At 70.8% G+C, this 56,005-nt stretch carries 56 protein-coding genes (2 of these 56 running past the window's edge); 31 read left to right on the top strand and 25 right to left on the bottom strand.

Translation table 11 applies throughout. The features are described from left to right. From P8A20_RS20425 to hemL, 5 genes are all read right to left on the bottom strand, one after another. Positions 1-45: the 5' end (the start) of a cytochrome c biogenesis CcdA family protein gene (locus P8A20_RS20425; RefSeq protein ID WP_147958948.1), read on the bottom strand. Its footprint begins 729 nt before the window's first position; 45 of the gene's 774 nt are visible here — the first part of the coding sequence; it begins with the start codon at positions 43-45; the stop codon falls past the left edge of the window. Next, positions 42-647, bottom strand: coding sequence for a TlpA family protein disulfide reductase (locus tag P8A20_RS20420; protein ID WP_147958947.1), 606 nt, complete (start codon positions 645-647; stop codon positions 42-44). Before P8A20_RS20420 ends, P8A20_RS20425 begins: the two co-directional genes overlap by 4 nt. Before the next feature lie 67 nt (positions 648-714). After that, positions 715-1,971 carry a polysaccharide deacetylase family protein gene (locus P8A20_RS20415; RefSeq protein ID WP_147958946.1) on the bottom strand — a complete coding sequence of 419 codons (1,257 nt, stop codon included), beginning with the start codon at positions 1,969-1,971 and terminating at the stop codon, positions 715-717. A gap of 220 nt (positions 1,972-2,191) precedes the next feature. Continuing rightward, complete coding sequence (locus P8A20_RS20410) at positions 2,192-2,878, bottom strand: histidine phosphatase family protein (protein WP_147958945.1); 687 nt, start codon at positions 2,876-2,878, stop codon at positions 2,192-2,194. Further along, positions 2,875-4,182, bottom strand: a complete 1,308-nt coding sequence (hemL, locus tag P8A20_RS20405) for a glutamate-1-semialdehyde 2,1-aminomutase (RefSeq protein ID WP_306103992.1) — start codon at positions 4,180-4,182, stop codon at positions 2,875-2,877. Before hemL ends, P8A20_RS20410 begins: the two co-directional genes overlap by 4 nt. A gap of 291 nt (positions 4,183-4,473) precedes the next feature. On the opposite strand from hemL, the gene P8A20_RS20400 reads away from it, so the two are divergent. The 4 genes from P8A20_RS20400 to P8A20_RS20385 all read left to right on the top strand — a co-directional run bounded on the left by P8A20_RS20400 (position 4,474) and on the right by P8A20_RS20385 (position 6,543). Beyond that, complete coding sequence (locus tag P8A20_RS20400; protein ID WP_147958944.1) at positions 4,474-5,070, top strand: hypothetical protein; 597 nt, start codon at positions 4,474-4,476, stop codon at positions 5,068-5,070. A 120-nt stretch (positions 5,071-5,190) separates the two neighbouring features. Then, entirely contained in the window at positions 5,191-5,544 is a 354-nt protein-coding gene (locus tag P8A20_RS20395; RefSeq protein ID WP_147958943.1) for an STAS domain-containing protein, read from the top strand. An 82-nt stretch (positions 5,545-5,626) separates the two neighbouring features. Beyond that, entirely contained in the window at positions 5,627-6,112 is a 486-nt protein-coding gene (locus P8A20_RS20390) for an ATP-binding protein (RefSeq protein WP_187282119.1), read from the top strand. A 50-nt stretch (positions 6,113-6,162) separates the two neighbouring features. After that, positions 6,163-6,543 (top strand): STAS domain-containing protein, encoded by a 381-nt coding sequence (locus P8A20_RS20385; protein ID WP_147958941.1) that lies wholly within the window; start codon positions 6,163-6,165, stop codon positions 6,541-6,543. 36 nt (positions 6,544-6,579) lie between these two features. On the opposite strand, the gene P8A20_RS20380 is transcribed toward P8A20_RS20385, so the two are convergent. The 4 genes from P8A20_RS20380 to P8A20_RS20365 form a co-directional block, all read right to left on the bottom strand. Next, on the bottom strand, positions 6,580-6,969 hold the full coding sequence (locus P8A20_RS20380; RefSeq protein WP_147958940.1) for an STAS domain-containing protein: 390 nt from the start codon (positions 6,967-6,969) through the stop codon (positions 6,580-6,582). Further along, positions 6,929-8,059 (bottom strand): cobalamin B12-binding domain-containing protein, encoded by a 1,131-nt coding sequence (locus tag P8A20_RS20375; protein WP_306103991.1) that lies wholly within the window; start codon positions 8,057-8,059, stop codon positions 6,929-6,931. Before P8A20_RS20375 ends, P8A20_RS20380 begins: the two co-directional genes overlap by 41 nt. Then, the gene (locus P8A20_RS20370) at positions 8,056-9,735 is read right to left on the bottom strand and encodes a PP2C family protein-serine/threonine phosphatase (protein WP_306103990.1); all 1,680 of its coding nucleotides are present in this window, start codon (positions 9,733-9,735) and stop codon (positions 8,056-8,058) included. The genes P8A20_RS20375 and P8A20_RS20370 overlap by 4 nt, the downstream gene beginning before the upstream one ends. Before the next feature lie 303 nt (positions 9,736-10,038). After that, entirely contained in the window at positions 10,039-11,568 is a 1,530-nt protein-coding gene (locus P8A20_RS20365) for a SulP family inorganic anion transporter (RefSeq protein WP_371934406.1), read from the bottom strand. Positions 11,569-11,893: 325 nt separating this feature from the next. Between P8A20_RS20365 and P8A20_RS20360 the strand changes: the two genes are divergently transcribed. Then, positions 11,894-12,304 (top strand): MerR family transcriptional regulator, encoded by a 411-nt coding sequence (locus P8A20_RS20360; RefSeq protein ID WP_187282116.1) that lies wholly within the window; start codon positions 11,894-11,896, stop codon positions 12,302-12,304. A 271-nt stretch (positions 12,305-12,575) separates the two neighbouring features. Next, complete coding sequence (locus P8A20_RS20355) at positions 12,576-12,887, top strand: hypothetical protein (RefSeq protein WP_147958936.1); 312 nt, start codon at positions 12,576-12,578, stop codon at positions 12,885-12,887. Here the strand turns inward: P8A20_RS20355 and P8A20_RS20350 are convergent. Continuing rightward, positions 12,820-13,392 (bottom strand): TIGR03086 family metal-binding protein, encoded by a 573-nt coding sequence (locus P8A20_RS20350; protein WP_147958935.1) that lies wholly within the window; start codon positions 13,390-13,392, stop codon positions 12,820-12,822. The two genes, P8A20_RS20355 and P8A20_RS20350, sit on opposite strands and share 68 nt — an antisense overlap. Positions 13,393-13,475: 83 nt before the next feature. Between P8A20_RS20350 and P8A20_RS20345 the strand changes: the two genes are divergently transcribed. Further along, positions 13,476-14,312 carry a helix-turn-helix domain-containing protein gene (locus P8A20_RS20345; RefSeq protein ID WP_306103988.1) on the top strand — a complete coding sequence of 279 codons (837 nt, stop codon included), beginning with the start codon at positions 13,476-13,478 and terminating at the stop codon, positions 14,310-14,312. Between the two features lie 83 nt (positions 14,313-14,395). Further along, positions 14,396-15,145, top strand: coding sequence for a Mut7-C RNAse domain-containing protein (locus P8A20_RS20340; protein WP_147958933.1), 750 nt, complete (start codon positions 14,396-14,398; stop codon positions 15,143-15,145). Between the two features lie 15 nt (positions 15,146-15,160). Here P8A20_RS20340 and P8A20_RS20335 read toward each other — a convergent pair whose 3' ends face one another. Further along, positions 15,161-15,736, bottom strand: coding sequence for a TetR/AcrR family transcriptional regulator (locus P8A20_RS20335; RefSeq protein ID WP_306103987.1), 576 nt, complete (start codon positions 15,734-15,736; stop codon positions 15,161-15,163). A 121-nt stretch (positions 15,737-15,857) separates the two neighbouring features. Between P8A20_RS20335 and P8A20_RS20330 the strand changes: the two genes are divergently transcribed. Further along, complete coding sequence (locus P8A20_RS20330) at positions 15,858-17,408, top strand: FAD-dependent oxidoreductase (protein WP_306103986.1); 1,551 nt, start codon at positions 15,858-15,860, stop codon at positions 17,406-17,408. Positions 17,409-17,482: 74 nt separating this feature from the next. Here the strand turns inward: P8A20_RS20330 and P8A20_RS20325 are convergent, their stop codons facing one another. Next, a complete protein-coding gene (locus P8A20_RS20325) occupies positions 17,483-17,983 on the bottom strand; it encodes a hypothetical protein (protein ID WP_187282115.1) in 501 nt (166 codons plus the stop codon). 145 nt (positions 17,984-18,128) lie between these two features. On the opposite strand from P8A20_RS20325, the gene P8A20_RS20320 reads away from it, so the two are divergent. From P8A20_RS20320 to P8A20_RS20310, 3 genes are all read left to right on the top strand, one after another. Next, complete coding sequence (locus P8A20_RS20320; protein WP_147958930.1) at positions 18,129-18,464, top strand: YnfA family protein; 336 nt, start codon at positions 18,129-18,131, stop codon at positions 18,462-18,464. Between the two features lie 138 nt (positions 18,465-18,602). Continuing rightward, positions 18,603-19,361 (top strand): SDR family NAD(P)-dependent oxidoreductase, encoded by a 759-nt coding sequence (locus P8A20_RS20315; protein ID WP_147958929.1) that lies wholly within the window; start codon positions 18,603-18,605, stop codon positions 19,359-19,361. Between the two features lie 287 nt (positions 19,362-19,648). Further along, complete coding sequence (locus P8A20_RS20310) at positions 19,649-21,277, top strand: alpha/beta hydrolase (RefSeq protein ID WP_306103985.1); 1,629 nt, start codon at positions 19,649-19,651, stop codon at positions 21,275-21,277. Positions 21,278-21,432: 155 nt separating this feature from the next. On the opposite strand, the gene P8A20_RS20305 is transcribed toward P8A20_RS20310, so the two are convergent. Continuing rightward, positions 21,433-22,626 carry an RtcB family protein gene (locus P8A20_RS20305; protein ID WP_147958927.1) on the bottom strand — a complete coding sequence of 398 codons (1,194 nt, stop codon included), beginning with the start codon at positions 22,624-22,626 and terminating at the stop codon, positions 21,433-21,435. A 172-nt stretch (positions 22,627-22,798) separates the two neighbouring features. Here P8A20_RS20305 and P8A20_RS20300 point away from each other — a divergent pair, with 172 nt between their 5' ends. The 3 genes from P8A20_RS20300 to P8A20_RS20290 all read left to right on the top strand — a co-directional run bounded on the left by P8A20_RS20300 (position 22,799) and on the right by P8A20_RS20290 (position 26,256). After that, a complete protein-coding gene (locus P8A20_RS20300; protein ID WP_147958926.1) occupies positions 22,799-23,611 on the top strand; it encodes a DUF3558 domain-containing protein in 813 nt (270 codons plus the stop codon). A 291-nt stretch (positions 23,612-23,902) separates the two neighbouring features. Then, the gene (locus P8A20_RS20295; protein ID WP_147958925.1) at positions 23,903-24,685 is read left to right on the top strand and encodes a DUF3558 domain-containing protein; all 783 of its coding nucleotides are present in this window, start codon (positions 23,903-23,905) and stop codon (positions 24,683-24,685) included. Positions 24,686-24,864: 179 nt separating this feature from the next. Next, positions 24,865-26,256, top strand: coding sequence for a DUF2637 domain-containing protein (locus tag P8A20_RS20290; RefSeq protein WP_306103984.1), 1,392 nt, complete (start codon positions 24,865-24,867; stop codon positions 26,254-26,256). A gap of 66 nt (positions 26,257-26,322) precedes the next feature. Here P8A20_RS20290 and lysS read toward each other — a convergent pair whose 3' ends face one another. After that, the gene (gene lysS / locus P8A20_RS20285; protein ID WP_306103983.1) at positions 26,323-28,083 is read right to left on the bottom strand and encodes a lysine--tRNA ligase; all 1,761 of its coding nucleotides are present in this window, start codon (positions 28,081-28,083) and stop codon (positions 26,323-26,325) included. Between the two features lie 147 nt (positions 28,084-28,230). Here lysS and argS point away from each other — a divergent pair, with 147 nt between their 5' ends. Beyond that, positions 28,231-30,000, top strand: coding sequence for an arginine--tRNA ligase (argS, locus tag P8A20_RS20280; protein WP_147958922.1), 1,770 nt, complete (start codon positions 28,231-28,233; stop codon positions 29,998-30,000). Positions 30,001-30,102: 102 nt separating this feature from the next. Here the strand turns inward: argS and P8A20_RS20275 are convergent, their stop codons facing one another. Next, positions 30,103-30,588 (bottom strand): carboxymuconolactone decarboxylase family protein, encoded by a 486-nt coding sequence (locus P8A20_RS20275; protein WP_147958921.1) that lies wholly within the window; start codon positions 30,586-30,588, stop codon positions 30,103-30,105. 179 nt (positions 30,589-30,767) lie between these two features. Between P8A20_RS20275 and P8A20_RS20270 the strand changes: the two genes are divergently transcribed. Next, positions 30,768-31,706: an RNA polymerase sigma-70 factor gene (locus tag P8A20_RS20270; protein ID WP_306103982.1), complete on the top strand. Its 939-nt coding sequence runs from the start codon at positions 30,768-30,770 to the stop codon at positions 31,704-31,706. 61 nt (positions 31,707-31,767) lie between these two features. Here the strand turns inward: P8A20_RS20270 and P8A20_RS20265 are convergent, their stop codons facing one another. Further along, the gene (locus tag P8A20_RS20265; protein WP_306103981.1) at positions 31,768-33,258 is read right to left on the bottom strand and encodes a helix-turn-helix domain-containing protein; all 1,491 of its coding nucleotides are present in this window, start codon (positions 33,256-33,258) and stop codon (positions 31,768-31,770) included. 394 nt (positions 33,259-33,652) lie between these two features. Here P8A20_RS20265 and P8A20_RS20260 point away from each other — a divergent pair, with 394 nt between their 5' ends. From P8A20_RS20260 to P8A20_RS20240, 5 genes are all read left to right on the top strand, one after another. Next, the gene (locus P8A20_RS20260; protein ID WP_306103980.1) at positions 33,653-34,393 is read left to right on the top strand and encodes a DUF4232 domain-containing protein; all 741 of its coding nucleotides are present in this window, start codon (positions 33,653-33,655) and stop codon (positions 34,391-34,393) included. Between the two features lie 316 nt (positions 34,394-34,709). Then, positions 34,710-35,378: a DUF4097 family beta strand repeat-containing protein gene (locus P8A20_RS20255; RefSeq protein ID WP_147961452.1), complete on the top strand. Its 669-nt coding sequence runs from the start codon at positions 34,710-34,712 to the stop codon at positions 35,376-35,378. Positions 35,379-35,405: 27 nt separating this feature from the next. Beyond that, positions 35,406-36,377 (top strand): ATP-binding cassette domain-containing protein, encoded by a 972-nt coding sequence (locus P8A20_RS20250; RefSeq protein WP_306103979.1) that lies wholly within the window; start codon positions 35,406-35,408, stop codon positions 36,375-36,377. After that, on the top strand, positions 36,374-37,150 hold the full coding sequence (locus P8A20_RS20245) for an ABC transporter permease (RefSeq protein ID WP_306103978.1): 777 nt from the start codon (positions 36,374-36,376) through the stop codon (positions 37,148-37,150). Before P8A20_RS20250 ends, P8A20_RS20245 begins: the two co-directional genes overlap by 4 nt. A 192-nt stretch (positions 37,151-37,342) precedes the next feature. Next, complete coding sequence (locus tag P8A20_RS20240) at positions 37,343-37,693, top strand: hypothetical protein (protein ID WP_147958920.1); 351 nt, start codon at positions 37,343-37,345, stop codon at positions 37,691-37,693. Between the two features lie 110 nt (positions 37,694-37,803). Here P8A20_RS20240 and P8A20_RS20235 read toward each other — a convergent pair whose 3' ends face one another. Then, entirely contained in the window at positions 37,804-39,120 is a 1,317-nt protein-coding gene (locus tag P8A20_RS20235) for a tetratricopeptide repeat protein (RefSeq protein ID WP_147958919.1), read from the bottom strand. Positions 39,121-39,298: 178 nt separating this feature from the next. Here P8A20_RS20235 and P8A20_RS20230 point away from each other — a divergent pair, with 178 nt between their 5' ends. The 3 genes from P8A20_RS20230 to P8A20_RS20220 are packed head-to-tail and all read left to right on the top strand — an operon-like array spanning position 39,299 to position 41,939. Beyond that, entirely contained in the window at positions 39,299-40,132 is an 834-nt protein-coding gene (locus tag P8A20_RS20230) for a CPBP family intramembrane glutamic endopeptidase (RefSeq protein WP_147958918.1), read from the top strand. Continuing rightward, a complete protein-coding gene (locus P8A20_RS20225) occupies positions 40,129-41,283 on the top strand; it encodes a sensor histidine kinase (protein ID WP_147958917.1) in 1,155 nt (384 codons plus the stop codon). The genes P8A20_RS20230 and P8A20_RS20225 overlap by 4 nt, the downstream gene beginning before the upstream one ends. Then, positions 41,280-41,939 carry a response regulator gene (locus tag P8A20_RS20220; protein WP_306103977.1) on the top strand — a complete coding sequence of 220 codons (660 nt, stop codon included), beginning with the start codon at positions 41,280-41,282 and terminating at the stop codon, positions 41,937-41,939. Before P8A20_RS20225 ends, P8A20_RS20220 begins: the two co-directional genes overlap by 4 nt. A gap of 5 nt (positions 41,940-41,944) precedes the next feature. On the opposite strand, the gene P8A20_RS20215 is transcribed toward P8A20_RS20220, so the two are convergent. Then, positions 41,945-42,346 (bottom strand): ATP-binding protein, encoded by a 402-nt coding sequence (locus P8A20_RS20215; protein WP_147958915.1) that lies wholly within the window; start codon positions 42,344-42,346, stop codon positions 41,945-41,947. Positions 42,347-42,498: 152 nt separating this feature from the next. Between P8A20_RS20215 and P8A20_RS20210 the strand changes: the two genes are divergently transcribed. Continuing rightward, positions 42,499-43,284, top strand: coding sequence for a helix-turn-helix domain-containing protein (locus P8A20_RS20210; protein ID WP_306103976.1), 786 nt, complete (start codon positions 42,499-42,501; stop codon positions 43,282-43,284). Beyond that, the gene (locus P8A20_RS20205; protein ID WP_147958914.1) at positions 43,281-43,463 is read left to right on the top strand and encodes a DUF397 domain-containing protein; all 183 of its coding nucleotides are present in this window, start codon (positions 43,281-43,283) and stop codon (positions 43,461-43,463) included. The genes P8A20_RS20210 and P8A20_RS20205 overlap by 4 nt, the downstream gene beginning before the upstream one ends. A gap of 19 nt (positions 43,464-43,482) precedes the next feature. Here P8A20_RS20205 and P8A20_RS20200 read toward each other — a convergent pair whose 3' ends face one another. Both P8A20_RS20200 and hemB read right to left on the bottom strand, forming a co-directional pair. Further along, positions 43,483-44,442, bottom strand: a complete 960-nt coding sequence (locus P8A20_RS20200) for a MarR family transcriptional regulator (protein WP_306103975.1) — start codon at positions 44,440-44,442, stop codon at positions 43,483-43,485. A 434-nt stretch (positions 44,443-44,876) separates the two neighbouring features. After that, on the bottom strand, positions 44,877-45,872 hold the full coding sequence (gene hemB / locus P8A20_RS20195) for a porphobilinogen synthase (RefSeq protein WP_147958913.1): 996 nt from the start codon (positions 45,870-45,872) through the stop codon (positions 44,877-44,879). Positions 45,873-46,014: 142 nt separating this feature from the next. Between hemB and P8A20_RS20190 the strand changes: the two genes are divergently transcribed. Further along, positions 46,015-46,752: a class I SAM-dependent DNA methyltransferase gene (locus tag P8A20_RS20190; protein WP_306103974.1), complete on the top strand. Its 738-nt coding sequence runs from the start codon at positions 46,015-46,017 to the stop codon at positions 46,750-46,752. A 99-nt stretch (positions 46,753-46,851) separates the two neighbouring features. Here the strand turns inward: P8A20_RS20190 and P8A20_RS20185 are convergent, their stop codons facing one another. The 5 genes from P8A20_RS20185 to P8A20_RS20165 form a co-directional block, all read right to left on the bottom strand. Then, the gene (locus P8A20_RS20185) at positions 46,852-48,519 is read right to left on the bottom strand and encodes a bifunctional uroporphyrinogen-III C-methyltransferase/uroporphyrinogen-III synthase (protein ID WP_147958911.1); all 1,668 of its coding nucleotides are present in this window, start codon (positions 48,517-48,519) and stop codon (positions 46,852-46,854) included. After that, a complete protein-coding gene (hemC, locus tag P8A20_RS20180; protein WP_147958910.1) occupies positions 48,516-49,502 on the bottom strand; it encodes a hydroxymethylbilane synthase in 987 nt (328 codons plus the stop codon). Before hemC ends, P8A20_RS20185 begins: the two co-directional genes overlap by 4 nt. Then, positions 49,499-50,992 (bottom strand): glutamyl-tRNA reductase, encoded by a 1,494-nt coding sequence (locus P8A20_RS20175; RefSeq protein WP_306103973.1) that lies wholly within the window; start codon positions 50,990-50,992, stop codon positions 49,499-49,501. Before P8A20_RS20175 ends, hemC begins: the two co-directional genes overlap by 4 nt. Continuing rightward, positions 50,989-51,774 carry a redox-sensing transcriptional repressor Rex gene (locus P8A20_RS20170; protein ID WP_147958908.1) on the bottom strand — a complete coding sequence of 262 codons (786 nt, stop codon included), beginning with the start codon at positions 51,772-51,774 and terminating at the stop codon, positions 50,989-50,991. The genes P8A20_RS20175 and P8A20_RS20170 overlap by 4 nt, the downstream gene beginning before the upstream one ends. Positions 51,775-52,059: 285 nt before the next feature. After that, positions 52,060-52,335 carry a glutaredoxin family protein gene (locus P8A20_RS20165; RefSeq protein ID WP_147958907.1) on the bottom strand — a complete coding sequence of 92 codons (276 nt, stop codon included), beginning with the start codon at positions 52,333-52,335 and terminating at the stop codon, positions 52,060-52,062. Positions 52,336-52,479: 144 nt separating this feature from the next. On the opposite strand from P8A20_RS20165, the gene P8A20_RS20160 reads away from it, so the two are divergent. From P8A20_RS20160 to P8A20_RS20150, 3 genes are all read left to right on the top strand, one after another. Continuing rightward, complete coding sequence (locus P8A20_RS20160) at positions 52,480-53,421, top strand: HAD family hydrolase (RefSeq protein ID WP_147958906.1); 942 nt, start codon at positions 52,480-52,482, stop codon at positions 53,419-53,421. A gap of 401 nt (positions 53,422-53,822) precedes the next feature. Then, entirely contained in the window at positions 53,823-54,608 is a 786-nt protein-coding gene (locus P8A20_RS20155) for an ECF subfamily RNA polymerase sigma factor, BldN family (protein ID WP_147958905.1), read from the top strand. Positions 54,609-54,817: 209 nt separating this feature from the next. Then, a protein-coding gene (locus P8A20_RS20150) for a DUF5667 domain-containing protein (protein WP_306103972.1) crosses the window boundary here: on the top strand, positions 54,818-56,005 show its 5' portion. Its footprint extends 9 nt past the window's final position; 1,188 of the gene's 1,197 nt are visible here — the first part of the coding sequence; it begins with the start codon at positions 54,818-54,820; its stop codon lies beyond the right edge, outside the window.

Here is a 56,005-nt window from a genome sequence, read left to right as displayed (position 1 = left end):
CTCGTTTCCGCCGGTGGTCGCGGCCAGCTGGAGTACGGCGGTCACTTCTCGGCGACCAGCGGGTCGATCATCTCGCGCAGCTTCGTGGCGTCGAGCGCCGCGAGGGACCGGGCGGCGAGCTTCCCCTCCCGGTCGACGACCACGGTCGACGGGATGGCCTTCGGGTTCAGCGTGCCCTTGGGGAAGCGCAGGAGCTGCTTCCCGGTCGGGTCGTAGAGGCTCGGGTAGGTGACCCCGAAGTCCTCCTCGAAGCTGACCGCGAGGGACTTCTGGGGGTCACGGGTGTTGACGCCGACGAACTGGACGCCCTGGTCCTTCATCTCCTCGGAGACCTTCACGAAGTGCTTGGCCTCCGCGCGGCAGGGGCCGCACCACGATCCCCAGAAGTTCAGGACGACGACCTTGCCCTTGTAGTCGGCGATGTCGAGGTCCGCGCCGTCCAGGGTCGCGCCCGCGAGCTTCGGCGCGTCGGTGCGCTCGCCCTTGGCGACGGTCGAGATCCCGCCACTGCCGGTGACGAAGTTCGTGTTGCCGCCACCGCCCGCCCGGTTGCCGTCCCCACTGCACGCGGACAGGGTCAGGGCACCGGCCACAGCAGTGGCGGCGAGCAGGGTGGAGCGGCGTCGGGGTGCGCGGCCAGAGCTCATGTGAAAAGTTTCGCATGGCAGTTCCAGGGATCTTGCGCACCCCCCTCGGTGCCCGTAAAGCCCCTTGTCAAGCCTGTTTAAAGAAGGTGTTCCAGCCGCCCTCGGGAGCCTGTCCGACCTGGAGCGAACGAAGCTTCGCGAGCACCGCGGGGTCCTGTGCGTCGAGCCAGTCGACGAACTGCCGGAAGGAGACGAGGCGCACATCCGGCTTGCCCGCGATGTGTTTGAGCGCGTCCTCCACGGCATCCATGTAGATACCGCCGTTCCACTCCTCGAAGTGGTTTCCGATGTAGAAGGGCGCGCGGTTCGTCCCGTAGGCACGCTCGAATCCCGCGACATAGGCCTCGGTGGCCTGGGTACGCCAGCCGGGATAGCGCGACGGCATCCCCTTGGTCGAATTCTTCGACTGGTTGGCGAGGATGTTGTAGTCCATGGAGAGGACCTCGAAGGTGTGGCCGGGGAACGGAATGCCCTGCAGCGGGAGATCCCAGACGCCCTGGCGCTTCACGGGCCACATCTGGCTGCCGCCCGGCGAACTGGCGTCGTAGCGCCAGCCCAGCTGCTTCGCCGTGGGCAGGAGGTTGTCCTGGCCGAGCAGACAGGGCGTACGGCCTCCGACCAGTTCCTTGCGGTAGTCGAAGGGCAGCGGGTCGACGTCCGTCCACCCGGTGTTCGTGCGCCATTCGGTGACGAACGACACGGCCTGGTCGATCTCGCTCTGCCATTGCGCGGGCGTCCAGTCCCCGACCGACCCGGAGCCACCGCAGAAATGCCCGTTGAAATGGGTGCCGATCTCATGCCCGTCGAGCCATGCCTGGCGGACGTACTTCAGCGTCTGCTTGACGTGGTCGTCGGTGAGATAGCCGATGTCGGAGGCACCACGGGGGTTGTTGGGCGGCCGGTAGAGGGACTTCTTCGACTCGGGCAGTACATAGAGCCCCGAGAGGAAGAAGGTCATCGCCGCGTCGTGCTCCTGGGCGAGTTCGAGAAAGCGCGGGAAGAGACCGTTGCCGACCTCGCCCGCCCCGTCCCAGGAAAAGATCACGAACTGCGGGGGTGTCTGGCCGGGTTCCAGCGGAACGGGAGCGGCCGGCTGATTCGGCTGCTTTCCGGTGTCCGCCGTGGAACCGTCGCCGATCAGCCTGACGTGTTTCTCCGGTGGGCCGCCGCCATTCCCGGGCGTGGCCTTGCCGCCGTTGCCGCCCTTCTCGGTTTCCGGCCGTCCGCCGTCCGATGACCCGAGGGAGCCGCAGCCGGTCATCGTGAGTGCGGCTGCGGCTCCGAGTCCGGCCCCGAGCAGGCCCCTTCGGTTGATTTCACGCATAGCGTCCCCATCTGCGGTCGTATTACCTCAATGCCATACAAACTGGCGATGGCTTAGATGAGGAAACCAACACGACGGTTCCGCCGATAATCACAAAAGTTGTTACGTGAACACACCCTTACAGGTGCCGCACACGGCACACGGACGGGCGCCGCGCACAGGCCCGGAGTACGGGCCGGGTGCGCGGCGTACGGGTCCCGATCCGCGAGGCGGGGGCCGGCTACGCGCCGAACGCCTTGGACTGCCCCTTCACCGGCTTCGCCCCCGCGAGCAGATGCGCAGGCACCAGGTCCCGGGCGGGCTCGGTGTACCCGACGGACACGATCTTGTCCCCCTGGTACGTGAAGCTCGTCAACGAGGCCAGGGTGCACTGCCGCTTGCGCGGGTCGTGCCACAGCCTGCGCCGCTCCACGAAGCTGCGCACGATCCAGATCGGCAGCTGGTGGCTGACGCAGACCGCCTCGTGCCCGCGCGCGGCGTCGCGCGCCGCGTCCAGCGCGCCCATCATCCGCACGACCTGCTCGACGTACGGCTCACCCCAGGACGGCTTGAAGGGGTTGGTGAGGTGCTTCCAGTTCTCGGGCTTGCGCAGCGCGCCGTCGCCGACCCCGAAGGTCTTGCCCTCGAAGACGTTGGCGGCCTCGATGAGGCGCTCGTCGGTGGCCAGGTCCACGCTGTGCGACGAGGCGATCGGCGTGGCCGTCTCCTGGGCACGCTCCAGCGGGGAGGCCACGACATACGTGATGTCGCGCTTCTCCAGGTGCTCGGCCACCCGGTCGGCCATCCGGCGGCCGAGCTCGGACAGGCTGTAGCCGGCGCGGCGCCCGTAGAGCACGCCCTCCGGGTTGTGCACCTCACCGTGGCGCATCAGGTGGACGACGGTGATGTCCTTCTCGGTGGCGCTCATGCGACGGCCTCCGATGCGGCGCGGGCGGCGGCGGGCAGCGCCGCGGCGATCCGCTCCAGCGCCTGCGCGTCGTGGGCAGTGGAGACGAACCAGGACTCGAACGCGGACGGCGGCAGATACACGCCCTGCTCCAGCATCGAGTGGAAGAACGCGGTGAAACGGAACGCTTCCTGCTTCTTCGCGTCCTCGTAGTCGTGGACGGGCTCGTCGGTGAAGAAGACGGAGAACATGTTGCTCGCCGCCGACACCGTGTGCGCGACGCCCTCCTTGGTGAAGGCCTCCCCGACGAGGGAGCGCAGCTCCGCGGAGACCGCGTCCACCTTCGCGTAGGCCGCGTCGTCGAGCAGCCGCAGCTGGGCGAGACCGGCGGCGGTGGCGACCGGGTTACCGGAGAGGGTGCCCGCCTGGTAGACGGGTCCGGCCGGTGCCAGGCGGGCCATCACGTCGGCGCGGCCCCCGAACGCGGCGGCCGGGAAGCCGCCGCCCATGACCTTGCCGAAGGTCATCAGGTCCGGCCGCACCCCGTCGATGCCGTACCAGCCGGCCTTCGACGTACGGAATCCGGTCATCACCTCGTCGGAGATGTACAGCGCGCCGTCGGCCGCGCAGATCTCCTTCAGCCCGGCGTTGAAACCGTCCAGCGGCGGCACGACGCCCATGTTGCCCGGCGACGCCTCGGTGATCACACAGGCGATCTCGCCCGGCTGCGCGGCGAACGCGGCGCGCACGGCCTCCAGGTCGTTGTACGGGAGCACGATCGTGTCCCCCGCCTGCGCCCCGGTCACCCCGGGCGTGTCGGGGAGACCGAAGGTGGCGACCCCGGAGCCGGCGGCGGCCAGCAGCGCGTCGACGTGCCCGTGGTAACACCCGGCGAACTTCACGACCTTGGCGCGCCCGGTGAAGCCACGGGCGAGCCGGATCGCGGACATGGTCGCCTCGGTGCCGGACGACACCAGCCGCACCTGCTCCACGGGCTCGATCCGGGCCACGATCTCCTCGGCGAGCGCGACCTCGCCCTCACCGGGCGTACCGAACGAGGTACCCCGGGCCACCGCCTCCTGGACTGCCGCGGTGACCTCGGGGTGCGCGTGGCCGAGGATCATCGGCCCCCACGAACACACGAGGTCGACGTACTCACGGCCGTCGGCGTCGGTGAGGTACGGACCCTTGCCGGACACCATGAACCGGGGCGTACCGCCCACGGCGCGGAAGGCGCGCACGGGAGAGTTCACGCCACCGGGCGTCACGTGGGACGCACGGTCGAAAAGCGTCTGTGAAACTGGGGCTTCGTATGAATACGCCACTTTGGTCCTGATCTGCGATTCGGGATTCGGGGGGCCTGGCCGGAATTCCGGCCGCCGGTGAGCAGGGAGCGCGCTCTCCCCGTATGAGGCTCGTACAACGAAAGGGCGTCAGTCTCCTCGCGTCTGCAAAACTGGGGCGTCATAGGGAAAGCTCACACATGCCATGGTGTCAGAGGCGTGGACGGTCTTGCGGACAGGTGTTTCACCGCACGCCCGTGGGGGAGGTCACTGACGATGATCGGGTTGCGCGGCGGGGCTGTGTCTCCTAAGAAGTAGTCGGGTGGATGAGATATGCATCGCGGTGGCGGAGTGGGCGAAGGGACCGACGACCTGGGGCCCGAGCCTGCCCGGCGAGGGCGGCACCGGCGCAGGGCGGAACGCGAGGCCGAGCGCCTACGGGACGCACCGGCGGGTGGCGTCGAGGGTCCGGGGAGCAGGAGCAGTGGAAGGGTGGGGGTGACCTACAAGTACTTCGGTGCCCCCGACGGGGCCACCGCCGCACGTGTGCCCATTTCCATGCGGCCCGAGGAGCTGGGCGGCGACGAACTGGGCATGGGCGGCATGTTCAGCAAGATCAAGCCCGAGACCGTGGCGGCCATGGTCCTCACCGGCATACAGGGCATACCCCTGCACAAGGTGCCACCGCTGGAGCTGGTCGTGCTGCACCCCGACTACGCGGTGGTCAAGCTGCCGATGACGGTGGTGGACCCCCTGCGTGACGTCGGCGAGGAGTCGGTCGGCGCGGCGGCCTTCATCTGGTCCACGGTCCCGGACCGCGGCGGCCCGCGCGACGCGTTCAACGTCTACCAGCTGCTCCACGAGTGGCAGGACTTCTCCCACCGGCTGCACGACGCGGGGCACCAGGCGTACTGCCTGGTGTGGCCCTGACGCAGCGGCACGCCCCTGTCGCGGGAGGCGGAGTCACCGGGGCCGGACGCCGGGACCTGCCCGGTCCTGATGCCGGGACCGCGCTCCACACCGTTTTCGCGGTGTAGGAACATATGACGCATGACGGCGGATGAACTGCATGTGGTCGTGGAGACCACGGACGACGGTGTCGTCCTGATCCGTGTCCGGGGAAGCCTGGACGGGTGGTCGGGCCCTTCCGAGCTGGTCGACGCGCTGGAGGAGGCCGTCGGGGCGGGCGGACGGCTCACGGTGGCGGACCTGTCCCTGCTGCGGTTCGCCGACTCGACGGCCCTGCACGCCCTGTTGAACGCGCAGCGGCGCCATGCCGGGGCCGGAGTACGACTGGTGCTGGCCGGACCGCTGGACACGGGCGTACGCAGGCTGTTCGAGGTCTCGGGCACGCTCGGTGCCTTCACGTTCGCCGACACGGTGGACGCGGCGCTGCGGTGCTGACCGCCCCCGGGCAGCACCGTCCACGGACCGGCCCCCGGTTCGGACGTGTGGCCCGGGCCCGACCGGGCAGGCGCAGAGGGCAATGAACGGGGAACGAGAAGTGCTGAGCGACGGCGCGATTCCTGCCGATGGGCCGGAGGAAGCCGCCGGCCCGCCTGCGCCGGAGCAGCCGACGGGTGCGCGCCCCGTGCCCGGGGTGCCACGGAACGCGGCCGCGGCCCGGGACATGGTCACCCGACTCCTGGAGGCTGAGTTCTGCGTGCTCGACGGGGAGGGCCCCGCCGACGTCGTCGTCGCGGACGCGCTGCTGGTCACCTCCGAGCTCGTGACCAACGCGGTCCGGCACGGCGGAGGGCTCACCGGGTTCACCGCGCAGATCACCGACGACGGCCTCCTCCTCACGGTCGCCGACGCCAGCACCCGCGCCCCGGTCACCGCGGAGCGCGATCCGGCCGCCGCCTCCATCGGCGGCTACGGCTGGCTCCTGGTACGCCGCCTGGCGAGGCGGGTCTCCATCACGTACCTCCCCGGCGGGAAGCACATCGTGGCGCTGGTCGCCCTCACCTGAACGCCGGGGCGTGCGCGCCGACGGCCGTGGGTGGTTGGCATAATCCCCGCATGGTCCGCGAGCCTCTCGACAACGTCGACAACTCCGCGCCTGCAGGCCCGCCCGTGGTGGCGGCCGAGGGCGAGGTCAACGGTCACTGGGTCGTCCGTGCGCAGGGCGATCTCGACTGCGACACCATCGATCCGCTGTTCATCGCCCTGTGGCAGGCGGCGCCCGGGCACCAGGTCGTCGTACTGGACGCGTCGGCGGTCACCTTCGCGGACTCGTCCTTCCTCAGCCTCCTCATCGAGGTGCACCGGCGGACCGAATTGCGCGTCGCCGCACCGGGCGCGGTCCTGACCCGGCTCCTGCGGACCTCGGGTGTCGACCGCGTGATCAGGAGCTACCCCACGCTCGACGCCGCCCTCGGCGACCCTCCGCGCGGCTCCTGACCGCCGCCCGTTCCACCCGGCTGACGCGGTGTCGCCTCAGCCGGAAGGGACGGGCGGCGGGCCGTCCTGCGCACGCTCGCCCTGGGCATCGGCACCGTCGAGGACGAACAGATGCCGGATGCCCGTGACCTCCAGGGTCTTGAGGAGGGAGCCGGGCGCGTTCCACAGCTGCAGCACGACACCTCCCGACGTCGTGCCGCGGTGGATCAGCAGAAGGGCGGAGACACCGCTCGAGTCGCACATGCGCAGCCCTGAACAGTCCAGGACGAGCACCTGCGGGGCGGGATCGGCGGCGAGGCATTCCTGGGCACGCTCCACCAGCTGCTCGCTGGTGTCGTAGTCCAGGTCACCGACGAGACGCAGCCGTACGGCACCCGGGCCGGCCTCAACTTCCAGGGTGAAGGGCGGACAGGGCAGATCGGTCATCCGAGGCTCCGGGGTTGTTGCCGGCGGCTGCCACGAGGACGTCCAGGGCGGAACGCGCCTCGCCGAGCAGCCGGGTGGATCGGGGGAAGTCCTTGAGCTCCGTCCCCAGGACGTCGAGGACCGGCAGCAGGGAGGCGGCCGGGACCCTCCGGGCCTCCAGGATGCCGGCGGTCCAGGTCAGGAAGCCGGTGAAGAGCTCGTCGTCGTCCATGTAGAGGGCCACGCCCAGGTATTCGACGATGTGGGCGATGTCCTGCGCGGTGTGCTCGCGCTGCTGCTCCGTGTAGGCCGCGGCGGCGGGGAAGCGTCCTTCCAACTGGGCCAGCACCTCCCGCACGAGCTGCGGCCTGCTGCGGACGACGAGGGTGTACTCCTGGTCGCTCAGGTGCGGCAGATCGTCCGTCTGCTGCCGCCCGGCGGCAGGCACCGGCGCCGGGATCCCGTCCGCGATACGGCGCGCGGCGGAGCGGGCGTCGGGCGCCCAGGCGTCGGCACCCAGCCGGAGCGCGTACCGCCCGTCGGGCCCGAACGCCGCGCCACCGGCCAGTACGGGCACCCCGACGGCCTGGCAGGCGGTGACGGCCGCGTGCGCGGTGGGCAGCCGGGTGGGGATCGAGGAGGAGAGCGCGACCACGTCGGCACCGTTGTTGTGCAGGTGGCCGATGAGGTGCGGTGTGGGCACCTGGGCCCCGAGGAAGTCGACCTGCCACCCGCGCAGGGTGAGGACCTCGGCCAGCAGCCGGGCCGGCAGCACATGCCATTCCTGGTCGACACAGGCCACGGTGACGCGGCCCAGCCGTGGAGTGGTGCGTACGGCCGGGTGGTGGGCGAGGGCCGCGATGACCCGCTCGGCGATGGCACTCGCCGCGTGTTCCTGCGCCACGCTCAGGCGGTTGGCCGCCCACTCGCTGCCGACCCGCGCCTGTACCGGCGCGAGGACGTCCAGCAGCGCGGTCTCGGCGTCGATACCGGCGTCCAGCGCGCTGAAGAGCACCGCGGCTGCGGCATGCTCGTCCCGGCCCGTCACCGCGGTCCACAACTTGTCCTGGAGACCGCGCACATCGGGCGCGGCGAGGGTTTCCGTACTCATTGCGTGTACCTGCCCCGGGTGTGCCCGTTCACCGCGCTCAGGTGCGTGGTCGGCGGAGCGGTGATCGCGACGAGCGCCATGTCGTCGTGCCGGCCGTCGTGGAGCCACTGGGACGCGAGCATCTGCACCCGCTCGACCACGGCCGTCCCCGGCATGCCGGCGCACTCCGCCATGGCCCGCATCAGCCGCTCCTCACCGAACAGTTCGTCACCGAGCGGCCCACCGCGGGCCTCGGTGACGCCGTCGGTGTAGAGCAGGCACGTCTCGCCCGGGAGCAGCTCGGTCTCCACCGTGCGGGCCTCGATGTGGGGCAGCGCCCCGACGAGGGTCCCGCGGGTGTCGATCTCCTCCACCCTGCCGTCGTTGCGGATCACCAGGGGGGCGGGGTGGCCCGCCGAGGTGAGGCGCAGACGCACCCGGTTCTCCTCGCGCCGGACCGAAGCCAGCACCAGCGTCGCGAAGCGGGTGTGGTGCGAGTTGAGGAGCGCCCCGTTGAGCAGCCGCAGCATGCCCTCGTGGTCGCCCGCCATCGGTGTCAGCGCCTGGAGCGTGTTACGGATCTTGCCCGTGAGCACCGCCGCGTCCAGTCCCTTGCCGCACACGTCCCCGAGGACCGCCAGGGACGCCTCGTCGGGCGTGCTGCCCGGGTGGACGTCGTAGAAGTCGCCGCCGACCCGGTCCCGCGCCGCCGCGGGCTGGTAACCGCCGGCGAACTCGACCCCGTTGACCCGGTCGAGCCGGGGCGGCAGGAGGTCGCGCATGAGGGTGCGCGTTATGTCGCTCTGCTCCGCGTACAGCCGCGCGGCGGACAGGGCCGCACCGGCCCGCGCGGCGAACAGCCGGGCGAAGACCTCCTCGTTCTCGCTGAACTCGGTGGAGGCGGTGCCGCGCAGCAGCACCAGGACACCCGCCGGGACGCCGTGGCCCGGCAGCGGGGTGACGGAGGCCGAGCCGACGGTCCCGGTGAACTCCTCGGGGATGAGCCAGTCCGGCAGGAGGGCCGGGTCGATCCACCGGGAGGGGACGGGCGGGAAACCCTGCAGCGCCTCGCTCAGGCCGGGCACCAGGGCGGTGTCCGCGGTCACGGTCCGGCGGACGGCCGCACCACCCTCGACGGCGTACGTCATGGGCAGCTTCCGGCCCGCGGCGGGCACGATGACGACGGCGGCCTCGGCGAGGTACTGGGAGGCGAGCTGGGCGGTGACATGCATGCAGCGGTCGGTGTTCAGCGATGCCAGAAGTACGTTCGAGGCCTCCGCCAGGAAGGCGGTGCGCTCCCGCTCCGTGGCCAGTTCCTCCTCGACGAGGCGCCGGTCGGTGTCGTCGGCCAGCCACCACACCACGTCCCCGTCCCCGTCGGGGGCCGGGTGCGCCTCGAAGCTGCGCGCACCGATCCGTCCGCGGAACACGGGGCGCAGCGGTGCGGTGGCGTCACCGGCCGGTCGTCCGGTGGGGTTCGTCGTCTCCTCGTGGGCACGTGCCAGCCAGGACGGCGCGGCGTCCGACAGTGCGGCGCCCCGGGCGGCGCCTCCCAGGAGCGAGGCCGCCGCCGGGTTGAGGTCGCGGACCGTTCCGGCCCGGTCGACGACTATCACTGCGTACGGGGCCGGGCCCCACTGCTCGGACGCGGACCGTTGCTGAGTTTTCGTGGCGATGTGTTCCTTCAGAGGAGCCATGAGGGGGGACCCGCCCGAGGCGGGTCGCACCACCTTCCAACTGGACGAAAGTACTTTCCCTGCGGCAACCATTGCCCAGCCGGGGTACGGATGGCAACCCACCCTTCCGGGCCGGTACGTTCGCGGAACGGCGTGTGCGTCATCTCTCCCGAGGAGCTTCACGCCAGGCACACAGATCGCGCCGAATGCCTGATACCGTCCGCACCGCTCCGCTTCCCGGCGGACCCGGCGAACCGCCTCCCGGCACACACCCCGGGCACACCGGCACCCGCCGCCGGACGCCCCGGCACGGCCCCGGGTGCGTCAGGAGCCACCGGCCAGCCGGCCGCTGAGGGAGCCGTGGAGGTCGGCGCTCCGCTCGTTGAGGCCGACGATCTCGACGCTCTTCCCCCGCTGTTCGTACTTCGTCGTGATGGCGTCCAGCGTGGCGACCGAGGAGGCGTCCCAGATGTGTGCCGAGGTCAGGTCGATGACGACCGACCGGGGATCGGCGGCGTAGTCGAACCGCCCGACGAGGTCGTTGGACGAGGCGAAGAAGAGCTCCCCGAAGACGGAGTAGACGATCCGTTCTCCGTCCGCGTCGGTGACGGACGTGACATCGGCGAGGTGTGCGACGCGTCTGGCGAAGATGACCATGGCGGTGACCGAGCCGACGACGACACCGACGGCGAGGTTCTCGGTGGCGACGACACAGACCACCGTGACGACCATCACCACGATCTCACCGGCCGGCATCCGCCTGAGCGTCCCCGGCGCGATGGAGTGCCAGTCGAAGGTCGCGAAGCACACCATGACCATGACCGCGACGAGTGCCGCCATCGGGATGCGGGAGACGAGCGGCCCGAACGCGATGCACAGCACCATCAGGAAGACACCGGCGAAGAACGTGGACAGCCGGGTACGGGCACCGGAGACCTTCACGTTGATCATGGTCTGGCCGATCATGGCGCAGCCGCCCATGCCGCCGAGGAAGCCGGTCACGATGTTGGCGACGCCCTGGCCGATCGACTCACGGGTCTTGCTGGAGTGGGTGTCGGTGATCTCGTCGACCAGCTTCGCCGTCATCAGCGACTCCATCAGTCCGACCAGCGCCATGGCCAGCGCGTAGGGGGCGACGGTCGTCAGGGTGTCCAGGGTGAACGGCACGTCGGGCAGACCCGGCACCGGCAGGGACGAGGGCAGTTCGCCCTTGTCGCCGACCGTCGGCACGGCGATACCGGCGGCGACGGTGATCGCCGTCAGGATGACGATGGAGACCAGCGGGGCCGGGACCGCCCTGGTGATCCTCGGGAACAGCACCATCAGGACCAGCCCGCCGACGACCAGCGGATACACGGGCCAGGGGACTTCGGTCAGTTCGGGGACCTGGCCCATGAAGACCAGGATGGCCAGCGCGTTGACGAAGCCGACCATCACGCTGCGGGGCACGAACCTCATCAGCCGGGCGACACCGAGCGCCCCGAGGACGACCTGGAAGACCCCGCCCAGAATGACGCCCGCGATCAGGTATCCGAAACCGTGCTCCCGGTTGAGCGGGGCGATGACGAGGGCGACCGCGCCGGTCGCGGCGGAGATCATCGCGGGCCTGCCGCCGACGACGGAGATGACGACGGCCATCGTGAAGGCGGCGAACAGACCGACGGCGGGGTCCACCCCGGCGATGATCGAGAACGAGATCGCCTCGGGGATCAACGCGAGCCCCACGACCAGACCGGCCAGGACCTCCGTGCGGAAGACCTTCGGGGACAGCCAGGACGGCCGGAAGCCGCGCAGCCAGGCCGGGGACAGTACGGAGGAAGGCAAGGGAGACGTGACCTGTCGTTGCTCGGGCATGCCCGGCGGACCGGGGCGTGCGGAGGACGGGGAGGCCGGAGGGCTTCCCGCGGATCGCCCGCCACCGCGGACGGAGGCATGGGGGCGGACGGGGCGTGGTGGCGCACGACGCACCGCTTGTCGCCGGGCTCGCGGTGAGCGGCTGTGCGGAACGCACGGGCTCGGCAGGATCGCTCCGGCCCCGTTCGCACGGGTACGGATCGCGCCGGAGGCGTCGTCGGCCCCGGGCACCTGGCGCCGAGCAACTCTACCCTAACGTTAGGGTAGAGATCGAAACGCCGGCCTCCCGTGGCCTCGGCGGGAGGCGAGAGGGCGCGTGGTCACCGTGAGCAGCGAGCACATGCAGATCGGCGAGGTCGCCGCGCGCACCGAGCTGTCGCTGCGCACGATCCGGCATTACGAGGAGACCGGGCTCGTGACCCCCTCGGCCCGGTCCCGCGGCGGGTTCCGGCTGTACACCGAGGCCGATGTGGCACGGCTGATGGTCGTCCGCCGGATGAAACCCCTCGGCTTCAGCCTGGACGAGATGCGGGACCTGCTGGAAGCGGTCGACCGCCTCGACGACGACGGGGGGACGGCGGCCGGCGAGCGCGACGAACTCCTGGAGCGGGTACGCGCCTACGAACGGTCCGCGACCGAACAGGTCGCCAGACTGCGGGTCCAGCTGGCGCGGGCGGAGGAGTTCGCCCTGACCCTGCGCACCCGCCTGGACCGGAACGGGCCGCCGGAGGCGTGACCGCCGTGGCAGCCCGCCCCGGAGCGCGCACCACCGGAAGCATGCTCACCGGGGCAGCCCATCCCCCGGCACACACCACCGGAAGCATGACCACCACAGCCACCCGCCGCCGTGGCGCGCTTCGCGCCCGGTCAGGTGCGCAAAGCACGCCCACGCACTCGCACACCACTGCGGAGATCACTCTTCGGCCATTCATTGGCCGAGGAATGATCTCCAGCCGCAGCGACGGGTCTGCCGATGCAAGGAGCACGACTTCCGAGGAGGCCCCTGCATGGATGCCCTGCTGCTGGCCCTGAGCGTCCCGGCAGTGGTCGTCGCGAGCGGGGTGTTCACCGTCTGCGACTGCCGACGGCGCCGCAGCCGCCCGCCGTTGCCGTACACCCGCCGGGCCGCCCGTCGCGCCTCACGCGACGTACTGCTCCTGGCGGAGTCCGTCGTCGACGGTGCGTACGCCGCCCTCGGGGGGCTCTACGCCGACCCGGCCTCCCCGCAGCCGGATCAGCCCGCCCCCGTCGTCAGCGGCGGGGCGGGCGCCAGCCGGGGTCACGGCCCGTCATGGCCAGCACCCGCTCGAAAGCCGTAGCCTCCGGCGCGGCGGGCAACGGCTCGCCGAACACCTTCATCTCCCGGGCCTTCGGGGCCAGACCGGCCAGGCCCGGCTCCAGCTCCGCGACCACGACGGGGTCCGGCACGAAGTCCTGGCCCGTCGCCCGGGCGAGGTCCCAGGCGTGCACGGTCAGGTCCCCCAGCACCATGAGCCCCACCGTCCTGGCCGGCATGCCCATGCCTCCGGTCGCCCCTTCCTCCGCACCCGGCTCGGCCCATGCCTTCACCAGCCGAGCCGTCTCGTCGTCGAACCGGCCCCTCCAGTCCCCCGTGACGACGTCCTCCGTGCGGCCGAAATCGGTCGTTCCCTTGGCGGCCAGGACCCGGAAGTTCTCGATCACGGAGAAGAGATGGCTCAGCAGGGCCCTGACGTCGTACTCGCTGCACGGTGTGCCACCGGCCAGCTGGGCGTCATCGATGCCCCGCACCACGGGGACCGCCCGCGTGGTGGCTTCTTCGAGGAGTTCGCTGATCGTCTTCATGCTTCCGACGATGCACCCCGCGCGGCACGGCGTCTTGAAGAAACACGCCAGGGGCCGCACGTGTGCGGCCATAGGATCCGACCATGGCCGGACCTGGACGCGAGACGCGGGGCATCGTCGACGCCCCCGACCTGTTCAGCCGCGTGCGCTTCCGCCTCCGTGACCCCGCTCCGGAACTGCGGCCGCACCTGGAGCACTACTGGCTGATCGACTGGGACCTCTCGGAGGCGTACACCTCGCAGGTGGTGCCGCACCCGAGCGTCCACCTGGTCTTCGAGCGCACGGAGTCGGGCAGCGAGGCGCGACGCACCGGCTCCGCCGAGGTCTACGGCGTCGTCCAGGGCCTGTTCAGCCAGCGGCTGGAGGGCAGGGGGCGGGTGTGCGGGGTGAAGTTCCGGCCCGGCGCCTTCAGGCCGTTCGCCCCTCGGCTGCCCGTCTCGGAGTGGACCGGGCGCCGGGTCCCGGCCGACGAGGTGCTCGGCGCGCCCGAGCACGGGCCCTCCGCCTCGGAGACGGTGCCGTCCGTACTCGATCCGGCCGACGAGGACGCCCGGGTCGCGGCACTGGACTCGTACGTCCTGTCCCTCCTTCCGCCGCCGGACCCGCAGGCGGAACTCGCGACGGAGCTCGCCGAGCTCGTGCGGACGGACCGTTCGCTGCTGAGGGTGGACGCCCTCGCCCGTGCGGGCGGACTCTCCGTGCGCTCGCTGCAAAGGCTGTTCTCCACCTGTGTGGGGGTCGGGCCCAAGTGGGTCATCCTCCGTCACCGCATCCACGAGGCGCTGCAACGCGCCGGATCCGACCCCGAGCCCGACTGGGCGCGACTCGCCGCCGACCTCGGCTACAGCGACCAGGCCCACCTGGTCAGGGACTTCACGGCCACGGTGGGCGTTCCCCCGGCGGCCTTCGCGCAGCGCTGACAGCAGCCGGAGCGCCGGTCACCGCCGCCACGGCCATCGGAAACCTCTCGCTGCCGCGCCCCGCCCGATGGCATCCTGACCTGGTGAACGGACCCGAGATCGCCCTCGAAGTAGCCCCGGAACTGCGGCTCTTCGTCGCCCATGACCGCCGCCGCGGACGCACGGCCGTCGCCACGGACGGCTCGTCGACCCTCGGACACGTCGTGGAGTCACTCGGCATCCCGCTCACCGAGGCCGGGCAGCTCCTCGTCGACGGGAGCCCCGTGCCGGTGTCGCACATCCCCGGTGCGGGCGAACTGGTCGAGGTCCGGGCGGTGCGGCGGCCCCAGCAGGTCCCCGGCGCACCGCTGCGCTTCCTCCTCGATGTCCATCTGGGCACGCTCGCCCGGCGGTTGCGCCTCCTCGGTGTGGACGCCGCGTACGAGAGCGAGGACATCGGCGACCCGGCGCTGGCCGCCCTCTCGGCGGAGCAGCGGCGCGTCATGCTCTCCCGGGACCGGGGGCTCCTCCGCCGCAGGGAGATCTGGGCGGGGGCGTACGTCTACAGCGACCGGCCCGACGAGCAGCTCCGCGACATCCTGGGCCGCTTCGCCCCCGCACTCGCCCCGTGGACCCGCTGCACGGCCTGCAACGGGGAACTCACGGAGGCCGACAAGGACTCCGTGAGCTCCCGCCTGGAGCAGGGCACGCAGGCGTCCTACGACGTGTTCGCACAGTGCGCCACCTGTGGGCGGGTGTACTGGCGGGGCGCCCATCACGCCCGCCTGGAAGCCATCGTGGAGGACGCCGTACGCGAGTTCGGCGGAGCGGGGAGCCAGGCGCCGACCACCTGAGAGGGCGCGGGTGCCTCAGGGCTTCCCGGCCGTCAGATAGCGCTGGACCGTGGGTGCGAGCCAGGCGACGACCTCCTCCCGTGACATCGCCACGGCCGGCTCGATCCGCAGCACGTACCGCGCGAGCGCCATGCCCAGGATCTGCGAGGACACGAGCGCCGCGCGCCGCGGGGCGTCCGCGGGATCGGGGCAGACACCGGCGGCGACCGGCCCCAGCTGCTCCGCGAAGACGGCACGCATCCGCTCGGCCCCCGCTTCGTTGGTGACGCCGACCCTGAGCAGGCCGGTCAGCACGTCGTCCTGTTCCCAGCGGTCCAGGAAGTGCTCGACGAGCACCGCGCCCACGTGCTTGCCGGGCAGCGCGCCCAGGCCGGGCAGCCTCAGGTCGATCGCGGACGCGGCGGCGAACAGCCCCTCCTTGGAGCCGTAGTAGCGCATCACCATCGACGGGTCGATGCGCGCGTCACGGGCGATGGCCCTGATGGTGGCGCGCTCGTACCCGTCGGCGGCGAACCGCTCGCGGGCGGCTTCGAGGATCGCCGCCCTGGTGGCGTCCGAGCGGCGTGGAGCGGAAGGGGCGTGCTCTGTCATGCCAACAATCGTAGGCCAACAAGCGTTGACAAGCCAGGCGCGCCCGCCCTACCGTTGCCAACAAGCGTTGACCAACAACCGTTGGCCAACATGCGTTGGCGCGATCTGTTCGGAGGCTGTCATGACCGGCACGTCCAGCAAACCCACCACCGCCGACGCCGCTGTCACGGCCGGCACGGCCGATACCGCCACCTCCACCGGCACGTCCGGCGCGGGATCCGGCAAGTCCGGCACCGTCGACGTCGTGGTCGTGGGGGCGGGTCCCACCGGACTGCTCCTGGCAGGCGATCTCGCCACCCAGGGTGTGTCGGTCGCCCTCGTCGAGCGCCGACCGCGCGAGGCCGGCACCCTGACCCGGGCCTTCGCCGTGCACGCGCGGACACTGGAGCTGCTCGACAGCCGGGGGCTCGCCGACGCACTGGTCGCGACCGGCACACCCCTCCACCGGATGCGGCTCTTCGGCCGGCTCTCCCTCGACCTCACCCGGCTGCCGAGCCGCTTCCCCTTCCTTCTCATCACCCCGCAGTACGAAGTCGAACAGCTGCTGAGGGACCGAGCACTCAAGGCCGGGGTGGACCTGCGGTACGGGACGGAGCTGCTCGGCCTGAATCAGTCCGACGCCAACGCCGGGGTCACCGCCGAGATACGCGGTGCCGACGGGAGGCGTTCGACCCTGGAGGCCCGGTATCTCGTGGGAACGGACGGGGTGCGCAGCTCCGTTCGCCGGGCCCTGGGCCTACCCTTTCCCGGTGAGGCCGTGATCAAGTCCATCGTCCTGGCCGATGTCCGGCTCACCGAGGCCCCCACCGGGCTGCTCACGGTCAACGGCGCGGGAGACGCGTTCGCCTTCATCGCCCCGTTCGGCGACGGCTGGTACCGCGTCATGGGCTGGAACCGCACACACCAGGCCGACGACAACGACCCCGTGGACCTCGAGGAGCTGCGCGAGATCGCCCGCACCGCGCTCGGCTCCGACCACGGGATGCACGACGCGCGCTGGATCTCACGCTTCCACAGCGACGAACGTCAGGTGCCCGCCTATCGCACCGGCCGGGTCTTCCTCGCCGGGGACGCCGCACACGTCCACTCCCCGGCGGGCGGCCAGGGCATGAACACCGGTCTCCAGGACGCGGCGAACCTCTCCTGGAAACTCGCGGCCGTCCTGCGCGGGCAGTCCGCCGACCCCGAGGCGCTGCTCGACAGCTACCACGGGGAAAGGCATCCGGTCGGCTCCCAGGTACTGCGCGCCAGCGGTGCGATCATCCGCCTGGCCATGGCCAGGACGCCCTTGCAGCGTTTCGCCCGGACCGTCCTCACCCATGCCCTCTCCGCCGTGCGGCCGGCCTTGGACAAGGTGATCGGAAGGATCTCCGGAGTCGGGATCTCCTACGACGCCCCGAAGGGCAGCCACCGCCTCACGGGCACCCGCGCGCCCGACCTGCGGCTCACCGAGGGGCGCCTGCTGGAGCTTCTGCGCGACGGCTCCTTCGTCCTCGTGACACCGCCGGACACCCCCGCCCCCGCCACTGCCGCCGCGGAGCCGACCCCGCTCGTCCACGCGCACTGGACGGACGACCGTACGACCACCCTGCTCATACGCCCCGACGGATACATCGCGTGGGCGAGCGACCGCCCCGGCCCAGACGCACTGCGAGGCGCCCTGGGCCGATGACCGCTCCCGCGCTGCTGCCCGCACCCGGCCCGGGCGGCCCGCTCCCGGAGCGACCCCGCCCGCAGCGCCCGGCTTCAGAAGACGTAGGCGTCACCCGTGGAAAGGACGAGCACCTCATGCGTGTCGTTCCGCCGGTTCCGGTCGCTCGCGCCACCGTTCCACACGGTGTCCACCCGCACCACGACCTCGGCAGGCCGACCCGTGAACCGCAGCCCCAGAGCGGTGCGGTGCGCCTCTCCGGTCACGCGCAGCGGACCGGTTCCGCACAGCACCGTGCTGCTGCCGCTGCGCAGGCAGCCCTGGGGCAGACGCGACCATGCGGCCAACGGCGCGGAGAAGCGGAGCCGCACCGTCGCGTCGGCGAGCGGCGACGGCCCACGGTTCCCGGTCCGCAACTGGATCTCGATCCGCTCCTCCCGGAGCGAGACGCGACCGTGATGGGCCACATCGGCCTCCGGGGCGATCCCTCGAGGCGCCGGCTCGGCCACGGCGGACAGCCCCGGGCCCAGCACCACAGTCGCCACCACCGCCGCGACGGCGGGCACCTTCAGCACTGCTCTACGCGTCACTCGCATCCGCCGAACATATCGATAGGCCACAATCACCTCTATTTCATGACCGGTTCGCCGCGCTTCCCCCCACCCGCACGGCCCACCGTCGCCGCCCGGCCCACCCGGCCCACCCGCCGGTTCCCGCGCACCCGCATGACACGCTGGGCGCATGCTCGTCGCCCGCTCCATCGCGCTCTTCGTCGTAGCCGCGCTCTTCGAGATCGGAGGTGCCTGGCTCGTCTGGCAGGGCGTGCGCGAGCACCGCGGATGGATCTGGATCGGTGCGGGCGTCATCGCTCTCGGGGCGTACGGATTCGTGGCCACGCTCCAGCCGGACGGTGACTTCGGCCGCATCCTCGCGGCGTACGGCGGGGTGTTCGTCGCCGGTTCGATCGCCTGGGGCATGGTCGCCGACGGCTACCGCCCGGACCGCTGGGACGTGACCGGCGCGCTGATCTGCCTGGCCGGCATGGCGTTGATCATGTACGCCCCCCGAAACCACTGAGCCCGTCCGCAACCACTGGGTCCGCCCGCAACCACTGAGCCCGTCCGAAACCACTGAGCCCGTCCGCAACCACTGGGTCCGCCCGCGGAGCGCCCGCCTATCCTGGCCCCGTACCGATCAGCTGTCCGAGGAGTTCGCATGGCCGCCACCCCCATCGCCGTCATCACCGGCGCGAGCAGCGGCATCGGTGCCGCGACCGCCAGGCAGCTGGCCGCGGCCGGATACCGCGTGGTGCTCACCGCACGCCGCAAGGACCGCATCGAGGCGCTGGCCGCCGAGCTCGGCGAGGCGGGGCACAAGGCGACGGCGTACGCCCTGGACGTCACCGACCGTGCGGCGGTCGACGAGTTCGCCACCGCGTTCCGCTCGCTGGCCGTCCTCGTCAACAACGCCGGCGGCGCGCTGGGCGCCGACCCGGTCGCGACGGGCGATCCGGCCGACTGGCGCCAGATGTACGAGACCAACGTCATCGGCACGCTCAACGTCACCCAGGCCCTGCTCCCCGCCCTGACCGCGAGCGGGGACGGCACCGTCGTGATCCTCTCCTCGACGGCCGGCCTCTCCACGTACGAGGGCGGTGGCGGTTACGTCGCCGCCAAGCACGGCGAGCACGTACTGGCGGAGACCCTCCGTCTGGAGATCGTCGGCACCCCGGTCCGCGTGATCGAGGTCGCGCCCGGCATGGTCAAGACCGACGAGTTCGCCACCACCCGCTTCCGCGGCGACACGGAGAAGGCGGCCAAGGTCTACGCGGGCGTCGATGCCCCGCTCTCCGCCGACGACGTGGCCGACACGATCACCTGGGCCGTGACCCGCCCCAGCCACGTCAACATCGACCTCCTGGTGGTCCGCCCCCGCGCCCAGGCCTCCAACTCCAAGGTCCACCGCACGCTCTGAAGCCGACGGCTGAACGGCTGACGGCACACGCCCGACAGCCGAACGGCTCACGGCTCACGCGAGCCCCGGATCCACGCCAACAGGGGTCCGGGGCTCGCGCGCGTGCGGGCACCCGAATGCCACGGCAGGCCCTCCGGCCGCGGCGCCTCTCGGGGCGAACCGCGTCGCCGATCGGCTGCGCATGCCTCGCGCGCCCTGGTGGAGCGCTGTGTTGTGGACACAGGTGCGTGCCGAGGTCCAGGTCATCGGCCGGCTCGGGCGCTCAGTCACCGGAGAGAGGCCGAAGCATGCCTGTACACCCCCTGCGCGCACTCATGGTGGGCCGACGGCGCCACGCAGCCGTCGTCGCCGCGGTGTTGTCCTGCTCGACCGCACTGACCGGGCAGGGCCCGGTCGCAGCCGACGGTGCGCCCATACCCTCCGTGCCCGCCCCACACCTGGACTGGAGACCCTGCATCCCGGGCAGTCCGTTCGACTGCGCTACCACGAAGGTGCCCCTGGACCACGCGGACCCGGGAGGCCGCAGCATCGACCTGGCCGTTGTCAGACGGAAGGCGACCGGCCCCGGGCAGCGTGTCGGCACCCTGTTCTTCAATCCCGGCGGCCCCGGCGGCCCCGGGACGGTCCAGATGCCGCAGAACTACTCGTTCTTCCCCCGCGAGGTGCGGGAACGGTTCGACATCATCAGCTGGGACCCCCGCGGGATCGGCAACAGCACCGCCGTGAACTGCTTCACGAGTCCCGAGGAAGCCGCCGACTGGAACGCGAGCAAGGCCGTGGGCTTCCCGGTGGGCGAGAAGGAGCAGAAGGACTTCACCGCCGCGTACGCGGATCTGGCCCGCCGCTGCGAGAAGAAGGACCCCGAGCTCCTGCGCCATGTGTCGACCGCCGACACCGCCCGCGACCTCGATCAGCTCCGTCGCTCGGTGGGCGAGCCCCAGCTCAACTACTACGGGATCTCCTACGGCACGATCCTGGGCGCCACCTACGCCAACCTCTTCCCCGGCAAGGTCCGGACCATGACCCTGGACAGCAACATCGGCCCCCAGGCCTGGACGAACCACGCGTCCGACGACGCCCGGCTCACGACGTTCCTCCGCGTCGGCTCCGACCGCAGCGCGGCGGCGACCCTCGACGAGTTCCTCGACCTGTGCGGTTCCACCACCACCGCCCGCTGCTCCTTCTCCGCCGGCACCCCGAAGGCGACCCGGGACAAGTTCGACCGGCTGACCCAGCGGCTGCGGAAGGAGCCCGTGGACACGTGGACGTATGCCCGTACGGTCGCCGACACGGTGAACAGCCTCTACCTCGTCAGCGGGTGGGCCTGCCTCGCCGGCCGGCTGCAGGAGCTGTGGCAGGGCCGCGCACCGGAGCCCGCGGCCTTCCCGCCCGCACCGCCGGTCCCCGATCCGAACCCGTATGTGGGCGAGGAGCAGGCGGCGGCCGTGCTCTGCGGTGACAGCCCCAACCCGCGTGACGCCGGTGTCTACCCCTCCCTGGAGGAGGCCTCCGCCGCCCGCGCGGGCGACGCAGGGCGCTTCTGGACCTGGTCGACCGCAGGGTGCACCGCCTGGCCCACCTCCCCCGACCGCTACACCGGCCCGTGGGACCGACGGACCGCGAACCCCGTCCTGGTCGTCGGCACCACCTACGACCCCTCGACCGCCTACCCGAACTCGCGGGCCATGGTCGAGGAGCTCGCCGACGCCCGCCTGCTGACCAACGAGGGGTACGGACACACCGCCCTCCTCAACCCCAGCAGCTGCGTCCAGGAACACGAGAGCCGCTACTTCGTCGACGGAGTCCTTCCGCCTGCCGGAACGACGTGCCGGCAGGACACCCCGCCCTTCACCGCCCCCAAGCCGAGCGGCGGTGTCGCCACCGGCGGCGGCGCCATGGCCGTCGGCATCTCCTGAGAGCTGCCGACGTACCCAGCGAACGGCGTCAGGCCCCGGACCGCGGTCGGTCCGGGGCCTGACGTCGGGACGGGCCGGGCACCCGGGCGGGCTCCGTCGCTCGCATCCGGCCCGCCATCCGGGCTAGGCCTGCCTCCCGTGTGCGGCCCCGGGCCTCAGCCCTTCACGCACACGAGCTGCTTGAGCTTCGCGACGACCTCGACCAGATCCCGCTGCTGATCGATGACCTGCTCGATCGGCTTGTACGCCGCCGGGATCTCGTCCACCACGCCGGAGTCCTTGCGGCACTCCACACCCCGCGTCTGGTCCTCCAGGTCCTGCGTCGAGAACCTCCGCTTGGCCGCGTTCCTGCTCATCCGCCGGCCCGCACCGTGCGAGGCGGAGTTGAACGACTTCGCGTTCCCCAGGCCCTTCACGATGTACGAGCCGGTCCCCATGGAGCCGGGAATGATGCCGAACTCCCCCGAGCCGGCGCGGATCGCGCCCTTCCGGGTGACCAGCAGGTCCATGCCGTCGTACCGCTCCTCGGAGACGTAGTTGTGGTGGCAGGAGATGACCGGCTCGAACGTGACCCGGGCCTTCTTGAACTCCTTGCGGACCACGTCCTGGAAGAGCCCCATCATGATCGAGCGGTTGTACTTGGCGTACTCCTGGGCCCAGAACAGGTCGTTGCGGTACGCCGCCATCTGCGGGGTGTCCGCGATGAAGACGGCCAGGTCACGGTCGACGAGTCCCTGGTTGTGCGGAAGCTTCTGGGCCTGGCCGATGTGGAAGTCGGCGAGCTCCTTGCCGATGTTCCGGGAACCGGAGTGCAGCATCAGCCACACCGATCCCGCCTCGTCGAGGCAGAACTCGATGAAGTGGTTCCCGCTCCCGAGCGTCCCCATCTGCTTGGTGGCCCGTTCCCGCCGGAACTTGACCGCCTCGGCGATCCCGTCGAACCGCGTCCAGAAGTCGTCCCAGCCGGTGGTCGGGAAGCCGTGGAGCCTGCCCGGGTCGACCGTGCTGTCGTGCATCCCCCGGCCCACGGGAATCGCCTGCTCGATCTTCGACCGGAGCCGCGAGAGGTCTCCCGGCAGGTCGTTGGCCGTGAGCGACGTCCTGACTGCCGACATCCCGCAGCCGATGTCCACGCCCACCGCGGCCGGGCAGACCGCGCCGTGCATCGCGATCACAGAACCGACGGTCGCGCCCTTGCCGAAGTGGACGTCCGGCATGACGGCCAGACCCTTGATCCAGGGCAGCGTGGACACGTTCCGCAGCTGCTGCATCGCGCCGTCCTCGACGGACGCCGGATCCGCCCACATACGGATGGGAACCTTCGCACCCGGTACCTCTACATACGACATAACCCCTCGATTCCCCCGATAAAGACTGAAAGCGCAAAACCGGTGCCGAGGTCGGCATAACGGTCGGCCGACCGGCATTCACAGCGGCGCGTGCGATACACATTGTGTCCATCGGCCGCCATCGAGCGGCAACCCGTTTTCGTACCGAAGGGAGCCTGGGACCGTGCGACACATGGCGTACGTACCCGGCGTCGCGCTTCTCGTAGCGCTCGTCGCCGGCTGCAGCGCCGGCTCCGACGCCGACGACCCCGCCGCCGACAGCAAGCCCGGCAGCCCGACGGTCACGGCCGCGCCTCCCGGGAAGTACCGGACGCTGCCCGAATCCTGCCGTGCCGTACCGCGTTCCACCCTCAAGGACCTGCTGCCGGGCGCCGCCACACTGCCCGAGGAGCAGCAGGACAAGGTGTACGAGGGCACGGCCACCGTCACCTACGACACGGACCGCAAGGTCGGCTGCCGCTGGAAGTCGGACGCCCCGGACGCTTCCCGGAACCTGTCCATCGACTTCGAGCGCGTCGTGTCGTACGACCCCGCGGTGAGCGACGACGACCGCGCCCGGGACGTGTACGCGAAGAAGGAGGAAGCCGCCGCCCTCCCCGCACCGTCCGGCGTCACCCCCAGTGAGAAGGCGGGCGGATCGGCCTCGGCGCCGGCCGACGGCACGCCGTCCGGCTCCCCGAGCGGCTCCGCCTCACCCTCCGCCGACCCGTCCGGCACCGCCACGGGCACCGACCCGGACGTGGATCTCCGGCCGCGGCTGCTCGACGAACTCGGGGACGCCGCGTTCCTGGACGACGCGCTCACCCGGACGGGTTCCAGCTCGCAGCACCGCACCGTGAGCGTGGTATTCCGCACATCGAACGTCATCGTGACCGTCCACTACACCGAGCAGCCCGCGCTCGTCACCGAGGTGCCCGACAGCAGGGAACTGCAGGAGAAGACGCAGGCCCTGGCAAGGAATCTGGCCGACACCCTCGGCGACTGAACGGGCCGCGACGGGCCCCGGCCGGAGCCCGCGGCCCCCTCCGGGGCCTCCGGCCGGAGGCGCCGTCCGGTCGCGGTCCGTCGTACCGTGGCCCCCGGCCGACGAACCGGCCCACGGGCGTGCCGAGCCACGTACGACCCGCGCCGCACCCCCGGCCGTGCGACATCACGGCCGGCGCGACATCACGACCGACGTACCGCCCGACCGTGCACCGCATGACCGTGCACCGCACGACCGACGTACCGCCCGCCCGCACGACCGAGACCGCCGTGCCGTCCGAGTGAAGGAACCATGCACCGATCAGCCCCGCGACTGTCCCGCATACTCGCCTGCGCCGCCGTCCCGGTGATGCTCGTCGTCGCCGGCTGCTCGTCGGACTCCGGCGACGCGAAGGACTCGGGCGCCTCGGCCTCCCCGAGTGCGAAGAAGACCGAGCCGACCGTCGAGCCCGCGAAGTTCACCGAGTTGCCCGACGCCTGCACGTCGCTCGCCAGGAAGACGATCGAGGACCTGGTCCCGAAGACGAAGAACAAGGGCGGCAGCCCCGGCAAGTCCAGCGACACCGCCAGCCGCGGCGGCTGCTCCTGGAACGGCCTGGACGACAACGGCGTCAAGGGCTCCCAGTACCGCTGGCTCGACGTCGGCTACACCCGCTTCGACTCGGACCAGTCCCTGGGCAGCGGCGCCAAGCGCGCGACGGACGAGTACACCAAGCAGGTCGCGAAGGCGCAGGCGACCGAGGGCGCCGAGAAGACCTCCGCCAAGCCCGCGGCCGGTCTCGGCGAGCAGGCCACGGCCGTGACCTACACCCTCAAGAAGTCCAAGGAGGACTTCGAGTACGCGACGGTCGTCGCCCGCACCGGCAACGTCGTCGTCAGCGTCACCTACAACGGGGCCGGATTCGCGGGCGCCAAGACGCCCTCCGCCGCCGACATCCTGAAGGACGCCCGGAAGGCGGCCGAGGAAGCCGTCGCGGCGGTCGGTGGCGACGACGGCGACACGGCGAAGTCCTCCGCCTCGCCGTCCTCCAAGGAGTCGGCATCGTCCTCGGCCAAGACCGACGACAAGTCGTGACCTGAGCGCGGCAGGGCGCCAACTCCCCTGCCGCGAAGCCCCTTGACGAAGCCCGGTGCTCCCACGAGCACCGGGCTTCGGCCCTCCCCACGCAACACGCCGGGCGGGCATGTGCCAGGCTGTGCCCGCGCCGGGTGCCGAAGTGGAGCCGGTTCATCGAAGTCGGGAGGGGATCGCGGGTGGCCGCAATGCAGCTGACACGCACACACCGCGTGCTCATCGGGGTGGTCGTCGCCGGCGCCGTGCTCATCGCCGCGATCGGTTTCGCGGGCTCGTACGCCGCCGTACGCGAACTCGCGGAGGAGAAGGGCTTCGGCGAGTTCTCCGTCGTCTTCCCGATCGGCATCGACGCGGGCATCTGTGTCCTGCTCGCACTGGACCTGCTGCTGACGTGGATGCGCATCCCGTTCCCGCTGCTGCGTCAGACCGCGTGGCTGCTGACCGCGGCGACGATCGCCTTCAACGGCGCGGCGGCCTGGCCCGACCCGCTGGGCACCGGGATGCACGCGGTGATCCCGATCCTGTTCGTCGTCGCCGTCGAGGCGGCACGGCACGCCGTGGGCCGGATCGCGGACATCACGGCCGACAAGCACATGGAGGGCGTCCGCCTCACCCGCTGGCTGCTCTCCCCCGTCCCCACGTTCAAGCTGTGGCGCCGGATGAAGCTGTGGGAGCTGCGCAGTTACGAGCAGGTCATCAAGCTCGAACAGGACCGGCTGATCTACCAGGCCCGCCTCCAGGCGCGCTTCGGCCGCAACTGGCGCCGCAAGGCACCCGTCGAGTCGATGATGCCGCTGCGTCTGGCGAAGTACGGCGTCCCGCTCGCCGAGACCGCCCCCATGGGCCTCGCCGCGGCGGGCATAGAGCCGGCCCTGCTGCCGCCGGCCCCGGCCGCCGTGGAGGCGGAGCAACAGCCCCAACTCCCCTACGCAGCGCAGCCCCAGGGCGAGCAGGAGCACGCCCCCCGGCAGGACCGGCCCCACCGGTACCAGCAGGACGAGTACGACCGGCAGGACGAGTACGAGCAGCAGGACCGCTTCGTCCAGCAGGACGAGTTCGAGCAGCAGTACCCGCAGGAGGGCCCCGGCTCGCACAACAGCCCGTGGTTCGCCGCCCCCAAGGACGAGGCGTACGACGGCGGGTACGACCCCGAGTACGACGAGGGCACGGATTCCAGCCCCGTGATGATCCCCTCGGGCCCGGGCCGGACCCGCCCGCTCGGCAACGTGGGCACGATCGGCGCCTTCCCGCACCCGCGCGAACCGGAACCGGAGCGGCAGCCCGGACAGCAGCAGGAGCAACCGGGACCGGTGCGCCAGGACATGGCTCAGCAGGACGTCGAAACGACCGAGTGGGCAGAGGACGAGGCCCAGTTCAGCAAGCTCGCGTACGAGGCGTACGCCGAGTACACGCACCAGCACCAGACCCACCCGAGTGCCGAGGCGCTCGACATCACCCTGTCGGACGTCCACAACGTCCACCACCCGCGTAGCGCCGCCCTGCTCCGTCGGCTGCTGCCCGGCTTCAAGCAGCGCTTCGACAACGAGATGGCCGCCGACCACATCGCGTAGAGCGGAAACGGACAGACGAAACGGGCGGGCCGCTGAGCGGCCCGCCCGTTCTCACTCCAGGAGCGACTACGCGCCGAGCAGCGTCCGCACCCGGTCCGCCCCGACCGCGAGGAGGAGCGTGGGCAGGCGCGGCCCGGTGTCGCGGCCGACGAGCAGCCGGTACAGCAGGGCGAAGAACGAGCGCTGGGCCGTCTTCAGCTCGGGCGTCGGCTTGGCATCCGGCGCCAGACCCTCCATCACCTTCGGCACGCCGTAGACAAGGGTGGTCAGACCGTCCAGCGACCAGTGCGTGTCGAGCCCTTCCAGCAGCAGTCGCAGCGACTCGCGGCCCTGCTCGTCCAGGGAGCCGAGCAGCTCCTTGTCCGGCTCGTCGCGGACGATGGTGCGCGACTCGGCCGGGACCTGGGTGGTGATCCAGTTCTCGGCGCGGTCGAGCCGGGGGCGTGCCTCGTCGAGCGAGGTCAGCGGGCTCGAAGGGTCGAGCTCGCTGAGGATGCGCAGCGTCTGGTCCTCGGCGCCGGCGGTGATGTCGGCGACCGAGGCGAGCGTGCGGTACGGCAGCGGGCGAGGGGTGCTGGGCAGCTCCCCTGCGGCCGTGCCGACGGCGCGGGCGTAGGCGGCGGCGTCGGCGGGGAGCACCGTGCCGTCGGCCACCTTGCGGGCCAGCGAGTCCCACTCGTCGTAGAGCCGCTGGATCTCCTGGTCGAAGGCGATCTTGAAGGACTGGTTCGGCCTGCGCCGCGCGTACAGCCAGCGCAGCAGCGGCGCCTCCATGATCTTCAGCGCGTCGGCCGGGGTCGGCACACCGCCCTTGCTGGACGACATCTTCGCCATGCCGGAGATCCCGACGAACGCGTACATCGGACCGATCGGCTGGACGCCGTCGAAGACCTCGCGCACGATCTGGCCGCCGACCACGAACGACGAGCCCGGCGAGGAGTGGTCCACACCGCTGGGCTCGAAGATCACGCCCTCGTAGGCCCAGCGCATCGGCCAGTCGACCTTCCAGACCAGCTTGCCGCGGTTGAACTCGTTGAGCCGGACCGTCTCGGCGAAGCCGCAGGCCGAGCAGGTGTAGTTCAGCTCGGTCGTGTCGTCGTCGTAGGAGGTGACGACGGTGAGGTCCTTCTCGCAGTTGCCGCAGTACGGCTTGTACGGGAAGTAGCCGGCGGAGCCGGAGCCACCGTCGTCCTCGTCCGCCGCGCCCGATCCCTCGGCCGCCTCCAACTCGGCCTCGTCGACCTTCTTCTGCTGCGGCTTCTTGCCGCCCTTGCCGCCCGCCGCGCCGTCCTTCTTGGTGCGGTAGCGGTCCAGGACGGCGTCGATGTCGGCGCGGTGCCTCATCGCGTGCAGGACCTGCTCGCGGTACGTGCCCGCGAGGTACTGCTCGGTCTGGCTGATCCCGTCGTACTCGACACCCAGCTCGTCCAGCGCCTGCGTCATCGCAGCCTTGAAGTGCTCGGCCCAGTTCGCGTAAGCCGACCCGGCCGGGGCGGGCACCGAGGTCAGCGGCTTGCCGATGTGCGCCTGCCAGGAGTCGTCGACGCCCTCGACACCGTTCGGCACCTTGCGGTAGCGGTCGTAGTCGTCCCAGGAGATCAGGTGGCGGACGGTGTGCCCGCGCCGGCGGATCTCGTCCGCGACGAGGTGCGGGGTCATGACCTCGCGCAGGTTGCCCAGGTGGATCGGGCCCGACGGGGAGAGCCCGGACGCGACGACGACCGGTTTGCCAGGCGCACGTCGCTCCGATTCGGCGATGACATCGTCCGCGAAGCGGGAGACCCAGTCGGTCTCGGTGCTGCTCTGACTCGAAGCCACGGTCGGCACGTCCTTCTCTCGTGTAGGACTCGTAGGGGCGGGCCCCATCAGGGGCACCCCCATTCTCCCAGGTACCGACCGCAGCGCGAAAACGGCTTTACGCCCCGTGGGATACTGGAGTGATCCTTTGTCTCCTACGGAAACGGCAGCCGTCTCATGGCTTCGGTCCCTTCCCTCGCTTCCACGCTCCAGCAGCAGCTCGCGGACGCCCTGACGGCAGCACTGCCGGATGCCGGCACCGCGGACCCGCTGCTGCGCCGAAGCGACCGGGCCGACTTCCAGGCCAACGGGATCCTCGCCCTCGCCAAGAAGCTCAAGGGCAACCCGCGCGAGCTGGCGTCCCAGGTCACGGCGGCCCTTCCGGCCGGTGAGCTGATCAAGGACATCGAGGTCTCCGGCCCCGGCTTCCTGAACATCACCCTTACCGACCGGGCGATCGTCGAGACCCTCGCCGCGCGAGCGGCCGACGGCGACCGGCTCGGCGTCCCGCTGAAGGCCGCACCCGGCACGACCGTCGTCGACTACGCCCAGCCGAACGTGGCCAAGGAGATGCACGTCGGCCACCTGCGGTCGGCGGTCATCGGTGACGCGGTGGTCCAGATCCTCGAATTCACCGGCGAGAGCGTCGTCCGGCGCCACCACATCGGCGACTGGGGCACCCAGTTCGGCATGCTCATCCAGTACCTCTTCGAGCACCCGGACGAGCTGAAGCACGAAGGCGACAAGGCCGACGGTGAGGCGGCGATGTCGTCGCTGAACCGCGTCTACAAGGCGTCGCGGGTCCTCTTCGACTCCGACGAGGAGTTCAAGGCCCGCTCCCGTGACCGGGTGGTGGCCCTCCAGGCCGGTGACCCGGAGACGCTGGCCCACTGGCAGCGCTTCGTCGACGAGTCGAAGATCTACTTCTACTCCGTCTTCGACAAGCTCGACATGGAGATCGACGACCCCGACATCGTCGGCGAGTCCGGCTACAACGACATGCTCGAGGAGACCTGCCGGATCCTGGAGGAGACGGGCGTCGCCGTCCGCTCCGAGGGTGCGCTCTGCGTGTTCTTCGACGACGTGAAGGGCCCGGACGGCAACCCGGTGCCGCTGATCGTGAAGAAGACCAACGGCGGCTACGGCTACGCGGCGACCGACCTCTCCGCGATCCGTGACCGGGTGCAGAACCTCAAGGCCGAAACCCTCCTCTATGTCGTCGACGCCCGGCAGTCCCTGCACTTCAAGATGGTCTTCGAGACGGCCCGCCGCGCCGGCTGGCTGAACGAGGACGTCACAGCGCACCAGCTGGCCTTCGGCACGGTCCTCGGCAAGGACGGCAAGCCCTTCAAGACCCGTGAGGGCACCACCGTCCGGCTGGAGGACCTGCTGGACGAGGCCGTCGAGCGGGCCACCGCCGTGGTCCGGGAGAAGGCCGAGAAGGTGGGCCTGTCCGAGGAGGAGATCGTCGAGAACGGCCGGTACGTCGGCGTCGGAGCCGTGAAGTACGCCGACCTGTCGACCTCCGCCGTGCGGGACTACAAGTTCGACCTGGACCAGATGGTGTCGCTGAACGGCGACACGTCGGTGTACCTCCAGTACGCCTACGCCCGGATCCGCTCCATCCTGCGCAAGGCGGGCGACGCGAAGCCCGCGGCGCACCCGGAGCTGGACCTGGCCCCGGCCGAGCGTGCGCTGGGCCTGCACCTGGACCAGTTCGGCGCGGTCCTGGAGGAGGTGGCCGAGGGCTACGAGCCGCACAAGCTGGCCGCCTACCTCTACCAGCTGGCCTCGCACCTCACCACGTTCTACGACCAGTGCCAGGTGCTGAGCGACGAGAACCCGGCGGAGGTCGTCGAGAACCGGCTGTTCCTCGTCGAACTCACCGCCCGCACCCTGCACCAGGGCATGAAGCTGCTCGGCATCAGGACGCCCGAGCGCCTCTGAGCCCGCTCCGGCGGCCACACGGCGCCGGGCCGGGAACAGCACGCGTCGCCCGTGCGGGACCCTGTCCCGCACGGGCGACGCCGTTCCCGGCCGGGCCTTCGTTCAGCCGAGCGCGGCGGCGAACATGCCCGCCTCGTACGAGCCGCCCCGCTGGTGCAGGATGACGGCGAGCCGGTTGGCCGCGTTGATCAGGGCGACCAGCGAGACCAGCGCGGCGATCTGGTCGTCGTCGTAGTGCTTGCGCACCAGGGCCCAGGTCTCGTCGGACACCCCCTGGTGTGCGTCTGCCAGCCGGGTGCCCTCCTCGGCGAGCGCCAGTGCTGCCTGTTCGGCCTCGGTGAACACGGTGGACTCACGCCAGGCGGCGACCAGGTGGAGCCGTACCGCGCTCTCGCCCGCGGCCGCCGCCTCCTTGACGTGCATGTCGATGCAGTGACCGCAGCCGTTGATCTGGCTTGCACGCAGCGACACCAGTTCCTGGGTGGAACTCGGCAGCGCCGACTGCTGTATCACCAGGCCCGCGCCCGCGAACCTCTTGGCGAAGCGGAGGCCGATCTCGTTCCCGAAGATGTCGAACCGTGCGTCCATGATGTCGTCCTCACTCGTGGTGTCGCTGTTGCACCGGACGAACACGAGATGCCGGCGGCCCGTCCTCCGTGACAGCACCGCCGTGTGACGTACGCCACCGCCGGCGGCTGTCACGGAACGCCGGGGTCCGGCGTCCTGTGCGCGGGAGTCCGTCGAGAGCGAAGAGTCGGGAGCAGCCGGTGAACAGCGAGCACAACCAGTCCGCGCACACGGAGAAAACCCCCGGGCGGCCCGCCGACGCGCCCGATCCGGCCACCGAGACGTTCGTCGCGCATCGCAACCTGCTCTTCACCGTCGCCTACGAGATGCTGGGCTCGGCCGCCGACGCGGAGGACGTCCTCCAGGAGACCTGGCTGCGGTGGGCCGGTGTCGATCTCGACGTCGTGCGGGACCGGCGCGCCTATCTGGTCAGGATCACCACCCGCCAGGCGCTGTCCCGGCTGCGCACGCTCGGGCGCCGCAAGGAGTCCTACGTCGGAACCTGGCTGCCCGAGCCGCTGCTCACCACTCCCGACGTGGCCGAGGACGTCGAGCTCGCGGAGAGCGTCTCTATGGCCATGATGCTGGTCATGGAGACGCTCGCCCCCAGCGAACGGGCGGTGTTCGTGCTGCGCGAGGTGTTCGGCCTCGACTACGAGGAGATCTCCGAAGCCGTCGGCAGGAGCCGGGACGCCGTCCGCCAGATCGCGCACCGGGCACGTGCCCACGTCGCGGCACGCCGACCGCGCGGGACCGTCTCCCAGGACGAGACCCGCCGGGCCCTCGAAGCGTTCCGCGGGGCGGTCGAAACGGGTGACGTCCAGGGCCTGCTCGACATCCTCGCCCCCGACGTCGTACTGCTGGGTGACGGCGGCGGGATCAGACAGGCCGTCCTGCGGCCCGTCGTGGGGGCCGACAAGGTTGCCCGGCTGCTGGTCGCAGGCCTGGGGAGGGTCTCCGCACCGGCGCTGCGGCCGGCCCACGTCAACGCGGCCCCGGCCCTGGTCGTCCACCTCGAGGACGAGCTCGACACCGTCATGGCGGTGCGCATCGATGACGGGCTCATCACCGGGCTCTACGCCGTGCGCAATCCCCACAAGCTGTCGCACATGCGGGAGGAGACCTCCCTGCGCCGCTGAAGCCGTGCCGAAGTGAAATCGCGGCTGCCGGGGCGCGCGAGGCCCACCCCGGCAGCCGCCGTCAGTGTTCCGCCGGGACCCACTGGGCCGTGTCCGCGCGGTAGTAGTACTCCGGCCGGGCCGTGAGACTGCTCGTCCGGAACGGCTCGCCCCCGTCGTCGATGCGCAGGGTTCCGCTCCTGCCGCCGCTGGTCCACTCCAGCTCCAGGTACCAGGTCACGTCGTGGCCCTCCACGTGCGCGTCGAGGTGGAACACCTCGACGTCGGTGGAGCTCACCCGGTACGGGAAGTCCTTCGCGGGGACGACCTTGCCGGCGTCCTCCCCGGGGACGGGCTTCGAACGCGGCCGGCTGTCGTCCAGGTCGATGTCGAAGCTCTGCGGCGTGACGCCTCCCCCGCAGCCGTTCCCCATCGAGTACGCGGACCGGGCGAGCGCCGCGTTGCGCCCCAGCACCCGGACGTGCAGTCCGTTGAGCACGACGGCCTCGCCCGACGTCCCCTGGAGGGTGAGTTCGAGCTTCATGTCACCGCCGTCCACGCCACCCAGGGCCCGCGCCCAGCCGCGTGTGTCCTGGGGCGCGGGCGGCGGCGGCACGTCGTCGGGCCCCTGGTCGAGCAGGTAGTACTGCCCGCAGGGCGACTCCCAGTTGTAGGAGCTGATCGTGGCGTGCACGGGTACTCCACCGCTCTGCGGACCGCGCGAGGACGGCGAGGGGCCCGTGGGAGCGCTGCTCCCGCCGGCCGACGGGGAAGCGGTGCCGCCGGGCGTCGCTGACGGCCCGGTGCTCGCGCGCTCCTTCGCGCTCTCCTTCGCGCTCGCACTCGCACGCCCGCCGGGAACGACCGGCGCATGACTGGGCGCCGCGTCGGTCCGCCCGCCGTCGGACGGTCCGTCGTCACCGAGGCCACGGATGGCGAGAGCCGCGGGGACGGTGAGGGCAACGACCGCCACCGCGGCGAGCAGGACACGCAGCTTCCGGGTGGCCCCGCGGCGGGGAGTGGGAACCGCGCCGGGGCGGTGCCCGTCGGGCGTCACGTCCTCGGACTCGGAGCCCGCTTCGGGCCGTGACTCCAAACCGGATTCCGCTTCGGGCCGTGACTCCGGACCGGATTCCGTTTCGGGCACCGGTTCCGCTTCCGCTTCGGCCTCGGACCGGGGCGCGGCGCGGCCGGGACCAGCGGGCTCGGGCCTGGCCGGACCGGAGGCGGGGGCGACGGGCCCGGGGTCCCCGGACGCCGGAACCGCAACCTCCCGCACCTGCGATCCGGCAGCGGGCCCGCCGGCTTCCGGCTTGCGCGTGCCCCGCCGTTTCGCCTCGTCGGCCAGGATCCACTTCCGGTGCAGTGCCACAAGTTCGTCCGAGGACGCCCGGCACACCCGCGCGAAGCGTTCGACCGGCGCGTAGTCATGGGGAACGGCGTCGCCGTTGCAGTAGCGGTGCACGGTCGAGGTGCTCATGTGCAGCTTCTGCGCGAGCGTCCCGTAGCTGAGTCCCGACCGCTCCTTCAACCCCCTGAGCAGCTCCGCGAAGTCCTGGATCTCTGTGCCCACCCCGACCGTTCCCCTTCCGTTCCTTCCCGGAAAGGCGTTCCAGGGAAGCGATGTCTGCGCAGGTCAGAGTAGGTACAGGCGTTCCAGCGTCCCACATGCCGCAGGAACCGTTGCGACGGAAATCCAGGCCTGGAAAGGATGTGGACACACCGCGGCGTTCCCCGCGACCCGTACATCCAACCCTCACCCGTCCCGGGAGCCGCCGTGCGTACTCGACCTGGAATCAGCCTGACCGACGCGGTCGCCACGGGAGTGCTGGTCATCTGCATCGCGGTTGTCGTCGCACTCCTGTAACGCCTCTGATCATGCGTCACCGACCAGTAGACCCGCCCGCACCGCAGGGCGCCAAACGGCGCCCCGGGCACTCATCACCTCGAACGGGGAGAACCGTCTCATGCGCAACCTTCGCTTCCGCCGCGCCGCCCGCACCTCCGTACTCGGCACCGCCGCGCTGATCACAGCCCTGTCCCTGACGGCCTGCCAGGAAGGCGGCCAGGCCGCCGCGGACGCCACCACCACCGCTCCCGACGCGTCGGACACCCAGCCCCCGGCGGACACCGAAGCGCCGGCCGCGCAGGACGGCGGAGCAGCCGGATCCGGCTCCGGAGAAGATTCCGCTTCGGACGCGGGCAAGGCTTCCGGTACCGGTTCCACGAAGGCCGACCCCGCCGCGGACACACAGCAGGACGACGCGAAGGACACCGGCCCTGTCACCCGCGCGTGCGACGGCGGCAACTCCAAGGTGACGCTCACCCCCGTGCCCCGGCCCCTCAACCACATGCTGCTCACCGTGACCAACACCGGCTCGACGGCCTGCAACGCCTACTACTACCCCTTCCTGAGGTTCGGTGAGGCTCAGTCCACCCCGCCCGTGGTCGAGGAGAGCAAGCCGCAGGCCGTGGTCACCATCCTGCCGGGAGAGTCCGCGTACGCCGGCGTCATGACGTCCTCCGCCGACGGAAGCGGCACGGGCGGCTACTCCACCAAGAAGGCGACCGTGCACTTCCAGGGCCGCGACGGAAGCGGCTCCAGCGGCCCGTCCGCGAGCGCGCCCCTCAGCAAGGCCGTGTACGTCGACAGCACCCTGACGGTCACCTACTGGCAGACCGAGATGGACTACGCCCTCATGCACTGACCCTCACCACACACAGGCCGCCACGACCGGCCGGCCTTCTGAACGGGCGTGACACCGCGGACGCGGTGTCACGCCCGTTCGTCGTGTCCGCGTTCCGCCCTGCGCGCAGATGGCCCGCGAGGCCCCCGACGGAGCGTTCACTCGCACTCCGTTGCAACGAACGCTCTGAGGTTGTTGCGTTACCTTCGAATCCATTGCAACAAATTCAGTCCCCTGGCCTGCAATAACAAGGATTGGACGCAACAAGCTTGTTGCCGCCTCTTGGAATGCAACGTAGCGTTTCCATCATCAGAAACACGAACACGAGGAGCGCACGATGCAGAACTTCGACACCCCCGCCGCCGTCCGGGCCGTGCTCGACATCCCCGCGGGGCGCATCCAGTTCATCGCCGCCGACCGCACCGACACCACGGTCGAGATCCGGCCCGCCAACCCCTCCAGGAGCCGCGACGTGAGGACGGCCGAGCAGACCGAGGTCACCTACGCCGACGGTGTCCTGCACATCAAGGCCCCGGAGGCGAAGAACCGGCTCATCGGCAACTCCGGATCCGTCGAGGTAACCGTCCAGCTGCCCGCCGGCTCCGGCGTCGAGGCCAAGTCCGGCGCCGCCGAGTTCCGGGGCGTCGGCCGGCTCGGCGACGTCGCCTTCGACGGGGGCCACCGCTCGGTCAAGCTCGACGAGGCCGCGAGCGCCCGCCTCACCGGCCTCGACGCCCACATCACCGTCGGCCGCCTGAACGGCCCCGGCGACATCAGCACCCAGCGGGGCGACCTGAAGATCACCGAAGCCGTACGCGGACAGCTCACGCTCAACACCCAGCAGGGCGACATCACCGTCGGCGCCGCCCGCGGTGTCTCCGCCTCCCTGGACGCCGGCACCAGCTACGGCCGGATCGACAACGCGCTCAGGAACGCCGACAGCACGCCCGGCCTGAGCATCAGGGCGACCACCTCCCAGGGCGACATCACCGCCCGCAGCCTCTGAACACCCACCCCTCCAAGGAGCACCGGCATGACGAACCTGGCCATCGCGGCGAACGGGCTGCGCAAGTCCTACGGCGACAAGAACGTCCTGGACGGCATCGACCTCGCCGTCCCGCAGGGCACGGTCTTCTCCCTGCTCGGCCCGAACGGCGCAGGCAAGACCACCGCCGTCAAGATCCTCTCCACCCTCATCCCGCCCGGCCCCGGTTCCGGTGAGATCCGGGTCGGCGGCTACGACCTCGCCACCGACCCGCAGGCCGCACGGGCGGCGATCGGTGTCACCGGGCAGTTCTCCGCCGTGGACGGGCTGATCACCGGCGAGGAGAACATGCTCCTCATGGCCGACCTGCACCACCTGCCCAAGGCCCAGGGACGACAGGTCGCCACCGAACTCCTGGAACGCTTCGACCTCACCGACGCCGCGAAGAAACCCGCCTCCGCCTACTCGGGCGGCATGAAACGCCGACTCGACATCGCCATGACCCTGGTCGGCGCCCCCCGCATCATCTTCCTCGACGAACCCACCACCGGCCTCGACCCCCGCAGCCGCCACAACATGTGGGGCATCATCCGCGAACTCGTCAGCACCGGCGTCACCGTCTTCCTCACCACCCAGTACCTCGAAGAAGCAGACCAACTCGCCGACCGCATCGCCGTCCTGCACAACGGCCGCATCGCCGCCGAAGGCACCGCCGACGAACTCAAACGCCTCATCCCCGGCGGCCACATCCGCCTCCGCTTCACCGACCCCACCACCTACCGGCACGCGGCCACCGCCCTGACCGACGCCGCCCCCGACGACGAGGCCCTCACCCTCCAACTCCCCAGCGACGGCAGCCAACGCGCCCTGCGCACCATCCTCGACCGCCTCGACACCGCCGGCATCGAGGCCGACGAACTCACCGTCCACACCCCCGACCTCGACGACGTCTTCTTCGCCCTCACCGGCTCCACCACCGTCCCCTCCCAGAGCAGCCAGACCAAGGAGACAGCCCGATGAGCAACCTCTCCCTCGCCGTGCGCGACGCCAACACGATGCTGCGCCGCAACCTCCTGCACGCCCGCCGCTACCCCTCCCTGACGCTGAACCTGCTGCTCACACCGGTCATGCTCCTGCTGCTCTTCGTCTACATCTTCGGCGACACCATGAGCGGAGGCGCCGGCCGCTCCGAGTACATCGCCTACATCGTTCCCGGCATCCTGCTGATGACGATCGGCTCGACCACCATCGGCACCGCCGTCTCCGTCTCCACCGACATGAACGAGGGCATCATCGCCCGCTTCCGCACCATGGCGATCCACCGGAGCTCCATCCTGTTCGGGCACGTCGTCGGCAGTGTCCTGCAGACGATCATCAGCGTGGTCCTGGTCGGTGCGATCGGCGTGGCCATGGGCTTCCGCTCCACCGACGCCACCGTCCTGGAATGGCTGGCGGCGTTCGGACTGCTCGCCCTCTTCGCCCTCGCCTTCACCTGGATCGCGGTAGGCATGGGCCTGGGCAGCCCCAACGCCGAGGCCGCCGGCAACAACGCCATGCCGCTCATCCTGCTGCCCCTCATCTCCAGCGCCTTCGTCCCGCTGGACTCCATGCCCGGCTGGTTCCAGCCGATCGCCGAGTACCAGCCCTTCACCCCCGCCATCGAGACCCTCCGCGGCCTGCTCCTCGGCACGGACATCGGCAACAACTGGTGGATCGCCCTCGCCTGGTGCCTCGGCCTCACCGCCCTCGGCTACCGCTGGTCGAAGGCACAGTTCAACAGCGAACCGAAGTAACCCGCATGACAACGCGGGCCACCCCCGCCACCCGTACCACCCGAGGGGCGGTGCACACCGACAACGCGTCGGAGTGCGCCGCCCCTTCGGGTTCCCGGGCGCGTACCGGCCCCCTCAGGACGGGGCGACCCGGCAGCCGACTGAGTACGACAGCTCATGTGCACCGACGCCGCGCCGAGTTCACTCGTACGCATGTCGGACGACACGCTCAGCCCCCGCGCCCCGCACGCCTGGGTCGCGCCCCTGCTCTCCACGCTCGTCACGCTGCCCGCAGCGGGCTTCGCCCTGCTGTACGGCGGCCTGTCCCCCATGGCATGCGACTCCTGCAACGGCGCGGAGGCCGACCGCTTCACCGACTCGTTCGACGCGGCATGGGCCGTGCTCTGCACCGGCCTCGTGCTGTCCCTGATCGTCCTCGTGGCGAGCTGGGCCGTGCCCTGGCAGCGGAGTCAGGACGCGAAGCGGGTACTCCTCTCGACCGGAGCACCCGTCGTCGTCGGTGTGGCCTCGATCGCGTTCACGGCCCTGGTCGACTGGCCCTGACCGGCCCTGACCGGCCTGTCCAGAACATCTGGCGCGTCGGGCCCCTCCAAGAAGGCACGCACCCGCCGCCCGGTGGCGCGGGCCGCCCGGGACCCGGACGGCCCCGGCCGTCAGAGGAACCGTGAGCTCGCCACCGGGCCCGGGGAGCGCAGCTGTGCCCGGTCACCCTGGAGCCAGGTACCGGAGACGGCGGAGACGAAGTCCGTGAGCTTCTCGGCGGGGTCGGCAGGCGTCCCCCCGTCCCCCGCGTCCGGCGCCGGATCGGCGCCCACGATCTCTGCGGCGATCGCCTTCTCCGGCCGCCCGTCCACCTCGCCGCGCTCCACCTCACCGTCGGCCCCCTGCCGGAGGCCCGCCTCCCACGGCGCCACAGCCGACTGGTGGAGCAGCGTGACACTGTCCGCGGTGACGGCGGGCGGATCGGTCCAGCAGGAGGCGTGCTCGTGCAGGACCTGTCCCCGCGCCCGCTCGAAGAGCTGGCCGATCACCTCGGGGCCCCCGTCGGCGCGTGCGGTCCCGTTCAGGTCGTAGGCGATCACGACGGTGTCCTCCCGACCGGCTTCGAAGGGTTCCGCCGGAAGACCGAGCACCTCGGCTGCCGCCAGCCCCAGGATCCTGCTCCCCCGGTCCGGCAGCAGCGACACCGAACGAGGCCGTGCCCCCGCTGCGGCAAGCACCGCCTTCAGCCGCAACAGCCCTTCCAGGCAACGGCCGTGGTCGTCCTGGAGGTAGGCGTACCGGCCGGTCATCCCCGCGTCGAAGCCGAACGGCGACAGCGTGCCGAGCACCGTGCCGCCCATGACGTACTGCCAGCCGCGGAGGTCGGAGTGGTCCAGGGGGCTCACCGGCCCCGCGGCCGAGGCACGGCCCAGCACACGGTTCTGCCGGTCCCGCGCACCCAGCCAGGTGTCCTCGGCGGGGTCGGGAAGGCGCGCGTGCTGACGGCGGGCCAGCTCCAGGTCGCCCGCGAGGACGGCGTTGAAGACCAGGAGATAGCGGTCGGGCCAGTCGGCGAGTCCGTCCTCGTGTGCGAGCAGCGCCTCCACCGCGTCGCGGTGCCGGCCCTCGTCCTCGTACGCCGAGACCAGTTCACGCAACACGCCGGACGAGCCCGGCGCCAGGCTCAGTGCCTCCCGCAGCGCGGGTATCGCCAGGTAGGGGACACCGCGCTCCACACACGCGAAGCCGTATTCGTACAGCGGGCGGACCTGGTCGGGCTTGGCGGCCAGTGCTGTCGCGGCCTTTCGCAGGTCGTCGAACCCCGCTGCCCCGGCCGCCCGCCCGACCACGTCCGCCACCTCTCCCAGCGGCGCCGACGGAACCTGCCTCAGCTCACGCAACGCACCAGGGACGTCACCTCCGTCGAGGCACTCCCGGGCCGCGGCCAGTTCGGGGGACGTGGGACGGCGATTCCTGCGAGAGAACATGCGGGCGATCCTCCCCGCAACCGGTTCCACCCTCAACCGAATTGATCACCCCTCGACGTCTGTCCCCCGAGCGAGCTACGCGCAGGTGTCCACCGTGAGGTGACGATCGCGGAGCGCCTGATCCGTAGCGTTCGAGGCGCCGCGGCACCCCGGCCGCGGATCCGTCGAAGGAGCGCCCATGAGATTCATATGGCAACTGCTGGCCGCCGTGCTGGTCGCCATGATCGGCGGCCAGGCCGTCGGCGCCGCCCAGGACAGTCCGTGGCTCCAACTCGTCCTGGGGCTCCTGACAGCCGTGGCCGCCGTACTCGTCTACGGATGGGTGGTACGCAGGACGGAACACCGCCCGTCCACCGAAGTGGCCCGCGAGGGTGCCGGGCCCGCGTTCGGCCGGGGGCTGCTGATCGGCGTCGCGATGTTCGGCGCCGTCATCACGAACATCTACTTCAACGCGCACTACGAGATAAACGGCCTGGGCTCCCCGAGCGGCGCGGTCGGGCTGATCGGCTTCATGGCGGCCGCCGCCGTGACCGAGGAAGTGATGTTCCGTGGCGTGCTGTTCCGGATCATCGAGGAGCGCACCGGCACCTGGATCGCGCTGACGCTGACCGGCGTACTGTTCGGCGCCTCGCACCTGCTGAACCCCGACGCCAGCCTGTGGGGCGCGATCGCCATCGCGGTCGAGGCCGGCGGAATGCTCGCCGCCGCCTACGCCGCGACCCGCAACCTGTGGGTGCCGATCGGCCTGCACTTCGGCTGGAACTTCGCGGCGGCCGGCATCTTCAGCACCGAGGTCTCCGGCAACGACACCCCGCAGGGACTGCTGGACACGGTCACATCGGGCCCGGCCTGGGTCACCGGCGGCGACTTCGGCCCGGAGGGAAGCGTGTACTCGGTGCTGTTCGGAGTCCTGATCACCGCCGCGTTCCTGCGGCTGGCACACCGGCGCGGCAACCTGGTGCCCCGCCGCCGCACGGGCAAGGCCACCGCCACCACTACACTCCCCCGATGACCGGACTCCCGCGGATCCCGGAACGATGGCGCAGGCCGGACGCCGCACTCTGGTACACCCCGCTGGCACTGCTGCTCCTCGTCGCCTCGTTCATGCCGGGGTTCCGCAGCAACGGTACGGAGCTGGGCGGCCTGCCGGACCGCCCCTTCGACGCCCTGGCCGTCGCGGCGATCGCCCTCCAGTGCCTCCCGCTCGCCGGGCGCCGGCGGTGGCCGGTCAGCTGCTTCACCGTGATCTCGCTCGGCTTCGCCCTCGACCAGCTCCGCGGCTACCACACGCTCGCGGGCACCGCGCTGCCCATCGCGCTGATCAGCGTGGCCTCGCTCGTGGAACACCGCCGGCGGGCGGTCGCGATCACCTTCTCCGCCGCGTACGTCCCGCTGGCGGTGGCGCTCCACCGGCTCGGCCCGGGCGAGCCGCCGAGCGAGTTCGTGACGTTCTACCTGGCCGTGGCACTCGCCTGGGGCGTCGGGGTGTGGCTTCGCAACAACCGGGCCGTGGAGGCCGAGCGTCGCCGCCGCGTCGCCGAGGACACCCGCACCGCCGAACGGGCGCGCATCGCCCGCGAGCTCCACGACGTCGTGACCCACCACGTGACGGCGATGGTCGTCCAGGCCGAGGCGGCACGCTATCTGACCGCCGCACCCGACCGCCTCGACCAGAGCCTGACCGCCGTCACGGACACCGGCCGACGGGCCATCACGGACCTGCGCCACCTGCTCGACCTGCTCAACCCCGACCACGGCACCCCCGCCGCCCCGCCGCCCGTCGGGGGGCTCCTCACGCTCGTCGAACAGACACGGCGGGCGGGGCAGCCGGTGGAGTTCACGGAGGAAGGCGCACCCGCCGCATCGGCAGGCAGCGCCGACCTGGTCGCCTACCGGGTCGTGCAGGAAACCCTGACCAACGCCCTCAAGTACGCTCATGGCAGCGCCACATCGGTCCGGGTGCGCCACTGCGAGCAGGAGATCACCGTGGAGGTCAGCACGGACGGATCCAGTTCGAAGGCCTCGCCCACCGGCGGGAGCGGCCGAGGGCTGACCGGTCTCCGCGAGCGCGTCGACGTGCTGGGCGGCGACTTCAGCGCGGGCCGGCAACCGGACGGCGGCTTCGTCGTCCGGGTCCGCATACCCGCCGGGAGCCCCACGTGACCGACCCGATCCGTGTCCTGATCTGCGACGACCAGGTGCTGATCCGCACCGGGCTGGCGACGATCATCGACGCACAGCCCGACCTCGAGGTCGCCGGCGAGTGCGGGGACGGCCGGACCGGGGTCGACCTCGCCGCGAAAGTGCGCCCGGACGTCGTGGTCATGGACATCCGCATGCCGGTGCTCGACGGCATCGCGGCCACCCGACTGCTGGCCGGCGCCGGAGTGCCCCACCCCGTCAAGGTGCTCGTGGTGACGACGTTCAACCTGGACGAGTACGTCTACGAAGCGCTGCGCGCCGGCGCAAGCGGATTCCTCCTCAAGGACGCCCCGCCGGACCGGCTGCTCCACGGCATCCGGACCGTGGCCGCCGGCGCGGCACTCCTGGACCCCGACGTCACACGGCAGCTGGTGGGCCGGTACGCCGCCCGGATCCGGCCCACCGAGGACAAGAGCACCGACATCCCGCTGACCCCGCGCGAACTGGAGGTCCTGCGCCTCATCGCGGACGGCCTCTCCAACAACGAGATCGCCGCTTCCCTCGTGATCAGCCGGGAGACGGTCAAAACCTTCGTCTCACGCATCCTCACCAAACTCGGACTACGCGACCGGGTCCAGGCAGTCGTCTACGCCTACCGCCAGGGCCTGGTGTCCTGACCCCGTCAGGGCTTCGTGAACGCGCACCACACGAGCTTCCCCGGGTCCCGCTCTCCCACGCCCCACCGATCGGCGAGCGCGTCGACGAGCAGCAGCCCACGCCCCGACTCACCGTCGGGCCGCCGCACCTCAGGCACCCCGCCCCCGCTGTCGTGCACCTCCACGGACAGCACGCATCCCTCCGCCTCCAGCCGCAGCCGGACCAGATACCCGCGCCCCGGCGGCACCCCGTGCAGCAGCGCGTTGGTCGCCAGTTCACTCACGCACACCAGCACGTCGTCGAGCCGCGCCCCGAACCCCCAGTCGGTCACGGCCTCGCGCGTGAACTCGCGTACCGCAGCGACCGAGCGGCGTTCACGCCGGCAGAAGCGCTCACGGAGCAGCGAGAGTTGCATCGTCTCGTTCATGGGACGAGCGTCACTCTCCGTGCCTATCGTTCAGCAGTAGGTGAGCACGTACAGATCTCTTGTACGGGTCGCCGACGTGTGAAGTACGCACCAGGGCGGGGAGGCCGCACCGTATGCACCCCAGGAATCGGCAGCGCAGGAACGCGTCCGCCATGAAGCTCGTCGGCAAGCTGGTCGGCCTGTTCCGCGTCACGGCGGACCTGACCCAGGCCCAGCTCGCGGACCGGGCAGCCGTACAGGTGGAGACGATCGCCTCCATCGAACAGGGCCGCCGCGCACTGCTCCCCGACCTGGCCCGGCGCCTGGACGCGCTGCTGGACACGAAGGGGGCGCTGGAGACGGCGGTGGACAACATGCCGGAGGTGGACCTGATCCCGGCTTGGGCGGAGCAGTACATGGATCTGGAGCGGGAGGCGCTGGCGCTGTCCTGGTTCGAGAACCAGGTACTGCCGGGGCTGCTCCAGACGGAGAGCTACGCGCGTGCGGTGTTCCGTACCGACGTTCCGGCCCTCAATGACGAGGAAGTCGACAGACGGGCCTCAGCGAGAATGGGACGTCTGGAAATCCTGCACCAGCAAGAGCCGCCTACCGCAAGCTTCGTCATCTCAGAGGCGATCTTGCGGGATCGCCTCGGCGGGAACGACGTGTACGCGGACACCCTCCGGCACGTACGTGATTGCACTGAGATCCCAGGAGTCACCATCCAGATCATGCCGCTGGGCCGATGCACGCACGCGGGCCTCTCAGGTCCTTTCATCCTTCTGGAGACCCCTGAACACCAGCGCCTCGCCTACACCGAGACCCAGCGCGGCAGCCAGTTGATCTCGGCCCCAGATGACGTGAGCATCCTGGAACGCAAATATGCGATGCTGCGAACACAGGCCCTCAACACCGAAGAATCTCGGGGCTTGCTGGAACGGCTTCTAGGAGAGCGATGAGCACCGCATTTGAGTGGTTCAAGTCGAGCTACAGCAGTGAACAGGGCGGGGCCTGCCTCGAAGTCGCCACGCACCCCACCGCCGTCCACGTCCGCGACTCCAAGAACCCCGAGGGCCCCACCTTCACCGTCGCTCCCACCGCCTGGTCGGCCTTCGCCGCGTTCGCGGCCCGGAGCTGACCGGACGAACAGCAGGCGTTCAGGGCGCTTTGAGCAGATCGCGAAGCTCGGCGACGTAAGTACGCACGTCCCGTTCGGCAGGCAGTTCGGCGGGGACCTCCGGCGCCCCCTCATCCGGCTGCCGACAGGTGCGGCAGAGGCCATCAGGAAGGGCCTCGGCGCGACCGGGCACACCGCACTTGGTGCACTCCATCATCACCCGCCGGACCGGCGTGCCCGGTGCGGGCGGCACCGGGGTGACGGACACCTGGGGCGGGATCTTGTCCGTGAGGCGGCGGCGGACGAGGCCGACCGGTGAGTCGACCCGGGCGGGAAGCCCGGCGACGAGGGCCCGGACGAGGTAGTCGGCGTCCACTCCACGCGTGAACCACTCGGCGGCCAACGGCTCCAGGACCGCACAGTCAGCGGCAGAGAGCGCCAGCCGGGCATCGGAGCGGCCGAGTTGCGCCAGGGCAGCGTACGCGGGGGAGTCGCCCTCCAGCACGGGCCGATCCGGTTCCGGCGTCCGCTGCTGCGGTACGGCGGCGGCCGCAGGGGAAACGACCACCACAGGCTCGGGAACGGCTGCCCGCCGAACCTCGGCAGCCATCAGCGCACCCCACCACTCGTTGTCGCGGGCCGTGCGGGACCAGAACGTGCGGAAGACCCAGCGCACTTGGCCGCCCTCACCGGTCACCAGGCAGCGCACACGGCGCAGATACCCGGCGACGGACAGGGCTTTGAGGGCCGAACCGACCGCCTGCTGACCGTAGAGCGGCAACTGCTTCGCCAGCCCTTTGACGTCCATCGCCGCGCCCTCGGGAAGCTGGTCGATGAACCCGGCGATGTTCCGCTCCCGCAGCGGCAGCAACATGAAGTCATCGGCGCGGCGCGGCTGTTGGTCCGGCGCGGATCGCTTGCCGTAGCCGGGACTGGCCATCGGGTACGGGCGCGGGGAGGCGGGGGCACGCAGGGCGGAGCTAATCTTCTGGATAGCCACGGGATCGCTCTTCTCGATCTTGCGGTGAGACCCCGGCCGGTGTTGCTAGCACCGTGTCGGGGTCGTTCGTTTCCGGCACCGTAAGCAGTCGCCACACTCCGCTGCAAGTCGGTCACGATTAGTCATACTTGCTGATCGTGACGGGTCAGGGAGGTGGGGGAGGTTTACCCGAACCCTCTTCTACCTACCGGGTAAAGAAGGCGCTCGAATCCCGAAGCCCGCATCTCGCCGCCCGAGTCCCGAAGCTCAAGCATCGGGCCCGCGCTACCGGAAACGTCCCCCGGGAGAGTGACCGCACCCCTCCCGAAGCTCGTCCCCCGAATCCCGGTGCTCGGGACCCGAGCTTCGAGCACCGGCTTCACGCCGTCGCCTCGTGACAGCACGAAGCGGGCCACGACCTGTCGTGACCCGCCTCCAGGACTCTGCGTAGGGCCTCAGCGCCCCAGCTTCCGCGCGACCTCCGTCGCCCAGTACGTCAGGATCATCCGCGCACCCGCGCGCCGGATGCCCGTCAGGCTCTCCAGGATCGCCGCGTCCCGGTCGATCCAGCCCTTCTCCGCGGCGGCCTCGATCATGGCGTACTCACCACTGATCTGGTACGCCGCGACCGGCACGTCCACCGCGTCGGCGACCTTGGCGAGGATGTCCAGGTAAGGCCCGGCGGGCTTGACCATGACCATGTCGGCGCCCTCCTCCAGGTCCAGCGCCAGCTCGCGCAGCGACTCGCGGATGTTCGCCGGGTCCTGCTGGTACGTCTTGCGGTCACCCTGGAGCGAGGAGCCGACCGCCTCGCGGAACGGACCGTAGAAGGCCGAGGAGTACTTCGCGGTGTAGGCGAGGATCGACACGTCCTCGTGGCCCGTCTGGTCCAGTGCGTCGCGGATCACGCCGACCTGGCCGTCCATCATGCCGCTGGGGCCCACCACGTGCGCACCCGCGTCCGCCTGCACCTGGGCCATCTCCGCGTACCGCTCCAGGGTGGCGTCGTTGTCGACACGGCCGTCCTCGGTCAGCACCCCGCAGTGGCCGTGGTCGGTGTACTCGTCCAGACAGAGGTCGGACATGATCACGAGGTCGTCGCCGACCTCCTCCCGCACTGCCCGCAGACCGGCCTGGAGGATGCCCTCCGGGTCGGTGCCCGCCGTGCCCCTGGCGTCCTTCTTCTCGTCCAGCGGGACGCCGAAGAGCATGATCCCCGAGACACCCGCCGCGACCGCGTCCACGGCGGCCTTCCGCAGCGTGTCGAGAGTGTGCTGCTGGACACCCGGCATGGCCGAGATGGCGACCGGGGCGTCGATGCCCTCGCGCACGAACGCGGGCAGGATCAGGTTCGCGGGGTCGAGCCGGGTCTCGGCGACCATGCGCCGCATGACGGGGGTCGTCCGCAGCCGGCGGGGCCGCGAGCCGGGGAAGTTTCCGTAATCGGTCATCCTTCGAGGTTAGACCCGCACACATCACCGGTTTACCGACAGCCCAGCCGGAAAAAACAAGGCCGGGCCCGACCTCCCTGACACGGCACCGGACGGAAATCACGTCGACAGCACCCCCTGGAATCCGGCAGAGTGCCCGCCCGTGACGAGCAGCGAACTGTGGGACCACGCGACCGCCGACCGCTACGACACCGAAGAGGCGCCGAGATCCACCGCCGCCTTCCTCGGACCGACCCTCGACTTCCTCTCCGAACTCGCCGGTGACGGGCGGGCCCTGGAGTTCGCCATCGGGACCGGCCGCGTCGGCGTCCCGCTCCGTGAACGCGGCGTACCCGTGACCGGTATCGAACTCTCCGAGCACATGGCAGCCGTACTACGACGCAAGATCGACGAGGACCGGCTCCCGGTCACCGTCGGGGACATGGCCACCACCGTCGTCCGCGGCACGTTCTCGCTGGTCTACGTCGTCTACAACACCATCTCGAACCTGCTCACCCAGGACGAGCAGGTCGAGTGCTTCCGCAACGCCGCGCGCCACCTGGAACCCGGCGGCCGGTTCGTCGTCGAGCTCGGTGTGCCACCGCTGCGGCTCCTGCCACCCACGCAGACCGCGGTGCCGTTCGACGTCTCCGAGCGGCACCTCGGCTTCGACACCTTCGACCTGGTCGGGCAGCTCCTCGTCTCGCACCACTTCACCCGCGAGGAAGACGGCGGCTACCGCCGTGGCAGCTGCCGCCAGCGGTACGCGTGGCCGGCGGAACTCGACCTCATGGCGAAGATCGCCGGGCTCCAGCCGGAACGCCGGGTCGCCGACTGGGAGGGGACGCCGTTCACCCAGGACTCCGGCGGCCACATCTCGGTGTGGCGCAAGCCGGTCTGAGGCCGGAGGGCCCCGGCACCGCCCGAGCGCGGGTACGCGAAGGGCCCGGCCGCTTCCCCCGAGGAAGCGACCGGGCCCACGAATCCGCTGCCCGCCGGATCAGGTGGTCGTCCGGCGACGCCGCGCACCCGGGCGCCGCTCGCTCGGCCGGGTCACCGGGTCACCGGCTTCCTTGGCCGCGTCCCGGCGCTGCGCACCGAAGTCCGCCAGCGCCTGGGCCAGCTTGTGGACCGACGGCTCCGGGGACAGGACGTCGACCCGCAGGCCGTGCTCCTCCGCGGTCTTGGCCGTGGCCGGACCGATGCACGCGATCACCGTCACGTTGTGCGGCTTGCCCGCGATACCGACCAGGTTGCGGACGGTCGAGGACGAGGTGAAGAGCACCGCGTCGAAACCGCCGCCCTTGATCGCCTCCCGGGTCTCCGCCGGGGGCGGCGAGGCGCGGACCGTGCGGTACGCGGTGACGTCGTCGACCTCCCAGCCCAGCTCGATGAGCCCGGCCACCAGGGTCTCGGTGGCGATGTCGGCGCGCGGCAGGAACACCCGGTCGATCGGGTCGAAGACCGGGTCGTACGGCGGCCAGTCCTCCAGCAGACCCGCGGCGGACTGCTCACCGGACGGCATCAGGTCCGGCTTCACACCGAAGTCGACCAGAGCCGCACCGGTCTGCTCACCGACGGCCGCGACCTTGATCCCGGCGAAGGCGCGGGCATCGAGCCCGTACTCCTCGAACTTCTCCCGCACGGCCTTCACCGCGTTCACCGAGGTGAAGGCGATCCACTCGTACCGGCCCGTGACCAGCCCCTTGACCGCGCGCTCCATCTGCTGGGGCGTACGCGGCGGCTCGACGGCGATCGTCGGGACCTCGTGCGGCACGGCACCGTAGGAACGCAGTTGGTCGGAGAGCGACGCCGCCTGCTCCTTCGTGCGCGGCACGAGCACCTTCCAGCCGAACAACGGCTTGGACTCGAACCACGCGAGCTGGTCGCGCTGGGCGGCGGAGCTGCGCTCCCCGACCACGGCTATGACGGGCAGGTGCCCGTCCGGCGACGGGAGGACCTTGGCCTGCTTCAGGACCTGGGCGATCGTCCCGAGGGTCGCCGTCCAGGTGCGCTGGCGGGTCGTCGTACCGGCGATCGTGACCGTGAGCGGGGTGTCGGGCTTGCGCCCGGCGGAGACCAGCTCACCCGCGGCCGCGGCGACCGAGTCGAGCGAAGTGGACACGACGGCCGTCGCGTCACTCGCGCCGACCTCGGACCAGCAGCGGTCCGAAGCGGTACGCGCGTCGACGAAGCGCACATCGGCGCCCTGCGCGTCACGCAGTGGCACACCTGCGTACGCGGGTACACCGACCGCGTTCGCGATGCCGGGCACGACCTCGAAAGGCACACCCGCGGCAGCGCAGGCGAGCATCTCGGCGCCCGTGTTGCCGTCCAGACCGGGGTCGCCCGTGACGGCACGCACCACCCGCCTGCCGCCCTTCGCTGCCTCCATGACAAGATTGGCGGCATCCCTGAGGACGGGTACTCCGGCGGGTGTTGACGCGACGTCAACAACCGTCATCTCAGGCGTGCTTACCCCTGCCCGCGCATGGCAGCGAACGACGTCGAGAACGTCCGGTTCGGCGACAAGGACGTCCGCGCTCGCAAGCGCCTCGACGGCGCGCAGCGTCAGCAGTCCGGGGTCGCCGGGACCGGCGCCGAGGAAGGTGACATGCCCTGAGGACAGGACAGGGAAGTCGGATACGACAGGGCCGGTGGGGCTCAAAGTGCTCGCTCCCCCATAAGACCGGCCGCACCCTTGGCAAGCATCTCGGCCGCGAGCTCGCGACCGAGGGCCGCCGCGTCGTCGTGCGACGTGGGGACGGGACCGGTGATGGACAGCTGCACCAGGGAAGTACCGTCGGTTGAACCGACGACACCGCGCAGGCGCAGTTCGTTGACAACCTGCCCTTCGGCCAGGAGGTCTGCCAGCGCACCCACAGGTGCGGAACAGCCGGCCTCCAGGGCGTTGAGCAGGGCGCGCTCGGCGGTCACGGCGACCCGGGTGTACGGGTCGTCGAGCTCGGCGAGAGCTGCGGCGAGGTCAGCGCTGCTTTCAGCGCATTCGACCGCCAGTGCTCCCTGGCCGGGAGCGGGCAGAACGGTGTCGACCGGCAGGAAGTCGGTGACCTCGTCCGTGCGTCCGAGACGGCTGAGCCCGGCGGCGGCGAGTACCACCGCGTCCAGCTCCCCGCTTCGTACGAAACCGATGCGCGTATCGACGTTGCCGCGGATCGCGACGGTCTCTATCTCGAGGCCGTGCGAGCGGGCGTACGCGTTGAGCTGCGCCATGCGGCGCGGCGAACCGGTGCCGATGCGGGCACCGGGCGGCAGCTGCCCGAAGGTCAGCCCGTCCCGCGCCACCAGTGCGTCGCGAGGGTCCTCGCGCTGCGGCACCGCGGCAAGGACCAGGCCCTCGGGCTGCGTGGTCGGCAGGTCCTTGAGCGAGTGGACGGCGAAGTCCACCTCGCCGCTCAGCAGCGCCTCACGCAGCGCGGCGACGAACACACCGGTCCCGCCGATCTGCGCCAGGTGCTCCCGGGAGACGTCCCCGTACGTGGTGATCTCGACGAGCTCGACGGCACGCCCGGTCACCTCACGGACCGCGTCGGCAACCATGCCGGACTGCGCCATGGCGAGCTTGCTGCGCCGGGTGCCCAGCCGCAGGGGTGTGGTGGTCTCCCCGCCCAGGGGAGAGTTCTCGGTCATGACCGCCCTCGATTCGGGTCGTTCAGGTCTGCCCGTGAGACGGCGGCCACCGTCTGCGGGTCGAGGTCGAAGAGTTCCCGCAGCGCATCGGCGTACCCGGCGCCGCCGGGCTCGCTCGCGAGCTGCTTGACCCGCACGGTGGGCGCGTGCAGGAGTTTGTCGACGACGCGGCGCACGGTCTGAGTGATCTCGGCGCGCTGCTTCTCGTCCAGGTCTGGGAGGCGTCCGTCGAGCCGCGCGATCTCGCCGGCCACCACATCGGCGGCCATGGTGCGCAGGGCGACGACGGTCGGGGTGATGTGGGCGGCGCGCTGCGCGGCTCCGAAGGCCGCGACCTCGTCGGAGACGATGGTGCGCACCTGGTCCACATCGGCGGCCATCGGGGCGTCCGCGGACGCCTCGGCGAGCGACTCGATGTCGACGAGGCGCACACCGGCGACGCGGTGGGCCGCTCCGTCGATGTCACGCGGCATCGCGAGGTCGAGCAGGTGGAGCCGGGCGGGTCCGGTGGCCGCCGGCCGGGCGGCCGCCCGGCGCACGGCCCGGTCCTGCGCGGCAGCGGCGGCGGACCCGTTCTCCACCCACGCCGCGTGCTGGTCCAGCTCGTCGGGCAGCGCGGCGGCGGGGGCCTCGGGCGCCTGCGCCGCGCTGTCGAAGTCGGCACCGAGCGCGGCGGCGACGGCTTCGGCGGTCAGGACGAGGCCGGTCGCGCCGGTGCAGGACACGACGACGTCGGCACGTGTCAGTTCGTCCGGGACCCCGGCCATCTCCACGGCTCGCGCCGTCGGGACACCGGCCTGGCCGAGGATCTCCACGAGCCGGTCCGCACGGGCACGGGTGCGGTTGGCGACGACGATCTCGCCGACGCCCGCCCGGGCCAGGGTCGCGGCGGCGAGCGAGGACATCGAGCCCGCCCCGATCACCAGCGCGCGCTTCCCGGCCGCCCACACGTCGACATCGGCGCCGTCCGCCAGCTGCTCGAGACCGAAGGTGACCAGTGACTGTCCGGCCCGGTCGATCCCGGTCTCGCTGTGGGCGCGCTTGCCGACCCGCAGGGCCTGCTGGAAGAGATCGTTCAGCAGACGGCCCGCGGTGTGGAGCTCCTGCCCCACCGCCAGCGCGTCCTTGATCTGGCCGAGGATCTGGCCCTCGCCGACGACCATCGAGTCCAGCCCGCACGCCACCGAGAAGAGGTGGTGGACGGCCCGGTCCTCGTAGTGCACATAAAGATAGGGAGTGAGCTCGTCCAGCCCGACCCCGCTGTGCTGCGCGAGCAGGGTCGACAGCTCGGCGACACCCGCGTGGAACTTGTCCACGTCCGCGTACAGCTCGATGCGGTTGCAGGTGGCCAGGACGGTGGCCTCGGTCGCGGGCTCCGCGGCGAGGGTGTCCTGAAGCAGCTTCGTCCGGGCATCGGCAGCCAGAGCCGCCCGCTCCAGCACGGAGACGGGGGCACTGCGGTGGCTCAGCCCTACGACCAGGAGACTCATGCCGGCATCACTGCGGGCATGTCCCCGTCAGGTCCCTTCCGGCCGGCGGGCGTCGCACGCATCGGCGGCGCCTCGTCGGAGTCCGGGTCGACAGCCGCCCTGCCGTCGGCGGCGGCCTCCTCGCCGGCCTTGCGCTGCTCGTGGAAGGCGAGGATCTGCAGCTCGATCGAGAGATCGACCTTGCGCACATCGACGCCGTCGGGAACGGAGAGCACCGTCGGCGCGAAGTTCAGGATGGAGGTGACACCAGCGGCGACGAGCCGGTCGCAGACCTGCTGCGCCGCGCCGGGCGGAGTGGTGATGACGCCGATGGACACACCGTTGTCGCTGATGATCCGGTCCAGGTCGTCGGTGTGCTGGACGGCGATCCCGGCCACCGGCGTCCCCGCCATCGCGGGATCGGCGTCGATCAGGGCCGCGACCCGGAAACCACGCGAGGCGAACCCGCCGTAGTTGGCGAGGGCGGCGCCGAGATTACCGATGCCGACGATCGCGACGGGCCAGTCCTGCGTGAGCCCGAGCTCGCGGGAGATCTGGTAGACGAGATACTCGACGTCGTACCCGACACCACGCGTGCCGTAGGAGCCCAGATAGCTGAAGTCCTTGCGCAGCTTGGCGGAATTGACTCCCGCCGCCGCGGCGAGTTCCTCGGAGGAAACCGTCGGAACCGAGCGCTCGGAGAGCGCCGTCAGTGCGCGGAGATACAGCGGAAGCCTGGCGACGGTGGCCTCGGGAATTCCTCGGCTACGGGTCGCCGGTCGGTGAGTTCGGCCAGTTGCCACGGTGCTCCTGCGGGATGAGCGGGGCTGCAGGCGGCCGTACGTCCTATGACCGCCCCGTCGACTGCAGGCTATGTCTTTGTGAACGCGTGCACAAAGATAGTGTCCGTTTTGTCTGGTCAAAGTGACCGGGGTCACGCATATTCCATGCGCGATCCCGGAACCGGGGACGCCATCAGCCCGTTGCAGGCCCGAAGGGGGCAAGACGGTACACACTCCTCATGTCCACGCCCCCGAGACCACTCAAAACGCCCATGATGTTAACCGGGTTTCACCGAGGAAGCCCCCTCACGTACGCAAGGCCGTGCGTAGCCGCGCCGGGTCCACCCGCCAGAACGTGTGCTGCTCGCCGTCGATCAGGACCACCGGGATCTGCTCCCAGTACTCCTGGTGCAGCGCCTCGTCCCGCGTGATGTCCTTCTCCACCCAGGACGCCCCGGTCTCCTCGCAGACCGCGCTCACCACCAGCCTCGCGTCGTCGCAGAGATGGCATCCCGGCTTTCCCACGAGGGTCACCACCCGGTCCGCGGGCTTCTTCTTCGCGCGACGCAACAGAGCACTCATACCTTCATTCTGCGCCTCCCCCCGGACCCGAACGGACCCGGCGAGTGTGCGGAATCACCCGTTTAACGCCCTGGTTCCGGAGAGTTCACACCGCCGCATCCCGCCGGGTCGGGAAGAGACGAACCGAATGGCTATGCTCACGACATGGCCGCTCTTGGATGGCTCACCCCCCGCAGGCGCCCCGCCACGGCACGCAGCGTGCTCGCAGGCGAGGCCGCAGCCGAGGCCGCGCGGAAGTCGGCGCTCCCCACCGGCACCGAAGAGCTGCCGGCCACCCCCGAGGACACCGGGGAGCCCGCGTTCCCGGTGGCCGGGGACACCCGGGCCGCCGCATTCTTCGACCTCGACAACACCGTGATGCAGGGCGCCGCGATCTTCCACTTCGGCCGCGGCCTGTACAAGCGGAAGTTCTTCCAGCGCCGCGAACTGACCCGGTTCGCCTGGCAGCAGGCCTGGTTCAGACTGGCCGGCGTCGAGGACCCGGAGCACATGCAGGACGCCCGCGACAGCGCCCTGTCCATCGTCAAGGGCCACCGCGTCTCCGAGCTGATGTCCATCGGCGAGGAGATCTACGACGAGTACATGGCCGACCGCATCTGGCCCGGCACCCGCGCGCTGGCGCAGGCCCACCTCGACGCGGGCCAGAAGGTCTGGCTGGTCACCGCCGCCCCGGTGGAGACCGCCACGATCATCGCCCGGCGTCTGGGCCTCACCGGCGCCCTGGGCACCGTGGCCGAGTCGGTCGACGGTGTCTACACGGGCCGGCTGGTCGGCGAACCCCTTCACGGCCCGGCGAAGGCCGAGGCGGTACGCGCGCTCGCGGCCGCCGAGGGCCTGGACCTGGAGCGCTGCGCGGCCTACAGCGACTCGCACAACGACATCCCGATGCTGTCCCTGGTCGGTCATCCGTACGCGATCAACCCGGACTCCAAGCTGCGCAAGCACGCCCGCTCGCTGGACTGGCGGCTGCGCGACTACCGCACCGGCCGCAAGGCCGCCAAGGTCGGCATCCCGGCCGCGGCGGGCGTCGGCGCCCTGGCCGGGGGCACGGCCGCGGCCGTCGCGATCCACCGCCGCCGCCGCTGACCCGGCCCCCACCCCATACGCGCCGGGGCCCCGTACGCAGGTGCGTACGGGGCCCCGGCGCGTGCCGAGCGGCGCGCCCGAAGGCGTACACCCAATCGAGAGCGGAACACCGGGCGGGGACACCCATCGCTCCGGCCAGTCGCGTTGCGTTCCGGCGACCACAACCCGTCGCCACCACATGCAGATCCCGAAGGTATTCGATCAATAACTGGTCACGATGTGCCACTTGATCCGTCACTTAGAGGTTACGGAAGCGACGTAATCGGTGATTTGAGCAACTGGGTGTAGCACCGCCTGTACGAAGCGTTATTCTCCTCAGACGCACAAGGAGCCCGCCACCCGCTACCACGAGTGACGGTTTTCGAACTGCACGTGATGGAAGCTCTGCCTCTGGGAGTCCCGTGTACCCACACGTCGGGGTTGACACCTCGGGCCTGGCTACGCTCCGCGCAACGGTCCTCGACCTCTTGCGCGGCTTCGTCCCCACCGCGTACGCCGTCCCCCAATTTGCCACCCCTGTACCTGCCGGCCCTTGTTACGCCCTCGCCGAACGCAGCGCGGCCGTCGGAAGACGCGGCAACCGCGCGACCACGGCTGCCGCACCGTCGGCACCCGCCCGTCGGCCGACAGCCGACAGCGACAGCGCGCGCATGATGGATCTCGTCGAGCGCGCGCAGGCCGGCGAGGCCGAGGCCTTCGGCCGCCTGTACGACCAGTACAGCGACACCGTGTACCGGTACATCTACTACCGCGTGGGAGGCAAGGCGACGGCGGAGGACCTCACCAGCGAGACGTTCCTGCGCGCGCTCCGCCGCATCTCCACCTTCACCTGGCAGGGCCGCGACTTCGGCGCGTGGCTGGTCACGATCGCTCGGAACCTGGTCGCCGACCACTTCAAATCCAGTCGTTTCCGGCTGGAAGTGACCACCGGCGAAATGCTCGACGCCAACGAGGTCGCGCGGAGCCCGGAGGACTCCGTCCTGGAGTCCCTCTCCAACGCCGCGCTCCTGCAAGCCGTACGCCGGCTGAACCCACAACAGCAGGAGTGCGTGACCCTTCGGTTCCTGCAGGGCCTCTCGGTCGCCGAGACCGCCCGGGTCATGGGGAAGAACGAGGGCGCGATCAAAACCTTGCAGTACCGAGCCGTGCGGACTCTCGCACGACTTCTGCCGGACGACGCCCGCTGACGTCACCATCCGTGACGTGTCCGTGACACACCGATCGGATCATCCTCAGTCCGTAACCCAACTGCCGCGCCACTCGTTGTGCCGGATGCAGGCCCCCTGTCGCCACATCTGAACGTTTCCACTCGCTCGATCGTGTGGAAACGTCTCCGGTGGGCAACCTTCCGGACCCTCAGGGGAGTCGACCGTCATGACGAGAGGAGGTGCCGCCAGTGATCGCAAACGTTTCGGCACACCGGCGGGCGAACGCCTTCGCCCAGGCCCTGGAGGAGCAGTCCCCCAAGGGTGCGGCGGCCGTGCAGCCCGAGGAACCGGCCGAACCGGCCGACCACGGACCGCTGTTGGCCCTGGCGAACGGCCTCGGTGAGCTACCGGAGCCGCAATTCGATCCCGACGTCAAAGTGGTGCAGCGAGCGCAGCTCGTCGCGGCCATGGAGACCATGTTCGCCGAAGGTGGTGCGTCCACGGGCCCTACCGTGCCCGAACAGCGGAGCAAGGGAGCCCACCGGGCCTCCCCGATCCGGAGGCTGCGTCCCCGCTCCCGCTGGGCGAAGGGCCTCACCGCGGGCGGGCTCACGGTCGGTGTCGCCGCGGGAGCGTTCGGCGGAGTGGCCGCTGCCAGTTCCGACGCCCTGCCGGGTGACTCCCTCTACCCGCTCAAGCGGGGCATGGAGGACATCAGCCGCGGCATGGCCAGCAATGACGCCGACCGGGGCGAGGCCTACCTCGACCAGGCGTCGACCCGTCTCAACGAGGCCCGCCTGCTGATGGAGCGGGGCCGCTCCGGCTCGATGGACCACGAGTCGATCGGTGAGGTCAGACGCGCACTCGACGGCATGACGCACGACGCCACCGAGGGCCACCGCCTGCTCCACACCGCCTACGAGCGCGACGGCGCCATCGGCCCCATCCAGACGCTGGAAACCTTCTCCCGCTCGCACCGCGCGACCTGGAGCAGTCTCCGCGACCGGCTGCCCTTCCAGCTGACCGACATCAGCGACAAGGTCAGCTCCGTCTTCGAGGCCATGGACCAGGAGGTCGCCCCTCTGAAGTCCCTGCTGCCCCGCGCACCGGGCACGGAGAAGGGCGCACCGCCCGCCGGCTCCGCACAGGAGGAGCAGGGCTCGTCGCCCGCGGAGCGAGAAGCTCGCGAATCCTCCGCGGCCCCGGACGACAGCGCGTCCACGAGCACCTCTCCGGAACCCTCCGGTTCCGACAGCGGCCCGGCCGACGGGCTGCTCGACGGCGGCACGGACGGCCTGCTGGAAGACCTCCCGACGGACGGCACCGCCCCGTCCTCACCGGGCGGCACATCCGGCACCGCGCCCTCACCGGACGTCACCCTGCCGCCGCTCCTCCCGGGCCTGCTGCCCGGCCTGGGCATCGACAGCGAGGACGTC

Origin of the sequence: Streptomyces sp. Alt3 (genome assembly GCF_030719215.1) — a bacterium.
Taxonomy (GTDB): Bacteria; Actinomycetota; Actinomycetes; order Streptomycetales; family Streptomycetaceae; genus Streptomyces; species Streptomyces glycanivorans.
This window is presented reverse-complemented; position numbering and strand designations above follow the sequence as displayed.

Bases quoted from the DNA above. Each gene is read 5' to 3' on its own strand.
- P8A20_RS20335 (WP_306103987.1), bottom strand. From the start codon at position 15,736: ATGACAGAGCACGCCCCTTCCGCTCCACGCCGCTCGGACGCCACCAGG.
- hemC (WP_147958910.1), bottom strand. From the start codon at position 49,502: ATGACCGAGAACTCTCCCCTGGGCGGGGAGACCACCACACCCCTGCGG.
- P8A20_RS20395 (WP_147958943.1), top strand. From the start codon at position 5,191: ATGACGGCGGATGAACTGCATGTGGTCGTGGAGACCACGGACGACGGT.
- P8A20_RS20250 (WP_306103979.1), top strand. From the start codon at position 35,406: ATGACGAACCTGGCCATCGCGGCGAACGGGCTGCGCAAGTCCTACGGC.
- P8A20_RS20255 (WP_147961452.1), top strand. From the start codon at position 34,710: ATGCAGAACTTCGACACCCCCGCCGCCGTCCGGGCCGTGCTCGACATC.
- P8A20_RS20365 (WP_371934406.1), bottom strand. From the start codon at position 11,568: ATGCCCGAGCAACGACAGGTCACGTCTCCCTTGCCTTCCTCCGTACTG.
- P8A20_RS20385 (WP_147958941.1), top strand. From the start codon at position 6,163: ATGGTCCGCGAGCCTCTCGACAACGTCGACAACTCCGCGCCTGCAGGC.
- P8A20_RS20325 (WP_187282115.1), bottom strand. From the start codon at position 17,983: ATGCGAGTGACGCGTAGAGCAGTGCTGAAGGTGCCCGCCGTCGCGGCG.
- P8A20_RS20415 (WP_147958946.1), bottom strand. From the start codon at position 1,971: ATGCGTGAAATCAACCGAAGGGGCCTGCTCGGGGCCGGACTCGGAGCC.
- P8A20_RS20305 (WP_147958927.1), bottom strand. From the start codon at position 22,626: ATGTCGTATGTAGAGGTACCGGGTGCGAAGGTTCCCATCCGTATGTGG.
- P8A20_RS20230 (WP_147958918.1), top strand. From the start codon at position 39,299: ATGAGATTCATATGGCAACTGCTGGCCGCCGTGCTGGTCGCCATGATC.
- P8A20_RS20295 (WP_147958925.1), top strand. From the start codon at position 23,903: ATGCACCGATCAGCCCCGCGACTGTCCCGCATACTCGCCTGCGCCGCC.
- P8A20_RS20375 (WP_306103991.1), bottom strand. From the start codon at position 8,059: ATGAGTACGGAAACCCTCGCCGCGCCCGATGTGCGCGGTCTCCAGGAC.
- P8A20_RS20330 (WP_306103986.1), top strand. From the start codon at position 15,858: ATGACCGGCACGTCCAGCAAACCCACCACCGCCGACGCCGCTGTCACG.
- P8A20_RS20370 (WP_306103990.1), bottom strand. From the start codon at position 9,735: ATGGCTCCTCTGAAGGAACACATCGCCACGAAAACTCAGCAACGGTCC.
- P8A20_RS20245 (WP_306103978.1), top strand. From the start codon at position 36,374: ATGAGCAACCTCTCCCTCGCCGTGCGCGACGCCAACACGATGCTGCGC.
- P8A20_RS20225 (WP_147958917.1), top strand. From the start codon at position 40,129: ATGACCGGACTCCCGCGGATCCCGGAACGATGGCGCAGGCCGGACGCC.
- P8A20_RS20260 (WP_306103980.1), top strand. From the start codon at position 33,653: ATGCGCAACCTTCGCTTCCGCCGCGCCGCCCGCACCTCCGTACTCGGC.
- P8A20_RS20410 (WP_147958945.1), bottom strand. From the start codon at position 2,878: ATGAGCGCCACCGAGAAGGACATCACCGTCGTCCACCTGATGCGCCAC.
- P8A20_RS20390 (WP_187282119.1), top strand. From the start codon at position 5,627: ATGAACGGGGAACGAGAAGTGCTGAGCGACGGCGCGATTCCTGCCGAT.
- P8A20_RS20380 (WP_147958940.1), bottom strand. From the start codon at position 6,969: ATGACCGATCTGCCCTGTCCGCCCTTCACCCTGGAAGTTGAGGCCGGC.
- P8A20_RS20400 (WP_147958944.1), top strand. From the start codon at position 4,474: ATGCATCGCGGTGGCGGAGTGGGCGAAGGGACCGACGACCTGGGGCCC.
- P8A20_RS20165 (WP_147958907.1), bottom strand. From the start codon at position 52,335: ATGAGTGCTCTGTTGCGTCGCGCGAAGAAGAAGCCCGCGGACCGGGTG.
- P8A20_RS20350 (WP_147958935.1), bottom strand. From the start codon at position 13,392: ATGAAGACGATCAGCGAACTCCTCGAAGAAGCCACCACGCGGGCGGTC.
- P8A20_RS20160 (WP_147958906.1), top strand. From the start codon at position 52,480: ATGGCCGCTCTTGGATGGCTCACCCCCCGCAGGCGCCCCGCCACGGCA.
- hemB (WP_147958913.1), bottom strand. From the start codon at position 45,872: ATGACCGATTACGGAAACTTCCCCGGCTCGCGGCCCCGCCGGCTGCGG.
- P8A20_RS20315 (WP_147958929.1), top strand. From the start codon at position 18,603: ATGGCCGCCACCCCCATCGCCGTCATCACCGGCGCGAGCAGCGGCATC.
- P8A20_RS20175 (WP_306103973.1), bottom strand. From the start codon at position 50,992: ATGAGTCTCCTGGTCGTAGGGCTGAGCCACCGCAGTGCCCCCGTCTCC.
- P8A20_RS20235 (WP_147958919.1), bottom strand. From the start codon at position 39,120: ATGTTCTCTCGCAGGAATCGCCGTCCCACGTCCCCCGAACTGGCCGCG.
- P8A20_RS20240 (WP_147958920.1), top strand. From the start codon at position 37,343: ATGTCGGACGACACGCTCAGCCCCCGCGCCCCGCACGCCTGGGTCGCG.
- argS (WP_147958922.1), top strand. From the start codon at position 28,231: ATGGCTTCGGTCCCTTCCCTCGCTTCCACGCTCCAGCAGCAGCTCGCG.
- P8A20_RS20205 (WP_147958914.1), top strand. From the start codon at position 43,281: ATGAGCACCGCATTTGAGTGGTTCAAGTCGAGCTACAGCAGTGAACAG.
- P8A20_RS20210 (WP_306103976.1), top strand. From the start codon at position 42,499: ATGAAGCTCGTCGGCAAGCTGGTCGGCCTGTTCCGCGTCACGGCGGAC.
- P8A20_RS20310 (WP_306103985.1), top strand. From the start codon at position 19,649: ATGCCTGTACACCCCCTGCGCGCACTCATGGTGGGCCGACGGCGCCAC.
- P8A20_RS20420 (WP_147958947.1), bottom strand. From the start codon at position 647: ATGAGCTCTGGCCGCGCACCCCGACGCCGCTCCACCCTGCTCGCCGCC.
- P8A20_RS20320 (WP_147958930.1), top strand. From the start codon at position 18,129: ATGCTCGTCGCCCGCTCCATCGCGCTCTTCGTCGTAGCCGCGCTCTTC.
- P8A20_RS20300 (WP_147958926.1), top strand. From the start codon at position 22,799: ATGGCGTACGTACCCGGCGTCGCGCTTCTCGTAGCGCTCGTCGCCGGC.
- P8A20_RS20355 (WP_147958936.1), top strand. From the start codon at position 12,576: ATGGATGCCCTGCTGCTGGCCCTGAGCGTCCCGGCAGTGGTCGTCGCG.
- P8A20_RS20215 (WP_147958915.1), bottom strand. From the start codon at position 42,346: ATGAACGAGACGATGCAACTCTCGCTGCTCCGTGAGCGCTTCTGCCGG.
- P8A20_RS20275 (WP_147958921.1), bottom strand. From the start codon at position 30,588: ATGGACGCACGGTTCGACATCTTCGGGAACGAGATCGGCCTCCGCTTC.
- P8A20_RS20345 (WP_306103988.1), top strand. From the start codon at position 13,476: ATGGCCGGACCTGGACGCGAGACGCGGGGCATCGTCGACGCCCCCGAC.